33 protein-coding genes (2 of these 33 running past the window's edge) are annotated in these 57,671 nt (G+C 63.3%); 12 read left to right on the top strand and 21 right to left on the bottom strand.

Annotated elements, in window-relative coordinates; translation table 11 throughout:
• Nucleotides 1-740 carry the start of a TonB-dependent receptor gene (locus tag EKO19_RS35610; protein WP_175597316.1) on the bottom strand. It extends 1,546 nt beyond the left edge of the window, so only the first 740 of its 2,286 coding nucleotides appear in the window; its start codon is at nt 738-740; its stop codon lies off the left edge, out of view.
• Between the two features lie 233 nt (nt 741-973).
• Between EKO19_RS35610 and EKO19_RS35615 the strand changes: the two genes are divergently transcribed.
• Both EKO19_RS35615 and EKO19_RS35620 read left to right on the top strand, forming a co-directional pair.
• Nucleotides 974-1,837, top strand: a complete 864-nt coding sequence (locus EKO19_RS35615) for an SDR family NAD(P)-dependent oxidoreductase (protein WP_129782187.1) — start codon at nt 974-976, stop codon at nt 1,835-1,837.
• Between the two features lie 93 nt (nt 1,838-1,930).
• The gene (locus tag EKO19_RS35620; protein ID WP_129782188.1) at nt 1,931-2,281 is read left to right on the top strand and encodes a hypothetical protein; all 351 of its coding nucleotides are present in this window, start codon (nt 1,931-1,933) and stop codon (nt 2,279-2,281) included.
• Between the two features lie 63 nt (nt 2,282-2,344).
• Here EKO19_RS35620 and EKO19_RS35625 read toward each other — a convergent pair whose 3' ends face one another.
• Together EKO19_RS35625 and EKO19_RS35630 are read right to left on the bottom strand one after the other, a co-directional pair.
• Nucleotides 2,345-3,811 carry a hypothetical protein gene (locus EKO19_RS35625; RefSeq protein ID WP_129782189.1) on the bottom strand — a complete coding sequence of 489 codons (1,467 nt, stop codon included), beginning with the start codon at nt 3,809-3,811 and terminating at the stop codon, nt 2,345-2,347.
• Nucleotides 3,808-4,200: a hypothetical protein gene (locus EKO19_RS35630; RefSeq protein WP_129782190.1), complete on the bottom strand. Its 393-nt coding sequence runs from the start codon at nt 4,198-4,200 to the stop codon at nt 3,808-3,810. Before EKO19_RS35630 ends, EKO19_RS35625 begins: the two co-directional genes overlap by 4 nt.
• 307 nt (nt 4,201-4,507) lie before the next feature.
• On the opposite strand from EKO19_RS35630, the gene EKO19_RS35635 reads away from it, so the two are divergent.
• Together EKO19_RS35635 and EKO19_RS35640 are read left to right on the top strand one after the other, a co-directional pair.
• Nucleotides 4,508-4,750 carry a type II toxin-antitoxin system CcdA family antitoxin gene (locus EKO19_RS35635; protein WP_129782191.1) on the top strand — a complete coding sequence of 81 codons (243 nt, stop codon included), beginning with the start codon at nt 4,508-4,510 and terminating at the stop codon, nt 4,748-4,750.
• Entirely contained in the window at nt 4,750-5,067 is a 318-nt protein-coding gene (locus tag EKO19_RS35640; protein ID WP_129782192.1) for a CcdB family protein, read from the top strand. Before EKO19_RS35635 ends, EKO19_RS35640 begins: the two co-directional genes overlap by 1 nt.
• Nucleotides 5,068-5,526: 459 nt before the next feature.
• Here the strand turns inward: EKO19_RS35640 and EKO19_RS35650 are convergent, their stop codons facing one another.
• Entirely contained in the window at nt 5,527-7,098 is a 1,572-nt protein-coding gene (locus tag EKO19_RS35650) for a M48 family metalloprotease (protein ID WP_129782193.1), read from the bottom strand.
• A gap of 93 nt (nt 7,099-7,191) precedes the next feature.
• Nucleotides 7,192-10,479 (bottom strand): LamG-like jellyroll fold domain-containing protein, encoded by a 3,288-nt coding sequence (locus tag EKO19_RS35655; RefSeq protein ID WP_129782194.1) that lies wholly within the window; start codon nt 10,477-10,479, stop codon nt 7,192-7,194.
• Between the two features lie 138 nt (nt 10,480-10,617).
• Between EKO19_RS35655 and EKO19_RS35660 the strand changes: the two genes are divergently transcribed.
• The 6 genes from EKO19_RS35660 (at nt 10,618) to EKO19_RS35685 (ending at nt 21,579) form a co-directional block, all read left to right on the top strand.
• Nucleotides 10,618-11,166: a hypothetical protein gene (locus tag EKO19_RS35660; RefSeq protein WP_129782195.1), complete on the top strand. Its 549-nt coding sequence runs from the start codon at nt 10,618-10,620 to the stop codon at nt 11,164-11,166.
• Between the two features lie 958 nt (nt 11,167-12,124).
• Nucleotides 12,125-14,776: a bifunctional diguanylate cyclase/phosphodiesterase gene (locus EKO19_RS35665; protein ID WP_129782196.1), complete on the top strand. Its 2,652-nt coding sequence runs from the start codon at nt 12,125-12,127 to the stop codon at nt 14,774-14,776.
• A gap of 55 nt (nt 14,777-14,831) precedes the next feature.
• The gene (locus tag EKO19_RS35670) at nt 14,832-17,012 is read left to right on the top strand and encodes a putative bifunctional diguanylate cyclase/phosphodiesterase (RefSeq protein ID WP_129782197.1); all 2,181 of its coding nucleotides are present in this window, start codon (nt 14,832-14,834) and stop codon (nt 17,010-17,012) included.
• 140 nt (nt 17,013-17,152) lie between these two features.
• Nucleotides 17,153-19,006 carry a PAS domain S-box protein gene (locus tag EKO19_RS35675; protein ID WP_129782198.1) on the top strand — a complete coding sequence of 618 codons (1,854 nt, stop codon included), beginning with the start codon at nt 17,153-17,155 and terminating at the stop codon, nt 19,004-19,006.
• Complete coding sequence (locus EKO19_RS38525; protein ID WP_157995591.1) at nt 19,003-19,809, top strand: response regulator; 807 nt, start codon at nt 19,003-19,005, stop codon at nt 19,807-19,809. Before EKO19_RS35675 ends, EKO19_RS38525 begins: the two co-directional genes overlap by 4 nt.
• 6 nt (nt 19,810-19,815) lie before the next feature.
• Nucleotides 19,816-21,579 (top strand): ATP-binding protein, encoded by a 1,764-nt coding sequence (locus EKO19_RS35685; protein ID WP_129782199.1) that lies wholly within the window; start codon nt 19,816-19,818, stop codon nt 21,577-21,579.
• Between the two features lie 6 nt (nt 21,580-21,585).
• Here the strand turns inward: EKO19_RS35685 and EKO19_RS35690 are convergent, their stop codons facing one another.
• A complete protein-coding gene (locus tag EKO19_RS35690) occupies nt 21,586-22,689 on the bottom strand; it encodes a sensor histidine kinase (protein ID WP_129782200.1) in 1,104 nt (367 codons plus the stop codon).
• Between the two features lie 165 nt (nt 22,690-22,854).
• Complete coding sequence (locus tag EKO19_RS35695; protein WP_129782201.1) at nt 22,855-36,468, bottom strand: tandem-95 repeat protein; 13,614 nt, start codon at nt 36,466-36,468, stop codon at nt 22,855-22,857.
• Nucleotides 36,469-36,893: 425 nt separating this feature from the next.
• On the opposite strand from EKO19_RS35695, the gene EKO19_RS35700 reads away from it, so the two are divergent.
• Nucleotides 36,894-39,617 carry a response regulator gene (locus EKO19_RS35700; RefSeq protein WP_129782202.1) on the top strand — a complete coding sequence of 908 codons (2,724 nt, stop codon included), beginning with the start codon at nt 36,894-36,896 and terminating at the stop codon, nt 39,615-39,617.
• A 12-nt stretch (nt 39,618-39,629) separates the two neighbouring features.
• On the opposite strand, the gene EKO19_RS35705 is transcribed toward EKO19_RS35700, so the two are convergent.
• From EKO19_RS35705 to EKO19_RS35745, 9 genes are all read right to left on the bottom strand, one after another.
• Nucleotides 39,630-40,421, bottom strand: coding sequence for a GntR family transcriptional regulator (locus EKO19_RS35705; protein ID WP_129782203.1), 792 nt, complete (start codon nt 40,419-40,421; stop codon nt 39,630-39,632).
• A 154-nt stretch (nt 40,422-40,575) separates the two neighbouring features.
• A complete protein-coding gene (locus EKO19_RS35710) occupies nt 40,576-40,947 on the bottom strand; it encodes a hypothetical protein (RefSeq protein WP_129782204.1) in 372 nt (123 codons plus the stop codon).
• Nucleotides 40,948-41,108: 161 nt separating this feature from the next.
• Nucleotides 41,109-41,621, bottom strand: coding sequence for an arsenate reductase/protein-tyrosine-phosphatase family protein (locus EKO19_RS35715; RefSeq protein ID WP_129782205.1), 513 nt, complete (start codon nt 41,619-41,621; stop codon nt 41,109-41,111).
• Nucleotides 41,618-42,439: an EAL domain-containing protein gene (locus EKO19_RS35720; protein WP_157995592.1), complete on the bottom strand. Its 822-nt coding sequence runs from the start codon at nt 42,437-42,439 to the stop codon at nt 41,618-41,620. The genes EKO19_RS35715 and EKO19_RS35720 overlap by 4 nt, the downstream gene beginning before the upstream one ends.
• 13 nt (nt 42,440-42,452) lie before the next feature.
• The gene (locus EKO19_RS35725; protein ID WP_129782207.1) at nt 42,453-42,875 is read right to left on the bottom strand and encodes a hypothetical protein; all 423 of its coding nucleotides are present in this window, start codon (nt 42,873-42,875) and stop codon (nt 42,453-42,455) included.
• A 21-nt stretch (nt 42,876-42,896) separates the two neighbouring features.
• Complete coding sequence (locus EKO19_RS35730; protein WP_157995593.1) at nt 42,897-43,481, bottom strand: bactofilin family protein; 585 nt, start codon at nt 43,479-43,481, stop codon at nt 42,897-42,899.
• Nucleotides 43,478-44,317 (bottom strand): tyrosine-type recombinase/integrase, encoded by an 840-nt coding sequence (locus EKO19_RS35735; RefSeq protein ID WP_129782209.1) that lies wholly within the window; start codon nt 44,315-44,317, stop codon nt 43,478-43,480. The genes EKO19_RS35730 and EKO19_RS35735 overlap by 4 nt, the downstream gene beginning before the upstream one ends.
• 6 nt (nt 44,318-44,323) lie before the next feature.
• Complete coding sequence (locus EKO19_RS35740) at nt 44,324-44,527, bottom strand: hypothetical protein (protein WP_129782210.1); 204 nt, start codon at nt 44,525-44,527, stop codon at nt 44,324-44,326.
• Between the two features lie 93 nt (nt 44,528-44,620).
• Nucleotides 44,621-45,478, bottom strand: coding sequence for a response regulator (locus EKO19_RS35745; RefSeq protein ID WP_129782211.1), 858 nt, complete (start codon nt 45,476-45,478; stop codon nt 44,621-44,623).
• Nucleotides 45,479-45,661: 183 nt separating this feature from the next.
• Here EKO19_RS35745 and EKO19_RS35750 point away from each other — a divergent pair, with 183 nt between their 5' ends.
• On the top strand, nt 45,662-45,949 hold the full coding sequence (locus tag EKO19_RS35750) for a helix-turn-helix domain-containing protein (RefSeq protein WP_129782212.1): 288 nt from the start codon (nt 45,662-45,664) through the stop codon (nt 45,947-45,949).
• On the opposite strand, the gene EKO19_RS35755 is transcribed toward EKO19_RS35750, so the two are convergent.
• The 5 genes from EKO19_RS35755 to EKO19_RS35775 form a co-directional block, all read right to left on the bottom strand.
• On the bottom strand, nt 45,936-47,102 hold the full coding sequence (locus tag EKO19_RS35755) for an HlyD family efflux transporter periplasmic adaptor subunit (protein WP_129782213.1): 1,167 nt from the start codon (nt 47,100-47,102) through the stop codon (nt 45,936-45,938). The genes EKO19_RS35750 and EKO19_RS35755 overlap by 14 nt on opposite strands.
• Complete coding sequence (locus EKO19_RS35760; RefSeq protein ID WP_129782214.1) at nt 47,099-49,204, bottom strand: ATP-binding cassette domain-containing protein; 2,106 nt, start codon at nt 49,202-49,204, stop codon at nt 47,099-47,101. The genes EKO19_RS35755 and EKO19_RS35760 overlap by 4 nt, the downstream gene beginning before the upstream one ends.
• Entirely contained in the window at nt 49,201-50,463 is a 1,263-nt protein-coding gene (locus EKO19_RS35765; RefSeq protein WP_129782215.1) for a TolC family protein, read from the bottom strand. Before EKO19_RS35765 ends, EKO19_RS35760 begins: the two co-directional genes overlap by 4 nt.
• A gap of 173 nt (nt 50,464-50,636) precedes the next feature.
• On the bottom strand, nt 50,637-52,574 hold the full coding sequence (locus EKO19_RS35770; RefSeq protein ID WP_157995594.1) for an ATP-binding protein: 1,938 nt from the start codon (nt 52,572-52,574) through the stop codon (nt 50,637-50,639).
• Between the two features lie 91 nt (nt 52,575-52,665).
• A protein-coding gene (locus EKO19_RS35775) for a beta strand repeat-containing protein (RefSeq protein ID WP_129782217.1) crosses the window boundary here: on the bottom strand, nt 52,666-57,671 show its 3' portion. The gene runs 709 nt beyond the window's last position; 5,006 of the gene's 5,715 nt are visible here — the last part of the coding sequence; its start codon lies off the right edge, out of view; it ends in the stop codon at nt 52,666-52,668.

Here is a 57,671-nt window from a genome sequence, read left to right on the forward strand (position 1 = left end):
GGCGCCTGGGTCTGCGACTTGTCGATGAAACCATTGATGTTCAACGATAGCGTCAGTGCATCGAGCGGACGCCAGTCGAGAATCATGCGCGCCTGGGTGAAATCCTTGGCACCGAGCGTATCGCCGGGCCGGGTCGAGCTCTTCTGCCAGCCGTCGCTCTGCGAGTGCTTGACCGCGACCCGCGCGCGCAGCGTGTCGGTCAGCGGGCCGCTGATGAAGCCGCCCACATCGTAGCTGCCGAAGTTCCCGGCGCCCGCGTCGAAGCCGGCGTTGAACGTGTCGGTCGGTTTGGCGGCGATGTAATTGATGGCGCCGCCGGTCGCGTTCTGTCCGAACAGCGTACCCTGCGGTCCTTTCAACACCTCGACCCGCTCCAGATCGAACACCGCACCCAACGTGAGCGCCGGAAATGCCAGCGGAACCTCGTCCACATAGACGCCGACGGTGGGCTTGGACGCAAGACTGGTGTCGAAGAAGCCGATGCCGCGGATGAAATAGATGGGCGTGCCGTAACTGCTGTCGGCGTAGGCGAAACCGGGGACGGTCTTCGCAAGCTGCGACATGTCGGAGACCCCCATCGCCTGCAACTGGTCGCCGGAGATCGCGGTGATCGACATCGGCACCGAGTTGATCGATTCGGTGCGCTTTTGCGCAGTCACGATGACTTCCTCGAGTCCCGTGCCGGCATCCTGCGCCACCGATTGATGAGCCATGGCCTGCAACACTGCCAATACGGCCACGTGAGAAGTTCTGATCCCCCGAATCATCATGCCTCCGCAGGAGCTGTCATTTATAAGTCGTAAGGCATGGCGTGCATCCACCCAGCCGTGAGGTCGGAGTATGTCCGCGGGCGGTTGACGAGGCATCGGCAAAACTGACGAGTTTGTCAACGGCGGGGGCTCGTCGGATCTGCCGATGGTCCCTGCACCACTGGTGCGTAGGCTGCGCGGACCACCGGCTCCTCTCTCGACCCATGACTCAAGAATTGCGATTCGACGGACACGTGGTTGCTGTCGCTGGCGGCAGTGCGGGACTCGGGCGTCAATACTGCCTGGATCTTGCGCGCAGTGGTGCGCGAGTGATTGTGGGCGGTCGCGGGCCGAGCACCGAACAGGTCGTCACCGAGCTTCGCGCGCTCGGCGGCGAGGCGGTCGAGTGCATCGCCGATGTTCGCGATGGCGAGCGATTGATCTCCCGTGCCCTCGAGGCATACGGCCGCATCGACGGCCTGATCGTCAACGCCGGCATCGTTCGCGACCGCTCGTTCGCCAGGATGTCGGCCGATGAATGGCGCGAAGTCCTCTCCATCCATGTCGACGGCGCCTTCGCGTGCGTCAAAGCTGCGTGGCCCGTCATGATCGCGCAGGGCGGCGGACGTATCGTATTGACCACCTCCGGCGCCGGCCTGCATGGCAACTTCGGCCAGGCCAATTACGCCGCGGCCAAGGCCGCACTGATCGGATTCATGCGCACCCTGGCCATCGAAGGTGCGACCAGGAACATTTACTGCAACGCTGTAGCCCCGATGGCGCTGACCGCAATGACCGAGAGCGTGTTCGACGAGGAAATGAAATCGACATTGGCCGCGCCGCTGGTCTCACCCTTCGTGCTGGCAATGGTGCACCCCGCCTGTCGTGAGAACGGCTCGATCATCGAGACCGGCGGCGGCTGGGCCTCACGTCTGCGCTGGCAACGGTCACGCGGAATTCGTTTCGAAGAAACTGACTTTGGCGCCGGCGATGTGCTGGCGCGCTGGAACCAGATCACCACATTCGATGACGTGGACTATCCCGACTCGACGAAGGACAGTCTCGACGCCGCGCTCGGCAGGCAATGAGAGAGAGAGATAATATATATCCCGATCCACGGCCTATCGACTTGCTCGATGTGTATGCTGCATTTCGCGCAAGACCCACAGGGAGGATCAGTCATGAGCTTTCGAATCCGCTGCGCGCTCCTCGCCGCGGGCGTGTTCTCTTCGACACTGGCATGCGCCGCGGGCTATGTGTCGAGTGCGCAGGTCGTTGGCGTTCGTGTCGATAGCAACGGCAAAGGGCTGGTCATGTTCGACCGGGCACTGGGCAGCACGCCGGCCAGTTGCGCCATTGCCTACTACGCGAATGCCTTGGCCTTCGACCTCAATACCAATGCCGGCAAAGCCATTCTCGCTTTGGCGCTCGCCGCGAAAGCCTCGGGCGATCCGGTGACTGCCTACGGTCAAGGGACCTGCGCGACGTACGGTCACTCCGTCGAAGATTGGAACTACGGTCAGGCTCAATAGCCCGGGTTGAGCTGCCGAGCGGCCTTCGCTAGTTCGCAACGATGTCTCTCTACCTGCCGTCCCTCAGCCCTGCTCCGCCCCCAGCGGCAGCGACAGAATCCACAGCCCGACGATGGTGTACGCGACCATCAGGACCAGCGTCGGCAGCTGGCTCAGCACCGGCCGGCGGTTAGCAAACATTCGCATCGCGGTGACATGCGCGAGATAGATGCTCACGACGTGCCCACCCAGCAGGACCGCCACCTGGGTGTGCCACACGATGCCCATCTCGAGCGTCGAGGGCTCCACCGGGGCGCCGGCCTCGAGCGGCAGCAGCCGCCAGCCCAATCCCAGCGGATCCGACAGCAGCGCCGGCAATGCCTTCACCTGCATCCACAGGAACGTGAAATAGTGCGTGAAGTGATAGGCGATGGCGATCGGCAGCAGCGAGTAACAGAACTTCAGTGCCAGCGTCTTCAGTGGAATCGCGCTTCTAGTCAGTTGCTTCGCCAGATACAGCACCAGCAGATACAGGCCCAGATACAGAAACGGAAACACCAGCAGCCCCGCCTGCCGGTACAACAGATACCAGTCCATCAGCAGAGTCTGCGCCTTGCTCAGATCGTCTCCCCACAGCGGCTCGAACAGCCACAGCGCGTTCCTCCAGAACAAACCCACCCACAGCACGGTGTCGAGAATCGCATCGTACGTGGTCGAGGACAGCATGAAGAGCACGAACAGCACCAGCGCAATGTGCGACGGCGCTTGTCTCTGCACACTCGCCAACGGTGAGCGCAGACGCGCGCGCCAACCCTGCGAGCCGCGCAGGCGCCGGTATTCGACGGGTGCGAGCGTGCCGATCAAATGGAAATAGACGCTGAAGAAGTCGGCCCTGCGAAACCACTTCGTTGCACCGAATGCGAAACATCCCAGCAGCGTGATCGCGCTGTAGCTCAGCAGCAGCAACGCCGTCGCACGAGGCGTCGGCTTCACGAACAGCTCGATTGCGACCACCGCGACATAGAACCCAACCGCCGGCCAGTAGCCCAGCCGGCGTGGCCACCTCACCCGGCGCGTCGTCAGATTGCAGCCACGGCGTTGCAAGGCCTCGATCACCGTTCGCCACGGGTTGATCAGCGCATACAGGTCGCCGGCCACCAGCGTGAAATACGCGAAGCCCAATAGAAACATCACCCAGAAGAGCGTCATCGCGATGTTCCGGGCAGGATCCTCGCTACCAAACAGTCCCGCGACCAGGGTGAGCACCCATCCGCCCATCGCCACCGCTCGCATCAGACTCAGTGTCAGCGGGCTGAGAACACCCCCACGTCGATGTTGCTCCAAACGCAGCACCGGCGCCTGAGCGGGCGGCGCAGTCACCAGGAAGCCAAGCAAGGAAAAAGTGATCAACAGGGTCGCGACGCACGAGTAAACGTACATCCAGAACGGCACCGGTAGCACATAGACGGTACCGAAAGAATGCGCACCCGCGAGGCTCGGGGCCAGGCAAGCAGGAAACAGCCAGCGATGAGCGTGAAGCGGCAACCTCATTGCGCCTTCACGTCGAGCACCGCCAGTTGACGATGAGCCATCGGACTGTCGGGATCGGCGGGGTTCGCTCGCTCGTGCAGATGAATGGGATAGATACCCGCCGTCTTCGCGACGAACGTGAGCACGACCTCGGCGCCCGCGACGACGACCACATTCTGATCGTAGCCATGCACGTGCACCTCGCCGGCCCGATCGGAGCGAATCCGCAACGTCACGGTTTCGCTCTGCCTCACCGGCAGAACGGTCATCGCCTCATCCGGCTGCGGGGCCGCGATGACAAGATCGAACGTCGGGTTGGGCACAACGTTGAGCCCGGGCTCACCGATCCAGGCGCGCGAGCCAAAGTACAGAACGACCAGGGCGACGAGGGTCGCCGCCGCCCACAACACGAGGCTGCTTCTTGGCGGCCCATTTCGAGACACTGTCGTAACCATCCAGTAAGACCCTCCGCTCCATGACGATCGTCCCGGAAGCTATACGCCTTATCCTGGATTGAACCCCTCAGCAAGCCCGGCCAGCCCCCGGGCTCGCCTCTGGCCCCGGCAGGTCGATGAAATATGGGGTGGGATACGCCCACATATCGGAAAGGAGGCCAACAGCGGTACCCTTGGGACGCGCACTCTTGATGTGCATGTGTGGTGCGCATCCGCAATCCACACTATGATGTGGTCTACGCCGTATCCTCTGGAGCAACCCATGCCGCCGCCCACTCGCGCCCAGGCGAAAAGCGCCACGAACGTCAGCATCCGCCGCGACCTGCTGGAAGCCGCCCGCGCATCGAAGATCAATCTGTCCGCCACGCTTGAGCAGGCATTGATCGAGAAACTACGCGAGGTGCAGCAGTTGCAATGGCGGGAAGAGAACCGTGAATCCATCGAGGCGTATAACCAGCACGTGGAGAAGCACGGTGTGTTCTCTGACGGCAGCCGGAACTTTTGATGACGCAGTTCACGGTGTACAAGAACAAGAATCCGCGCAGCAAGACCACGTACCCGCTGCTGCTGGATGCCCAGGCAGATCTCCTCGATGATCTGCAGACCCGGCTCGTCATTCCTCTGACCAAGGCTCCGACGCTGACGAAAAAGCCTATCGCGCGTCTGACACCGCCCATTACAGTCGCCGGCGAACACTATCTGCTGATGACGCCACAGTTGGCGGGCATCCTGCGCTCGGAACTAGGCGCGGCCGTCGGTAACGTTGCCGATCAACGAAGCGCGATACTTGCTGCGGTAGACTTGCTGATTACAGGCGCGTAGAAGCCCTCATCCGATCGCTCACCCCTCCAGCAGCGCGAACGAATCCTCGATGCGACCGCGATCGGCCACCATACGCTGGTCCTGGCGCTACACGATCGGCTGCTCGTAGAGCATGGAGGCGCGGCGGGTCTGCGTGACGAGTCGCTGCTGAGATCCGCGCTCAGCCCTCCGCTGAATCATATCGTCTACGCCAGCTCGGATACCATCGACTTCGCCGCCAAATACACGACTGGCATCGTGCAGATCATCTGTTCGTCGACGGCAACGAGCGCACTGGCCTCGTTATCGGCGTGATTGTTTCTCGAACTCAATGGCTATCAGTTCACGGCGAGCGAAGAGGCAGCGGCGGAAGCAGTTCTTGACCTGGCCGCACGCGCAATCGACGAAAACGCGTTCTGCGATTTTTTGCGCGCCAACACTGGGTGGGAGCCCGTGTAACAGCACAGCTCACACTCTGCACTACTCCGCGACCTTCGCCCCATCCACGCGGAAACGTAGATAGGGCAGCTGCTCCTGCGCGATGTTGGCGATGCCGGTCTGCGCAGCCGCCTGCTGCCCTGACGGCACGGCGGAGCGAAACACCACGGGCTGTCCCTGTTGAACGATGCGGCCGCTGGCGTCGACCAGCACGGGCGTGACTTGAATGCCGACCAGCGGCGCGGGCGAACGATTCTGGACCACGACCACGACGCGGCCCTGCGGATCGATCTGACCTTGGGTCGCGACGTAGTTGCCTGGATTCTGCGGCAGGTCCATGCGCACGAACTCGGCCGCCGCGCGCTGTCCGATCGAACTTTGCGAGCCCGCGGCCGCCCGGAAATAGTCCATCGCCTTGGCACGGTCGCCGCGATCGCGGGAGATCGTGCCCAAGTAATAAGCCGCCGGCGCAGTGGGCAGCAGCTCGACGCTCTTGGTGAGCCACTCCTCGGCGCGCGCCTTGTTTCCCGCTTGATACTGGGCGACGCCCGCGCCCAGATACGAGCCGAAGTAGTTCGAATTCAGATCGATGGCCTTTTGATAATGAGGCAGCGCCTCCTCGGGCTTCTTCTGAGCGAGCTTCATCTCGCCCAGGAATTCATGGAAGCGCCCTTCGCGTGGCTCGATCTTGATCGCTTCCTGAACCAACGACTCCGCCTTGGTGTATTCCTTCTTGCGCGCGGCGGTCATCGCCTCATCGAACTTCTTGTACGCGGGCTCGATCTTGCGGAACGGCTGCAGGCGTGCCTGATAACGGTCCTTGCCGAGATCGCCGCCGGCGCCCAATCGCTGCGCCGTGGCCTTGTTCTTCGCGACCCGCTCCTCCGACGGCGGATGGGAGGCGAACAGGCCTTCAATGAAGCTCTGGCTCTTGGCGCCGCCCTGCTGAGACAGACGCACGAAGGTTTCCTGTAGCGTGATCGCGCCCTGCGGGTCGTAGCCGGCGAGCTTCATGTACTTCATGCCGTACTCATCGCTCTCCAGCTCCTGGTCGCGACCGTACTTCTGCTGAATCATCTGGGCGCCGACGCCCGCGCCCTGGACCGCGAGATTGGCGACGGTCGAGTCCACATCGCTGATCGCAGCACCGATCTGGGCCGCGGCCAGGCCGACCTGCATGATCGTGCCGCGCTCCTGGGCCTTGGCGCCGTGCCTTGCGGCCGCGTGAACGATCTCGTGGCCGAGCACGGCCGCAAGCTCCGCTTCGTTCTGCAGCTCCGACAAGAGGCCGACGTTCACGGCGATCTTGCCACCGGGCAGCGCCCAGGCGTTGGGCACCGGGTTGTTCAAGACGACGAATTCATAGGGCAGTTGGCGGTCCGAGACGGCCGCCAGTTTCTTGCCCACTTCGTTGATGTAGACGGTGAGATCGGGCAGCACATCGAAGCTGCCGCCCTCGCTCTGCCTGGTCGGCGCGTAGTTCTGCTCGCCGATCTTGATCTCCTGCGCCTCGGAGACGAACTGAATCTCCTTCTTCCCGGTCACCGGGTTGACGCCGCACGCGCTGAGCCAGAGTGCCAGTAAGAGCAAGCACAGAAGCTTTGCGTAGCGCATCGAGGATCCCCGCCGTCAGTGAAGATGGAAGATTCTACGACCCTCCTGGTTCAAGAGCGATCCATGATGCCGATTTGTTCCCAGGACGGGCGCTCAACGCACGCCCTCGGCATACAACTGGCTGACGACCTCGGCGCTCACGGCCTCGTCGTAAATCTTCAGCTGATCGACCAGCCCCATGTACGGCGCATCCCAGAAGTTCACGCCGATGGCGAACTGGCGCTGCTCGGCCGGCGTGAAGACATCCGGGAAGCCGGTCAGCGTGTTGACCAGCGCGCCGTTCAGATACAGCCGCAAGGTGCCGTGATCGACCGACATCACCAGGTGCGACCAGGCACCGGTCGGAATGGATGCGTTGAACGTGCCATCGAACCACGCCGTCCCCGACCACAGCATCGTCGGCTGAGTCGTGCCCGGGCCGCGCGGCACGAGGCTGATCCAGCTCGAGGGCGTGACCCAGCCGAAGAACGCAGTGGTGAATTGAGAGACCGCACTCGGCCGCAGCCACATTGCGATCGAGTAGCTGTGATCGCGCACCAGCCCCTCCGGCAGCCGCACGCCTGCGGCACCATCGAGCATCAGCGCGCTGCCCACCGCGCCGGGCATGAATGACACCGCGCCGCCCGGCTGATCGGCACGCGGCCCCACCACGACGCCCGGACCAAACGCCCCGCGCGAGGCGCTCAGATCGTTCTCGAAGTCATAGGCCGCGATCGGCGACGGTGGCGCCAGCGAGCGGACCGTCACCTCGAACGCCTTCGTCGTCTGCAGGCCGTTCAACGTGATCGTCGCTGTCAAGGTCACATTCACATCCGGCGACTCGCGCCCCGGCCGCGTCACCCGACCCGTCGGACTCAGCACCTCAGGACGTGACGACTCCCACGCGATGACCGACGCATATGGCCCCGTGCGTCGCAGATCGAGATCCGACTGCACGGCGCTCACGTCACCGAGATCCAGAATCTGCGCCGCGGATTGCAACAGCTGCGAACCCGACAGGCGATCGATGTCGAGACCTTTGATTTCAGCGGCGGACAGGCTCGCCTCGTAGATCTTGAGCTCATCGACCAGACCGTCGAACGGCAGATCCCAATAATTCACGCCAAGCGCGAACTTCCCTCGACGCGTGCTGAAGAAATCCGTCAGCGTTCCCGCGCCGAACTTGCGCACGCCGTTCAGATACACCGACACGATCCCGCGATTCACCGAGAGCGCCACGTGCGTCCAGGCATTGGCGGGAATGCGCTCGCCGGCGCTACCATCGAACCACGCCTCGCTGCCGCTCCAGAGCATCGTGTTGCCGTCCCAGCCATGCGGCACGAGACTGATCCAGCGATTTGAGAACGGCACCCCAGCCGCGTCGGTCTGCTCATCGACCGCCCCGAAGAACGCCGGCGTGAATTGCGAGAGCACGCGCGGATTCGCCCAGAAGGACACGGTGTATTCGTAGTTATCGATCACCCCCTCGGGCAGTAGCACGCCTGAGGTGCCATCGAGACTCACGGCCTGGCCCTGCTCGCCCGGTGCGAACGACACCGCGCCCAGATTCCAGAGACGATTGCCGGTCGCGGTGGCGGCGGTGAATCGCCCGAGCTGCTCGCTTAACGAATTCTCGAAGCTGAACTGCGCGACGCGATTGAAGGGCAGTCGCGCCGGCACGGTGACCTGGAACTGGCGCTGCGCGGTCGCACCGTTCAACGTCATCGTCGCGGTGAGCGTGACGATGCGATCGCCCTCGCCCACGTTCGGTCTGATGACCGTGCCGTCGGCTTGAATGACGGACGGATCGCTGGAGGACCACGCGATCGCCGTCGCCCGTGTGCCGCGCGCGGGCAGATCCAGCGTGCCGGCCTTGATGGTCTCGGATAGCGACAGGCTGTCCGAGACATCCTTCAATGCCTGCTTCGTGGTGCGCCTTTCGAGCTTCGAGCCCCAGATCGACACGCCCTTGTTCGACAGCGCGGTGAACACCGGCACGAGCCTGCTCGCCGCTTCGTTCCACTGCCAGGCGAGCCGGCCTTCGTAGAGATCGTCGCTGCCGCTCAGCTGGAGGGTGATGCGATTGGGATCGCCGAAGTAGCGCCGATACTGGCCGGTCACTTCGCCCGAAATGCTGTAGTCCGCATTGAGTGAGATGTAGACGGACTGCTTCGCCTCGCGATTGATGTCCTTGCCCAGATTGATGAACTTGTAGTCGCCCAGCGCATCGTTGGCATCGACGATGTTCTGCCCCTTGATCGGCACGTAGCGGTGCGGTGAAGCCACGAGCCAGCCGTCAGCGTTCACGAACATTTCGTGCACGCGAATCGAATGCGCCTCGCCGCGATTCGGAAAGCGCGTGTGCGTGATCAGGAAATGTTTCTTGGTGGCCGCATCGTAGTACGCCGAATTGTGGCCTGGCGAGAGATAGCCGCGCGCAGTCTCGCGATCGCCCGGCGCCGCGGCGAAATTGAAGCCGCCCATCAGCTTCACGCCATACGGCGCGATGCTGTCCCAGTTGCCCCGCGCCCCGGCCATGTCGCGACCCTCGGCGTCGAGATACGGGCCGTCGGGCGTGCGCGATCGTGAGATACGAATATTGTAGCCGTCGGTGGACACGAAGCCGCCGAAGGAAGTGAACATGTAGTAGTAGCCGCTCTCAGGGCTGTACAGGATGTAGCTGCCTTCGATCGCGCTGTGATCGCCACCCGCCAGGTGTTTGCCATAGCCTTGCCCCGGCAGCGGCTTGCCAGTCGTTTCATCCATCTTCAGGATGAAAATGCCGCCGGAATACGAGCCATAGGTCATCCACAACTTGCCTTGCCTGTCGTAGAAAACATCCGGATCGATGGTGTTCGGATGAATGGTCGCGTCGTAGTCGGTGATGCCTTCGGGTCCATAGCCCGCCGCGATCTCCGCAGCCGACATTCCTGAGCGCAGGAAGATGCCTTGATCGACATACGGACCGTCGATGCGATCCGAGGTCGCGACACCGAGATACGAGCGCGGCCCCGTGCACTCCGCGTTCGGCGGAATGCCGCAGAAGCTGTAATAGAAGTTATATTTTCCGCTCTTGAGCTTGATGACATCCGCCGCCCAGGAGCCCGGCGCGCCGGTCCACTGCGTGCCGTCGGCGGGAATCGTGCTCCACAAGGGATTGGCGGCGTCGACACCGTTTGCAACGAACTGCCAGTTCATCAAGTCGGTGCTGCGCGCAGCGGCGAGATGCGAGCCGAACACATAGAAACTGCCGTCGTCGGCACGAATCACGGAAGGATCGTGTACCGGCAGATCGTTATGGGTAATCGAAGTCACATCGACCGTTGGGTCGGGTGCATCCAACAGGCAGCCGCCCGCGATCAGCAGCACGCCCGCGGCGAGCGCCGTTCTCATCGATTTCATTGTTGATCCCCCGTCTGCTGAGGATCTTTATAACTCAGACAAATAATTCCTGGCAACAGCTATCGCGCCAGGGCCGGCATCGCAGGAGCGGAACGATTCGCTGGCGCTGGCGTTTCAGGGGTTTGAAGGGGGATACGCATGACACCTGCGATGACCCATACCGCGATGGTGACCGCCCTGTTCAAGGACGCGGGCGGTGTCGAACGGGCGTATCACGTCGCGCTCGCACGAGGCTACGCCCAGGATGACATCAACCTCGTGCTGTCGGAGGAAACCCGCCGGCGATCCTTCAACGTCGATCAGGTGGAAACCGAGCTCGCTGACAAGGCCGCGCACAGCACTGAAAAGAAACAACCGGTGGCCGCGAAGCTCGGTGGTCCCGCGGGCGGCACGGCCGCAACCATCGCCCCTGCCCTCGCCGCCATCGGATCGGCAGCGTTGCTCCCGGGCCTGGTGCTGGCCGGCCCCATCGCCATCGCGCTGGCCGCCGGTGGCGCGGTGGCAATCACCGGCGGCCTCATCACCGCGCTCACCAACTGGGGCATTCCTAAAGGTCGTGTCGAAGCGTACGAGTCGCAGATTCGTCAGGGCGGCGTGTTGATCGGCGTGAAAGCCCGCAACGACGCCGACGCGGCCTACCTGCAACACGAGTGGCAGAGCGTCGGCGGCGTGTTGATTCGAGCGTAGCGCCTGTCATCTCAGCTCGAGCGACCCGCGGGTCGCTGAGAGAATGATCGTGCACGAGAGCCGACGTATCGATGGCGGTGACTGATTCGGCGCCAGCACGGCTGCCATGCGTTGGAGCTGACGCCTCCGCCGTGCCGCGAGCCACTGCAGGTAGTCATCATTCCTGATGTTACTCGACCCTCGATTGTGGACCATACGCGCGCAGGGACATCATCGGTATTCAGATACAACGAGCATGGGCATGACCTGCTTCACGGATGTTGACTGTTCAAAGCCGAAAATAAAGATTGCGTGCTGTTTGCTGCTACGTAATCGCACGTAACCCCTACGTCCGAAGATCTCAGGCCCGCATCAGCCCGCACCCGATTTGAGCCCGGCCGGCGCAATCGCGGCGTCATCCTGTGATGCAAGTCTCCCGGCGCGAATCACAGCATGACGATAGTCCGTTTAGCCATGTCAACAGCGGCTCATTCCCTCAGGATATACAGCGATGCCTGGTGCACACAGAGGCAAGACGAGCGCAACCACCTTCGTCGCCGGAGCATCAAATGCCAGGCAATGCGGCACGCACGCTGCCGGCCGGCATTCGACAATTGAGCAGCCGCAGAAGAATGTCATTGATGGCAGCTCACTAGGTATAACGCAGTACCGGGCTACGTCATTACTCCCCTGTTGCTTACTCAACCGGCGGCTCATCCTGTCATCCCGATGTCCGATCCGCCATGACCTCGAATGCGACGAACTCAGCGTCCGCACGCAGCCTCCCATGAGCAACGACATCGCCCCGGCAGCTCATCGTATCCCGGTCATTGACGATACGATCACGACTGGCGATGACTTGCATCGAATATTCTCCGGCAGGGCCTCGTCGCCGGCCGCGAAAGCAGCCAAGAGACCGTGGCGCGACCGATCGCTGACAGCGACCCGGCCTCGTTGATCTCACGTCGAGGAGCGATTTGTGCTGCGTCGAAAAGCCCTGGCGTCTGGAATACTGGCGACCGTCATCCTGCTGATAGGCGCCATTGCATGCGCCGCTCACGTACTCATCGGACGCTTCGATGAAATCGAGCTGGCGCAGACGACCGAGCGCGCGGCGCAGGTTGAGCGCTCGTTTCAGGCCGATCTGGATCAGTTGGCGATGAGCAACCGCGACTATGCCGAGTGGGATGACGCGCAATCCTACATTCTCGACCGACAGCCCACCTTCATTGCCGCGAACTTTTCGGTCGACTCGCTGCGCGGCATGCATGTCGATGCGGTGGTGATCCTGGCGGCGAACGGCACTGCGATCTACTCAGCGTTGCTGTCCGAATCCGCCAGGGAATTGCGGTCACCCGCCCCCCGAACGCTGGTCGACGCCTTCAGCGCCCTTCGGCTCGACGAGTCGGCGCTGCGCAAACTGCCCTCGAGCCGCAGAATCGTGCGCACCTCGCAGGGTCTGACCGCATTCTCCGCCGTCGAGATTCGTCGTTCCGACAAATCCGGCGCAACCGGAGCCGTGATGTTCTTTGCGCGCTTTGTGCGAGCCGATGTCATCGAACGTGTACGGCAAACGAGCCGGCTGCCGGCGGAACTGATCGCGATTCGCGCAGCCGCGACACCAGCGCCCTCCCTCGCCGATTCTCCGCTGCAGGCCTGGCTGGCGGGCTCCCGCGGTGACAGCCCTGTGGACGCGCACGTTACCGGGCCTGGCACCGTCGAGGGCTTCGCCCTCATCAGCGATGTCGCCAATACTCCTGTCGCGTACTTCGTCACTGCCAACAAGCGGGATGTCGGTCGATTGGGACGACAGACGACCTGGGAGCTGATGGGCACGCTGGCTGCGCTCATCGTAGTCGGCAGTGGCGCGCTGCTCGCGATGATTCTGCGTCTGCGGCAGAGCTGGACCGAGCGGGCGGCACTGGAGAGCCGACACCGCAACATCCTCAAACACCTGAACGAAAGCGTCGCGTTGGCGGACCCACAGACCGGCCAGATCGTCGATGCCAACGACGCTCTGCTGCGAGCGGCCGGATACAGTCGCAAAGACCTGCCCTCGCTGAATGTTCGCAAAATCTATCTCGACCTGCCGGAGACGCTCGCCGGTGGCTCGCCGGCTGCGGAGCGCCGGGTGCGAGCGCGCAATGGCTGTGTCCACGAGGAGGAAGTCACGATTACGGATGTCCTCGAAGACGATCGCCCGCTGGTATGCGTGGTCGGCCGGGACTTATCGCAGCGTAAGCAGGCGGAGTTGGCGCTCCAGGAGAACCAGAGCAGGCTGGCACATCTGATAGAGCACGATCCTCTCACCGAGCTGCCGAATCGGAACTACCTGAACTCCCGCCTTCCGGCGCTGATCGAATTCGCCCGAACGCGCGGTCAGTCACTCGCATTGATGCACGTGGACCTCGATCGCTTCAAGAACATCAACGATTCGGGCGGACAAGGCCACGGAGACGCCGTCCTCAAAATCATTGCCCATCGGCTGTGTTCAGCCACGTCCGGGGACGATGCGGTGGTGCGCATAGGCGCAGATGAGTTCGTCGTCGTTGCACCGGGCGTCACCAGTATGAAGGCATCGCGTACGCTGGCCGAGCGCCTGCTGATGAAAATCCGCGAGCCCGTCGAGCTGAACGAGCTGCGCGTCTCGGTGACCGCAAGCCTGGGCGTCTCGATCTTTCCTCGCGACGCAAACGACGGCGAGACCTTGCTGAGAGACGCCGGAATAGCTTTGCAATCGGCCAAGGAAGGCGGACGCGACTGCTATCGCGAGTTCTCTCCGGAGATGACAGCGCAGCTGAGTGAGCACCTGGTGCTCGAAAAAGCGCTGCGCAGAGCGCTGGAAAGCTCACAGATCTGTGTCGAGTTCCAGCCAGTGGTGGATCTGCAGACAGGGCTGCTCGTATCCTTCGAGGCGCTGGCACGCTGGCGCGACCCGGAGCTCGGTGTCGTTTCTCCGGCGCGCTTCATTCCAGTTGCGGAACGCAGCGGCCTCATCGTTCCGATGACCGAGGCGATCGTACGGAAAGTCGTACTGCAGCTGAGCGAGTGGCAGCGCTCGAATCTGCTGCTCGCTCCCGTGGCGGTCAATGTCACGGCTGCCCAGTTCGAGCGCACTCAATTCCCGATTTTCGTTCAGGAAACGACCCTCGAGCACGATGTGGATCCGCGTTGGCTGGCCTTCGAGGTCAACGAATCGGCGTGGCTCCAGAACTCCTCCAAGCACGTGGTCATGATCGACACGCTGCGTCATGAAGGCTCGCGTATCTACATCGACGACTTCGGCACGGGCTTCTCGAACCTCAGCTATCTCAAAACCCTGCCGGTGGACGCCGTGAAGATCGATCAGTCCTTCGTCCGTGGCGTCGCGACCGATGCCAGTGACGCGGCGATCGTCAGCAGCATCATCGCCATGTCTCGCCAACTGAATCTGTCCACGGTGGCCGAAGGCATCGAAACCGAAGTGCAAGCCAACAAGCTGCGGGCACTCGGGTGCCTGTATGGACAAGGTCATTATTTCAGTCGCGCTTTGCCCGCCGAGAGGTGCCGCGCGCTACTGGAACAGTTGTCGGCGGCACAAAGAGTCACTGAAACAGTGACGATGCGCGCCTTCCGAGAAGCCGCCCGCTGAGCGCGATCCCAAGCCTCGAGGACACAATTACCGACTGAGCCGATCCGAGGTGATCATGTCAACGTTCAGCGAAACTCCCCTGACCACCATGCAAGGCTCATACGATTCGTGGTTGGTGGCGCTGTCATTCCTGGTCGCCGTGCTGGTCTCCTACACAGCGGTGAATCTGGCCACGCGAGTATGCGCATTCAGGCACCAGCGCGTCGTCTGGTGGTTGTCCGGTGGCGCGATCGCCATGGGGATCGGGATCTGGTCGACGCACTTCATCGGAATGCTGGCGTTCTCTCTGCCCATCGCCATCAGCTATGACGTTCCAAGAACGCTGGGGTCATTGTTGCTGGCCATTGCCGTTTCCGGCTTCGCGCTCGTCATCGCGAACAGTCAAAGACTCAGCCTGCCACGCCAGGCATGCAGCGCGCTGATGATGGGATTGGGCATCGCGGCCGTGCACTACTCCGGCATGTCCGCGATTCAGATAACTCCCGCCATCACGTACGAGAAAACTCTGGTACTGCTCTCCGTCGGCATCGCCGTCGGCGCATCGTTCATCGCCCTGAAGCTGCTCGTGGGCCTGCGCAGTGCCGCGGGGCCGCGTGCGATCCTCGCTCGAGGCATCGCGGCGCTTTGCATGGGCCTCGGGATTGCCGGGATGCATTACACCGCCATGTTCGCCTCGCGGTTCGCGGCGAACTCGTACTGCTGGGGAAGCGCAACCCCCAACAGCGACTGGCTGGCCGTCACCATCGCAGGCTTCGCCCTGGGAATCCTCCTGGTCACGATGATCCTCGCGTTCTACGATGCGCAGCTGGAAGCGAAGGCACGCCAGCATGCCGCAGCCCTGGAAGAGGCGAACGCAAGACTGCGCGAACAGGCAACTCACGATGCCCTGACGGGCCTGCCCAACCGCGTGCTGCTGGAGGATCGTCTGCGGCAAGCGATCGGACTGGCGGATCGCTCGGGCAAGCGCTTCGCCGCCATGATTCTCGACCTCGATCGATTCAAGCTGATCAACGACTCACTGGGGCATCATGCCGGCGATGAGCTGCTCAGGGAGGTCGCGAAACGGCTGCAGGGACTACTGCGCAAGAGCGACACCCTGGCCCGACTCGGGGGCGATGAGTTCGTCATCGTCATCGAAGATGTCGCCGAGCGAAGCGCGCCACAGACGGTCGCGCAGAAGATCATCGCGGCGATCAACCAACGCTTCCGCGCCTACAACGTCGACGTGCATACCTCGCCGAGCATAGGCATCGCCATCTATCCCGATGATGGACGCGATGGCGCGGCGTTGCTGGCAAAGGCCGACATCGCCATGTACCAGGCCAAGCAAGCCGGTGGGAACAGATATGAGTTCTTCACCGCCGAAATGAATACGCACGCACAGAGGCGAATGATCCTCGAATCCGGCCTGCGTCGCGCGCTGGCCGAAGGCGAGCTCGAACTTCACTATCAGCCCAAGGTGGATGTGCTGAGCGGACGGGTCAACAGCACCGAAGCCCTGGTGCGGTGGCGTGACCCTGACCGCGGCCTGATACCGCCTGCGGAGTTCATTCCGCTCGCCGAGGAAGTCGGCCTCATCCTGCAGATCGGGGATTGGGTGTTGCGCGAGGCGTGCCGGCAGGCCCGTCGCTGGGAGCTCGACGGCTTGCAGCCGGTACGCGTTGCAGTGAACGTCGCTGCCCACCAGTTCCGTCAGCCCAACTTCATCACCAGCGTGCGAGAGGCGCTCGAAGACACCGGGCTCGCGCCCTATTACCTGGAGCTGGAGATCACCGAGAGCGCAGTGATGCACAACGCCGCCGGCTCGGCGGCGGTCCTGGAGCAGCTCAGTCGGCTCGGCGTGCATCTGTCGATCGATGACTTCGGCACGGGATACTCGAGCCTCGCCTACTTGCGCAGCTTCCCTCTGGACAAACTCAAGATCGACCGCAGCTTCATTCGCAGCCTGCCCGACAGCACCGAGAACACCGCAATCGTCAACGCCATCGTGGCCCTCTCCCACAGCCTCAACCTGCATGTGATCGCCGAGGGCGTGGAAACACAGCCGCAGCTGGATTATCTACGCAAGATCGGTTGCGATCAGTATCAGGGCTATCTGTTCAGCGCGCCGGTTCCAGCCGATGCCTTCGCGCAGCTGCTTCGCAGTCGGCAGCCCGAACGCGGCGAAGGAACGTTCGACCCGTTGACGACGATGAGCAGGCTCTACGCCAAAGCGCGCAAGGCACCGCTGAAGTGAGCGGGCAATGGCCTCACTTCGGAAACTAGCTATCTTCATGCGCTCGAACTTGCGATTGACCCGATCTTGCTGATTCATCGCACCGTGCGTACCCTTCCATCCTGCTGTCGGCATCACCTTGTTGACGACAGGGATCACGGATGCACAGCAACTATGGAATCTCGGTCGCTGATGAAGCACCAGACGCGCTGATTGCGACGTCGATTGAAGGCCGAGTGCACTTCTGGAATCGCGGTGCAACGCAGATCTTCGGATACACCAGCGACGAAGCCCACGGAAAACTACTCACCGAATTGACGGTTCCCACGGAACGTATCGAAGAAGAACGATCGTTGACTCGGGGTGCCTGCGCCAGCGGCCGCGCGACCATCGAAACCGTCCGCCGTCACAAAGACGGCTCGTTGCTCTATCTCAGCGTAACAGTGCGTCGGGTAAAGGACCCGTGCGGCGCGAACGACGATTATCTGGTCCGCTGCGAGACGGACATCACCCGCTCCCGCGCCATTCGTGAGTCCCGGCTGGTCGAGGCGCGTTATCGCGATCTTCTGGAATCGATGCCGGATGCCCTGGTGATCATGAACGATACCGGACGCATCATTCTGGTCAACGCACCCGCCGAGAGCGTATTCGAATATACGCGCGCGGAACTGGTCGGCGAGCAGATCGAAGTTCTACTTCCCGAGCGCGCGCGGGGGGCTCACGTGGCGCATCGGGCGAAATATTTCAGCCAATTGCGGACCCGGGAAATGGGCGCGGGGCTACAACTCTACGGTGTCCGCAAGAGCGGCGAGGAATTTCCAGTCGAGATCAGCCTGAGCCCATTGCGCATGGACGACACGGTCATGGTGATGAGCGCGATCCGGGATATCACCGCTCGACGACGCGCCGAGCAAAAGTTCCGCGGGCTGCTCGAGTCCGCGCCGGACTCGATGGTCATCGTCGATCGCGGCGGCAGGATCGTTCTGGTCAATTCGCAGACGCAGAAGCTGTTCGGCTATTCTCGCGACGAGTTGCTCGGGCAAGCCGTGGACATCCTGATCCCCGAGCGCTTCAAGGCGCTGCATCCCCAGCACCGCTCGCGCTATTTCAGCGATCCCAAAGTGCGGCCGATGGGCGCCGGTCTGGAATTGCACGGACGCCGCAAGGACGGCACCGAGTTCCCGGTGGAGATCAGCCTGAGTCCGCTCGAGACCGAGGACGGCACCCTGGTCAGCAGCTCGATCCGCGATATCACCGAGCGCCGGCGCTTCGAGCACACGCTGCAGGAGAAAAACGTCGAGCTGGAACGCGCCAGTCTCGCAAAAGATCGTTTCCTCGCAACCATGAGCCACGAGCTGCGCACGCCGTTGAACGCCATCATCGGTTTCACCGGGACTCTGCTCATGCAGCTGCCGGGGCCGCTGACCGCCGACCAGGACAAGCAGCTGCGCACGGTTCAGTCCAGCGCCAGGCATCTGCTGTCGCTCATCAACGATCTGTTGGACCTGGCGAAGATCGAATCGGGCAAGGTCCATCTCGAGCTGCAGCCGGTGAGGGTTCGCGAAGTGGTCGATGAAGTCTGCAATGCGCTGCGCCCCGCTGCCGAAGGCAAGGGTCTCGCCCTGTACCTGCAACTTCCCGAGGACGAAATCGAGCTACGTACCGATCGCCGCTCGCTCAGCCAGATTCTCATCAATCTCACCAACAACGCGATCAAGTTCACCGAGCGCGGTGAGATACGCCTGGAGGTCCTGCGCCCGGAGAACGGCGGCGCTGGCATTACGCAGTTCAACATCGTCGATACGGGAATCGGCATCGCCGATGCCGACCAGCCCGCGCTGTTTCAGGCATTCACTCGCATCGGTAATGGCCAGCTGCGGGCTGCCGAGAGCACCGGCCTCGGTCTGCACCTGAGCCAGAAGCTCGCGGAATTGCTCGGCGGCGCGATCTCGATGAAGAGCACCTGTGGCGGCGGCAGCTGCTTCACACTTTCACTGCGCGAGCCTGCGGAATGACAGCGACTATCCTGGTCATCGAAGACGATCCGCCGAGCCAGGAGCTGATGGCCTACCTCATCGAAGCCCATGGTCTGGAGGTACGCACCGCAAGTCGCGGCGACCTCGGCGTCGCGCTGGCTCGTAAAACCCCGCCCGATCTCGTGATCTGCGATATCCATCTGCCCGGCCTGGATGGCTACGCCGTCGCGCGAACGCTCAAATCCGACCAGCGGCTGCGGAGCATTCCGCTGCTGGCGGTCACGGCACTCGCTATGGTCGGCGATCGGGAAAAGGTGCTCGCCGAGGGCTTCGATGCTTACCTCACCAAACCCATCGACCCAAGTACGTTTGTTGCCCACATCGAAGCGCTGCTCGGCCGGGCATCGACGGCGCCCGTTGCGCCACCTCGAACGACAACGGCGAATGGCGCACGGCCGCCGGCCTCACAAGGCACTCTCCTGGTTGTGGACGACTCACCGGTGAATCGCGAACTCAAGCGAAGCATCTTCGAACCACACGGCTATCGAGTGATTACAGCAGCGACGGTCAGCGCGGGATTGCACCTGGCGCAGGAGCATCGGCCCAACTTGATCATTGCCGATGTAGGCCTGCCCGACGGTACCGGCCTCGATCTGCTGAAGTATCTGAAGGAGGATGCCAGCGTGCAGGACATTCCGGTCGTCATCATCACATCGACGCACACCGAAACCACGGTAGGCGCTGCTTGCCTGGCGCTCGGCGCGAGCCGCTTTCTCATTCGTCCGCTCGACCCACCTCAGATTCTGGACGAAATCGAGTCCGTTCTGACGCCGCGACGGTAAGCCTATATGGCCGTAGTGCTCGTTGTCGATGACGACCGCTCAGCGCGTGAGCTGATGAAAACGGTGCTCGGCTACGCCGGTCACCAGGTGCATGAGGCGCATGACGGCGCCGAAGCACTGCTGCTCGTACATCAGTCGATGCCAGCCCTGGTCATCGTCGACCTGCTCATGCCGAAAATGGACGGCATGGAGTTTGTCCGGCGACTGCGCCGGCATTCGGCGACGGCGGCCATCCCGGTCGTCTTCTATACAGCCTCTTATCTCGAATCGCAGGCACAACATCTCGCCCGGCTCTGTGGTGTCACTCACTTCATCAGCAAGCCGGCAGAGCCGGAACAGATCTTTTCGGTGGTCAATGCCGCCCTGGGCGAGCGCGATGTGCTGCCGCAGAGGCCTGCCTCTTCCGCGGATCAACAAGACTACCTCGCCGGACTCACCGCCGCGCTATCTCGCAAAGCCGCCCACGTCATCCCTCGCCTGGAGGCGCTGATCGCGCTCGGCTTGAGGCTCGCCTCCGAAAAGGATCCTCATCGCCTGCTACTGGGCTTCTGCGAAGCTGCGCGCAAGATCGTCGGCGCCAAAATCAGTATCGTCGCCATCCGTCACGATGGGGACTCGACGCAGCGCTTCACATTCACCAGCGGATTGGCGCCCACGCTCGAGCAGCAGCTGAGCCCGGGCTTCTGGGATAGCGAGGTACATCGGCAGGTCCGAGCCTCACGTCAGCCGCGCAGGCTCGACTCGTTGCCGCCGGAGCTGCCGCTGCCTGCCGGGCTGGGGCCGCTGCACTGCCTGCTCTGTGCGCCCATTCTATCTCCGCAACGCGCGTACGGTTGGCTCACGCTGCTCGAGAGCACGAACCATGTCGCATTCGATGCAGAAGATGAAGTGCTCGCTCACATCCTCGCCGCGCAGGTTGGCCGGATCTACGAGAACGGCTCGCTGTATGCGGAAATCAAACGCTATGCCGAACGCCTGGAGGTCGAGGTGGCGCAGCGCAAGCAGAGTCAGGACGAGATCGAGCGGCTCAACCGCGATCTCGAGTGCCGCATTCAGCAACGTACCGCGGAGCTGGTCGACCTCAACAAGGAGCTCGAAGCCTTCGGCTACACCGTGTCGCACGAACTTCGCGCACCATTGCGCGCCGTGGTCGGATACTCGACGATGGCTTTGAACAGCGAGGGCGAGAGGCTGAGCGATGAGAGCCGCCGGTGTCTGAAGTCGGTCGTGGAAAGCGGACTGCGCATGAACCGGATGGTGGACGATCTGTTGCAATTCTCGCGCAAAGGTCGCCAGGCATTGCACATCGTGGAAGTCGACATGCACAGCCTGGTTCGAGAAATCTGGGACGAGCTGATCCATGAGACGAACGCGGCGACCCGGCTCGAGCTCGCAAGGATCGATCGGGCGCCCGCGGACCGGGCCATGATCCGTGAGGTATGGATGAATTTACTGTCGAACGCAGTCAAGTACTCACGCAACGCGGCTCAACCGCAGGTCGCAGTCAGCTCGGAAGCCATTGGCGGCATGACCCGGTATTGTGTCAGCGATAACGGTGCCGGCTTCAGCGCCGAGCATGCAAGCAGACTGTTTCGTGTATTCGAGCGATTACATACCCATTCGGAGTTCGAGGGTACCGGTGTCGGTCTGGCCATCGTCGAACGAATCGTGGGCCGTCATGGCGGTCGCGTGTGGGCCGAGTCCCAGCCCGGCCAGGGTGCCAGATTCACCTTCACCTTGCCCCATAGACAGAGCGAGCCTTGCTCTTGAATGCCCTCAAAGGTAGAGCGGAAATTCGACGGTCGCGGTCACACCTTCCGATGCACGAATATCGAGCAAGCCATTGAGCCGGGCGACCAGACTTGCGACCAGCCTCAATCCGAGGAAGCGCGCGTCCTCCACCTCAGGCAGGTGCATGCCTATCCCGTCATCGCTCACCTGCAGCCGGACGGTATTCTCCGAGCTCTCCAAAGAGACCCCGATCGTTCCATGGCGCTGCATCGGAAACGCGTGCTTGATGGCATTGGTGACGAGCTCGTTGACGATGAGACCACAGACGATTGCCCTGCCGACCGGCAGCAGCACGGTTTGGACGTCCAGCCGCACATTGACGCGCTCGCCACCCGGCGCCGCCCAGGCATCGAGGATGGTCGCGATGAGACTGCGCGCATAGTCGCCGAAGGGAATGCTGGAGAATTCTTTCGTCTGATACAGCCTCGAGTGGATCAAGGCGATGCCATCGATGCAGGTCCTGCATTCGCGCAGAACATCGCGGGCGCGCGATGGATCCAGTTGTCTCACGTGCATGTTCAGGAGGCTGGCCACGATCTGCAGGTTGTTCGTGACACGGTCATGCACGATTTGCAGCAGGGCCCCGCGCTGATCGAACTTCACGGTGAGGTCGGCCATCCGTTGCCGCAGGCACTCCATCGATTCCCTGTGTGTAGAGATATCAATCACCGAGCCCAGCATGAACCGGCTGCCGGCAATGGTCAGCGACTTCAGACCGATCTCGATCGGTATCTCGGAGCCGTCCTTGCGCAAGCCGCAGGATTCGATCCGTTGACTCATGCAGCGATCGTCGTCGCTCTTCAACAGCTCTCTGCGGCGTGAGCGATGGCAGGCTCGTAGACGCCTCGGCGCCAGTCGTTCGACGCGTCTGCCGATCAACTCGACACTCGAGTAGCCGAACGTCGCCTCGGTCGCAGCGTTTACAAAGACGACGATGCCCGACGCATCGACCAGAATGATCGCCGTCGGCAGCGCCGCGAGCATGCGCAGGATGGGATCCGCTCCTTCGAATCGACCCTCGAGACCTGAGGAATCGGATCGAGAGACCTGCGCGCCCGTATGCATCTTCATACTCCGTGACATCCGCATCCGTATTCGACCCGCGCTGCCGCCCTTGCCCGCGGACTTTTTACTCCGGAGATCTTCGGAAATATATAAGCAATAGCAGCGAGGCTTCAGCGGCAGACGCGTGCAACAACGGCAGCGGAGGTATCGCCGATTTCCCGGCGCTACCTCCTCTCCTCCGGGACGGGCTCAGGCCAGTCCCATCAGATAGGACTCGTACATCAGCTCGTAGCCCTGCATGCTGCTGTTCGCCGCCGTCAGGATGAAGTCATCGGCGGTGAGCGTGCTCGCGCCGCCCGCCAGATCCACGACCAGCGAGCCGGTGATGGGCGTGTGGCCATCGGCCGACACGAAGCTTCCCAGATCGAGCATCGCGTCCCCCTGCTCATGCAGGTCGCTGTTGAACTGCTCGAGATCCAGGTCCGCAACCGTCAGCTCTCGAGCAATCGAACCGTCCATGACCCGCAGCCAGGACAGATCGATCTTGTCCTCGCCGATGACGAAGTCGAGAATCACCACGTCGCGACTGAACCCACTCTGCGGCGCCACCATGAACACATCGTGACCGAGGCCGCCATACAGTTCGGCTCCGCTCCCCGGCCCGCTTGACTCACCGTTGCCGAACACGACCAACAAGTCGTCTCCGTCGCCGCCGATGAGCGTGTCGTAGCCACCGACGGTCGACAGGACGTCGTCACCGCCGCCGCCTACGAGAATGTCATTGCCGGAGTGGCCGAACAACGTGTCGTTCCCTGCCCCGCCAACGAGTCGCTCGTCGCCATAACCGTCATGCAGCGTCACGCCCATGGTGCTGTCGTATCGATCCGTTCCCACGATCGCATCGTCAGTGAGACGCACGATCGTATCGTCGAACTCGATGGCTTCCGCCTGAATCCGCAGCGCCGTGCCGTCGCTCTCGTCCCACGCATGGATGAAATAGAGCGGCTGATCCTCCAGCAACGAATGGCCCAACTGCTCCAGCTGTGTTTGCTCGTTGTAACGCGCTACGCCCGTCAGCAGCGTGATGCTGTAGTTCGACGCGTCGCCCGCGATCCTCACCAGGTCGAAAGACGACTCGGTGCCGATGAAATAATCGGCGCCGCCGTTGTGACCCGGCTCGTACACCACCGCATCGTCCGACAGATTGGAGAAGGCCTCGTTCGCTGCCGTTCCGGACACGCTGAGCGCCTGTGGAGCCTCCACGAGCGTGAGCGTCGCCATCGCGGAGGCAGATGCATTGTCCGCACGATCCACCACACTCGCGATGACACTGATGCTGCTGGTGTCGCCAAACAACGTTGGATTCACTGTTACGTGGAAACGATTGTTTGCATCGGCCGTCGTCAAATACCCCACTGGATCATAGCCCGGGGCGAGCAGCACGACTTGCACCGAGGTCGAGCCTTCGGCAGTGCCGCTCACTACGAAGCCAGTGCTGGCGTCGTCCTCACGCAAAGTCAGCGAGCTGAAGTCCAGCAGCGGTGCCATCGGCAGCTCCCGATCCACGACCGTGAAGAACGGCGCCGTGAGCTCTGACTGCACCGTCCCCAAAGGATCGGTCAAGCGCGCACTGATCAAATAGGTTCCGTCGTCCGGCAGGATCGACGGCTGCAACGCGGCCCACCCTTGTGAGATGTCCCCGGCGGTCAACGCATGCGTGGCGACAGGATCGTCCGTGCCTCGCATGAACAGCTGCACGATGCAGCCTTCGTAAGCACCCACCTCCGGCAACTCGACGCGGTACGTCAGCAAAGACTCCGTGGTGTTGCCATCGTTCGGCGCGGTCGCAAGCTCCGATTCCTCGAGCGACACGCTGACCAGTCTGCCCAACGGAGGCGTTTCCATGTGCACGGTGACCGCGCCGGTCACCACGCCCTCGCCACCACTGCCCTGCAAGCCGTGGAACGAAGCATTGCCGTCGGAGATGCGATACTCGATCACGACTTCCGACTGCGAAGCACTGTTGTTGCTGTAAGTGATCTGTCGCAGCAGCTCGTTGACGTCCGCCGTCGTCGGAATGTTGCTTCCAAAGCCCGTGAAGTGTAGTTGCAACTGTCCCGCGACATTGGAATACGTGGCGATGACCGCGCCGTTCTTGGTGATCGTTCCATTGTCCTGCCACACCAGCGCCGGCGGCATGAAGCTCTCGGGCGTTTGATGACCGAACACGTCGGCACCGTCGGCGCCGCCTTGTCGCTGCACGCTGATCGTGGCACCGGACCAGTTGCCGCTGCCGCCGTTGAGCGCATCGAGCTCGATGTCGTGCAATGACGCTTCGGGCGCCAGCAGCACTGGCTCGTCGCCCCTCGAATAGTTCACCGAGGGCGTGCCGTCGCCGAGCTCCGGCGGCGTGAACTCGAACTCCGGCGGGCTGCTCATCGACACCGTGCTCCGATAATCGTCCGCGTCACCCGGCCAGCCTTCGCCGTGGCCCTCGCCACCGAAGAACTGGCTGCTCTCCTCGAAATTGAAGTCGACGGTACCGAAGCCCGTTACCGAGCCGGTGTTGACGAAAGTGTAAGCATCGCCGCCATTCCACATACCTTCCGTGGCGCCGTCGCCACCGAAGGTGCCGTTGCCTTCGAGCCGCAGGCCGTTGACGTGAAGTGCGCCGTCGTTCCACACCAGTGCGGCGTCGCCACCGTGGTTGGCCGAGATCCCGCCATCCTGGCCGCGCGTAGTGATGTAGCTCAACTGCACATTCGAAACATACAACGTCGCGCCCGACCCATTGTAGATCCCACCGACCACGGAGGCGGTCTGCAGTGCCTCGACAACGATCCCATCAATGGTGAGATCGGCGAGCGTCGCCACGCCATAGTTGCTCACGCCCGCCGCGTCAGTGCCGCTGTTCACCAGAATTTCAGCGTTCACCGCCGCGATGTTGAATCCCTGCACCACCGCGCCGTCGCCGCCGACATCGGAGCTGATCCTGACCGCCGCGCCGACGAAAGCTCCGTTGTGGACCAGCGTGACTCGATCACCGTCACGAGCGCCGTTGATATAAACGGCGCTATCGATCGTCAGCGCCGACTCCAGCACGATGTTGCGCACATCGCTATCGAAAATGGCATCGCTGAAACCGATGCTCTGTCCATCCTGAGCCAGGGCCAGCGCTTCGCGCAGGCTCAACACACCGTCTTCGCTGTCGACCCGGTCGAGCAGCGTGGTCACGATGTAGTCGTAGCCCACCGCCGGCAGCTCGAGCATCGGCGCATCGTTCACCGAGCGCATGTCGAAAGTGAAGGTGGCCGATTCACTGGTGTCCTCGCCGCCATTGGCCGTACCGCCGTTGTCGCGCACCGAGAAGTCGAAGCTGGTCGAGCCGTAGTAGTTTTCTCCAGGCGTGAACGTGAGCTTGCCCGACGACAGATCCGCCACGCTCACTTCGAAGCCAGCGGTCAGCTGATCGGACGTGATGGCCTCGCCGTCGTAGTACAGAGTGCCATTGTTCGGCAGCGAATCGATCACCACCGCCGCGAGGCTGTCATCTTCCGTATCCGTGATCGCGAAGTCCGGGCTGCTGAAGGTGTAGCTCTGATCCTCATTGATCGTGACGATCTTATCTTCCGTTTCCGGTGCATCGTTCACCGCCGTGATGTTCACGGTGAGCGTGCCGGTTCCGGAGAGTGACTGACCCGAGCCTTGCGAGCCGCTGTTGCCATCAGTGACGGTGTAAGTCAGCTGCACACTCGAATCCGGATCCTCCGAGGAGTTGCTGTACGTCACCTGCTGCAACACGTGGTCCGCATCCGCGCTGGTCGCGACGACGCTGCCCGCCGCGGAGAAATTGATCGAGAGCACGCCGCCCAGCGACGAGTAGGTGCCGATCACACTTTCTTCGCTGCCCACCATCTTGTAGATGCTGCCCGCATCGAAGCGCAGGTCGTTGGCATTGACGAAACCGAACGTGTCATCGCTGTTCGAGAAGTCGGAGCGTTGCAGGCTGATCGACGCGCCGGACCAGTTGCCGGCACCATCGTTCAATGCATCCAGCTCTGGATCGCTCAATGTCACACCAGAGGCCAGCTGCACCGCCGACGCACCCTCGGTATAGGACGCGGTCGCGCCGTTCACGAGGTTCACCGCCGGCGCATCGTTCACTGCGTTCACAGTGATGCTGAGGGTCGCGCTGCTGCTCGTGTTGACGCCGCCACTGGTGGTACCGCCGTTGTCGCGCACCTGGTAGCCGAAGCTGTCCGAGCCGTTGTAGTTCGAAGACGGCGTGTAACGCAGGGAGCCCAGGTTCGCGACCAGGATCACATCGTTCGCCGACACCGGCTGACCGTTGAGCGTGAGCGTGCCGTGGCTGGGCAGCGATGTGATGATCACTGCGTCCAGCGTGTTGCCATCGACATCCGAGAACGGGAAATCCGAAGATGACAGGTACTTCGAGCCGCCCTCGTCCAATGTCAGCGAGCCGCCCGTGGTGCTCGGCGCATCGTTCACCGACGCGATGTTGACGGTGAGCGAGCCGGTCGCGGTCAGTGCACCGGACGGGCCTTGCACGCCGCTGTTGCCATCACTGACCGTGTACGTCAGCTCCACGCTCGACTCGGGAGTGTTCGAGGAATTGCTGTACGTGATCTGTTGCAACACATGGTTGGCATCGGCTGTGGTCGCGACCACAGCGCCGCTCGCCGCGAAGCTGATCGTGAACACACCATTGACCGAGGTGTAGGTGCCGATCACGCTCTCCTCGCCGCCCACCATCTTGTAGATGGTGCCGGCGTCGAAGCGCAGATCGTTGCCATCCACGAAATCGAAGCCGTCCTGGCTGTTCGCCGTGCCGGAGCGCTGCAAAGTGATCGAAGCCCCCGACCAGTTGCCGGCACCGCCGTTCAATGCGTCCAGATCCGGATCGGACAGCGTCGCCGTCGGCGACAGCTGCACCCCTGAGGCGCCCTCGACGTAATTGACCGATGTGGTGGCCTCGATGACCGGTGCCTGGTAGACGAACGGCGGATTCGCCGGCTGCGCCGGATTGTTGCTCCACTCGCTGGCCGTGCCGATCGCGCTGTAGTTATTGGTGGCTGCATAGAATTCGTTGGCTCTGTCGCCCTCACCGAGAATCGGCGGGCCGAACGTGCCGCCCACGTTCACGTAGATCTGAGCGGAACCTGGATTGGCGTACGTGCCGTTGCCGCCGGTAACGACATTGTTCTCGATGTAAAAATCCGTGGCGCGAATGGTCCCGGTGTTGAACACGATGTGGGCCGAGCCACCGGGATCCGCGCTGGTCGCTTGCCAGCCAGTGGCACGGTTGTCCTCGATGTGCACATCCGAGACGTACAGCGTACCGGTGTTGAGCAACGCGGCAACCACGGTGCCGTAGGCCCGGCTGCCAACCTGGTTGTAGTCCTTGATCGTGACGTTGGCCAGTGTGAGCCGACCCTCGTTGTAGATTCCCGGCTCGTAATCCCAGCCAATGGACTGCTGCACGTACGGGTCGCCACTGAGCACCAGCCCTTCGAGGATGGCACCGGTGGCGCCATCCACATCGGCATGGATAGCCGAGAACAACCCGTTGGTGCGCAGCTCGACCTGGGCCGCGCCACCGTTCGGCGCGCCGTTGATGTAGATGGCCTTGGTGATCGACAGCGTGTCGGTCAGCTCGATGGTGATCGGGCCGTTCGCGAGCAACTCCTCGCTGAAGCCGATGCTCTGCCCATTGGCCGCAAGCTCGATGGCCTCGCGCAAGCTCAGCAAACCGTCATTCGCATCGACGACATCCAGTGTCGTGTTGACGACGTAGTCGACGCTCGCCACTGCCGGCAGATCGAGCGTCGGCGCATCGTTCACCGCCGTCACGCTGATGCTCATCGTCGCCGCGCTGCTGGTGTCGCTGCCGCCGTGCGCCGTGCCGCCATCGTCACGCAGCTGATAGCCGAAGCTGTCGGAGCCGTTGTAGTTCGCGTTCGGTGTGTAGAGCAGCGAGCCCACGCTCGATGCCGCGATCTCATCGCCGACCAGCACCGGCTGGCCGTTGAGCGTGAGGCTGCCATGCTCAGGCAACGAGGTGATGATCAATGCCTGCAGGTCATTGTCTTCCGCATCCGTGAATGCGAAGTCCGAGCTCGCGAACGTGTGCGCGCCATCTTCCGCCAGCGTCACGCTGTTGGACTCAGGCTCGGGCGCGTCATTGATGTTGGTGAGGTGCACCGTCACTCTGCCCGAGGTGATACCGGCGCCGCCGCTGCCCTGGTCGCCGCTGTTGCCGTCGTGGACGCCGTAGTAGAGTTTGACGCTCTCGGGCAGATTCTCCGAATCGCTCGCGTAGGTGAAGTGCCGCAGAATGTAGTTCACATCGGCGCTCGTGGGCGGCGTCGTTTCCGACTCGACGCCGAAGTGCACCAGCACGATGCCATTCACGACCTTGACGGTGGCGATGTCATGACCGTCCTTGGAAATCACGCCGCTCTCATCGTCGAGCGAGTAGCCATTGCCCGAGATGAAATCGATGATGTCGTCCGACTCGAATGCAATCGCACCCTCGCCGCCGGCACGACCGAGGGCGAGCGTGGCGCCGCTCCAGTCGCCCTTGCCATCGTTCAATGCATCCAGCTCGGCGTCCGCGACGCTCGCGGTGGGCGCGATCAACACGGCCGCGCCGTTCTCGATGAAGTTCGGCGCGAACGGCTCGAAGCGCTGGCCATAGATGCCGTAGGCGGACCCGTCCTGCAGGTTCGACTGCCAGGTGATCACGATCCCACCATCGCTCAGCACCGTAATGGCCGGCGAGGTCTGCTCATACGTCGTGTACGAGTTCACCAGTACCGCCTCGCTCAACGGCTCGCCGTTGACGCCGAAGCGCTGCGCGTAAATATCCAACGTCGAGTCGACACTGCCCCACGACGTCCAGGTGACCACGAAGCCGCCGGTCGGCAATGCCGTGACCGCCGATTCGTACTGATCGTTGTCCTGATTGCCGTTGACGAGCGTCTGCTCACCGCGCGCGACACCATTGGCATCGTAGCGCTGCATATACACGCCCTTGCCGCTTTCATCGGGGGAGGTCCAGGTGACGACGAAGCCGCCATCCGACAACGCGGCGATCGATGCTTCGACCTGATCGCCCTGCGTCGTGGTGTTGATGCGGAATTCTTCCCCGAGCAGTTCACCGGTGGCGGAGATGCGCTGCGCGAAGATGCCGCGCGAGTTGGTGTCGTCGCTACCCGTCCAGGTCACCACGTACGAGCCGTTCGACAGCGCGACCGCCTGCGAGTCGAACTGATCGAAGTGGGTGGTCGTGTTGATGCGGATCTCGCCACTGGAGTTCGAGCCGTTCTGAATCACGCCGTAGATGCCGAAGCCCGAGCCGTCCTGACCATCGGACGTCCAGGTGGCAATAGTGCCTGTGCTGCTTACCGCCGCCGAGGGCTGGAACTGATCGCCCAATCCGACGGTTTCGAGTGTCGATTCCATGCCAAGAGGCTCACCGTCACGGTCGAAAGCGCGACTGTGCAGATTCGCGCCGCCGACAGTATCGAGGCTGCTCCACAGGACCGCGAAGCCGCCGGTCGGAATCGCCACCACCACCGGATCGAACTGGTCATTCGCGATCTGCTGATTGACCCGCATCTCCTCGCCGATCTTTGCGCCGCTCGCGTCGAACCGCTGAGCGTAGATGCCGTAGCTGTTGTCGATGTCATCCTGTGCTTTGGACATCCACACCACGACAAAGCCGCCATCGGCCAGCGCCGTGATCGAGGGACTCTCCTGATTGCCCGCGGTGAACGTGTTCACCGGGAAGATCGAGCCCGCCGCCTCCGGTCCCACTTCGTGGGAGTACGTCGGCAGCGTGAGCATCGGCGTATCGTTCACCGCGCTCACATCCAGCGTCAGCGTCGCGGTGTTGCTCAAATCGGTGCCACCCACTGCGGTACCGCCGTCATCGCGCACCTGATAGTCCAGGCTGACCGAGCCGTTGTAACCGGCATTCGGCGTGAACACCAACTTGCCGGCCGCGAGATCGGCCGCGGAAATCGAGTAACCGTTGGCGCCCAGGTCATTCAAGGTGAGCGCGGTCTCGTTGAAGTACAGCGTGCCATTCTCCGGCAGCGACGTGATGATCACCGCCGCGAGCTCGTTGCCTTCCGTGTCCGTATAGCTGAAGTCCGTCGCGTAGAGCGTCACGCTCTGACCTTCGTCGAGGTCCACTGTGTTGCCACCGGCGACCGGCGCGTCGTTCACTTCGGTGATGGTGACGGTGAACGTCGCCGATGTGCTGCTGTTCACACCGCCATTGGCGGTGCCGCCATCGTCCTGCACGCGGAAGTCGAAACTCACCGAGCCGCTCTGATTGTCGGCGGGCACGAAGCGCAACAGGCCGCTGCTGATATCCGCAGCGCTCACCGAGAAGCCATTGGTCACATCGGAGGACTCCACGGCCACGTTGTTGTAGTAAAGCGTGCCATTGCCCGGCAGCGAATCGATCAACACGGCCGACAGCTCATCGCCATCGACATCGTTGAAGCTGAAGTCGCTGGCCACAAATGTGTAGGAGTCGCCCTCGGCGATCGTCGTGCTGCCCGCGGCAGTCGACGGTGCATCGTTGACCGCCGTCACCGTCAGATTGAAGGTTGCCGACGCACTGGTGTCGACGCCGCTGTTGCTCGTACCGCCCTCGTCCCGCAGACGGAAATTGAAGCTGGCCGTGCCGCTGGTGCCGGCATCCGGCACGAACACCAGCTTGCCTGCGGCCAGATCCTCGGCGGAAATCACATAGCCGTCGTTGCCCACCTCGAATGAAGTCAGCGGCTGATCGTTGAAGCACAGGGTGCCGCCAGTGGGCAGCGAATCGATGATCAGCTGCTGCAGACCGTCGCTCTCCTCATCGGTGAACGCGAAGTCCGCTGTGCCAAAGGTATGCGCGTTGTCTTCGAGCATGGTCGCGCTGCCGCCGGTGGTCACCGGCGCATCGTTGACCGCAGTGACGTTGACGGTGAAGGTCGCGGACTCGCTGGTATCGACACCGCCGTTGTCGGTGCCACCATCGTCCTGCACGCGGAAGTCGAAGCTGCTGCTGCCATTGGCATTCGCATCCGGGCGGAACACCAACTGACCGTTCGAGAGATCGGCCGCAGAAATGGAGTAGCCGTCGGTGCCGATGTCCTCGAGCGTGATCTCGTGTTCGCCGTGCCACAAGGTGCCACCTTCAGGCAGGGACGTGATGATGACCGCCGCCAGGTCATCGTCTTCGATATCGTTGTAGCCGAAGTCGGACGCCGCGAACGTGTGCTCGCCATCTTCCAGAATGGTGGTGCTGCTGTCGGTCGCCACCGGCGCATCGTTGACCGGCGTAATCGTGACCGTGAACGTGCTCGACTCGCTGATATCGGCGCCACCATTGGCCGTGCCGCCATCATCCTGCACGCGGAAATTGAAGCTGGTGTTGCCGTTGGCATTGGTGTCGGGCTGGAAGACCAGCTTGCCCTCCACCAGGTCCGCCGCGGAAACCGAATAGCCCCCGGTGCCCAGATCGTCGAGCGTGATCTCATGCTCGCCGTACCACAAGGTGCCGCTTTCAGGCAGCGACGCGATGATCACCGCCGCGAAGGCGTCATCTTCGATATCGCTGAAACCGAAGTCGGATGTTTGGAAAGCATACGAGCCGCCTTCGGCGATCGTGGTGCTGCCGGCGCTGGTGCCCGGCGCATCGTTCACCGCGGTGATGTCGAAGGAGAATGTGGCTTCGGCGCTCGTGTCATCGCCACCGTTGGCCGTGCCGCCGTCATCCTGTACGCGGAAATTGAAGCTGGTGCTGCCATTCACGTCCGCGTCCGGACGGAACACCAGCTCGCCGTTCGACAGATCGGCCCCGGAGATCGAATAGCCGTCGGTGCCCAGGTCATCGAGCGTGATCGCATGATCGCCATGCCACAGCGTGCCGCTTTCAGGCAGCGACGTGATGATGACCGCGGCGAGCGAGTTGTCTTCGAGATCCGTGAAATTGAAGTCGGTCGCCGAGAAGGTGTGCTCGCCATCTTCCAGGATGGTCTCGCTGCCGCCAATGCTGGCCGGTGCGTCATTGACGGAGGTCACGCTCACCGTGAACTGCGCCGTCTCGCTGATATCGACACCGCCATTCTCGGTCCCGCCATCGTCCTGCACGCGGAACCCGAAGGTGCTGCTGCCGTTCGCATTCGCGTTCGGCTGAAACACCAGCTGGCCGTCGGTCAAGTCAGCGACGGTGATCGAATAGCCCTCGGTGCCCAGATCGTCGAGTGTGATGGCGTGGTCGCCGTGCCACAGCGTGCCGCCCTCGGGCAGCGACGTGATGATGACCGCCGACAGGTTGTGATCCTCGCTGTCGGTGAAGCCAAAGTCCGACCCCGAGAACGTGTGCGAGCCGTCCTCGAGAATGCTCGTATCGCTGTCGGATGCCTGCGGCGCGTCGTTCACTGCCGTGATGGTGAAATTGAACGTGGCGGCTGCGCTGATATCGGCGCCATCGTTGGCGGTGCCGCCATTATCCTGCACGCGGAAATTGAAGCTGGTGCTGCCATTCACATCCGCGTCGGGGACGAAGCTCAACAGGCCGCTGGCAATATCCTCAGCGGAGATCGAGTACCCGCTGCTGCCGAGATCGTCGATCGTGATCTGATCCTCGCCATACCACAGCGTGCCGCTTTCGGGCAGCGAGTCGATGAGCACGGCCGACAAGGTGTCGCCATCCAGGTCGCTGAAACCGAAATCCGTCAACGAGAACACGTGCGAGCCGTCTTCGAGGATGGTCGCGCTGCCGCCGCTGCTCGCCGGCGCGTCGCTCACTGGGGTGACCTCGAACGTGAAGGTCGCCTCGGTGCTGGTATCCACGCCACCATTGGCCGTGCCGCCATCGTCCTGCAGGCGGAATTGGAAACTGATGTCGCCGTTGACATTCGCCGCGGGCACGAATCGCAATAGCCCTTCCTGCAGATCCGTGGCGGCAATCGAATAGCCTTCACCACTCAGGTCATCGAGCGTGATCTCATGTTCGCCGTGCCACAGCGTGCCGCCCTCGGGCAGCGAGGTAATGATGAGTGCCGCGAGGCTGTCGTCTTCGATATCGTTGAAGCCGAAGTCGGACGCCGAGAACGTGTGCCCGCCATCTTCCAGAACGCTCGTGCTGCCGCCGCCACTCACCGGTGCGTCGTTGACCGGCGTGATGTCGATCGAGAACGTCGCCGTCTCGCTCACATCCACGCCACCATTGAGCGTGCCACCGTTGTCCTGCACCCGATAATCGAAGCTGGAAGCACCGTTCGTGTCTGCATCGGGCACGAACGTCAACATCCCGGCCGCCAGATCGGCCGCGGAGATGGAATAACCCTCCTCGCCCAGATCATCGACGGAGAGCTGGTGTTCGCCGTACCAAAGCGAGCCGCCCTCGGGCAGCGAGGTGATGATCACCGCCGCCAGGGCGTTGCCCTCCAGGTCGGTGAAGCCGAAGTCCTGCGCCGAGAACGCGTGACTCTCGTCTTCCGCGAGGATCAGTGAATTGTCGGTTGCGACCGGTGCATCGTTGACGGATGCAACATTCACGGTCACGGTGTGCGCGGTCGGATCCAGATTGACACCGCCGTTGGCGGTGCCGCCGTCATCGCGAACCTGGAACTGGAAGCTCGCGTAGGCATCGCCGTTCTCACCGGTCGCGGGCACGAAGCGGAACAAGCCGGCCTCGATATCCGAGGCACTGACGTAGAAACCATTCGCCACGTCCTCCGAGGTGATCGCCGTCTCGCCCAGATACAGCGTGCCGGCGCGCGGCAGCGACACGATCTTGATGGCATCGAGGTCATTGGCGCCGCCTGCATGGGCGGCGTCGATCGCATCGGTGAATGGGAAATCGGCGAGCGAGAAGACGTGCGGCAGATTCTCCGCCGTCGTCACGGTCGAATCCTGACCGGTGGGTGCGTCGTTGACCGCGGTGATGGCGATGCCCAGCGTGTCCGACTCCACGACGCCGAGACCGACGTAGTGAACGGAGATGGCCGCACCGAGCACGCCGTTGAACTCCACCGGCGGCCTGATCGAGATCTTGTCGAGCTCGCGGTATTCCAGCGTGTAGCTGCCATCCGCTGCCGGCTGGAGCACCTCGATGCTGAGCGCACCATTGGCACCGCGAACCTCACGTTCCACCGTGACACCGGCGACATCGAACTTCACCGTCACCGTATCGATCTTGTCCGGCGCGCCCTGATAGAGCTTCAGCTCGGGATTGAGCGCGAAAATGAACCGGTCGCCCTCCAGGCGCTGCGCGAAGCTGATGCTCGCATCGACGTTCCGATCGATCACTTCACTCACGTCGCCGCTCGTCAGAGCCTCGATGGCAGCCGCGAGCTCACCGTTCTGCGAGAAGGAAATGTCGCGCTCGTATTGATCACTGATCTGTGCACCGGCGCCCACGCTGGTCAGCAGATCCTGAAAGCCCGCCAATGCGTAACGCGTGACCTGCAAGGCCACGTCACTCACTCCCGATGCGTCGACCAGGGTGTGATTGACGGCGGCGATCGCGCTGGCGAGCGCCGTGAGATCGGCCGCGTTCGATGCGCCGACACCGGTACCCGAGAACGCCGTCTCGAGCACGCGTGCGACATCATCGACAGACGTAAGATCCAGTGAGCCATCGAGCACGCTCTGTGCCATCGCCGTGATCGCGGCATTGGCGGCCGTGACCGCATCGGCCGCACCGGCACCGACCAGCAGCGACTGAATCGAACTGATCGTGTTGAGCACGGACTCCGATTGATCCTCGACGGCGCCGCCGCCGCTCTGCAGGTTCTGCAGTGGATCGAACGTGGTCAGGTTGACACCGCCAGGCAGCGTCACGCCGAGCGCGGTGGCGAGACGCGACTGCGCACCGCTGACAGTCAGCGAGTCGTCCTGCTTCATCATCTCGTCGATCAGCGTCGTGAGCGGCGAAATGACGGTCGAGCCTGCCGGCGCGCGCAGAATCAAGCCGTCGAGCGGCACGTTGGTGAGCGTGTCCACGCCGCCGAATGCCAGCAGCGACGCACCGGTCTGGTCCGACGCGAAGGTGAAGCGGCCCTGGCCGTCGGTGTACACCGGATCGCCATCGGGCAGTCCGTCATGATCCAGATCGAGATAGACCGCGGCGCCTTGCACGTAACCTTTGATCACCTCGCCGGTGATCGTGGTCGGTGGTGGCGGCGGCGGCTCTTCGGTTGGCGGAGCCGGCTGCTTGTCGTCATCACCACGGTTCGCGATTGCAACGGCGGCGCCGGCGCCCCCCAGGCCGAACAGCAACCAGATCAGACCGGAATCATCGTCGTCGCCGGATTGCGCAGCCGGTGCGACGGCCACAGCGCCGCCGCTCGCGCCACCGTCCGCCATCACGATGGCGCCATCATCCTCGTCATCTTCGCTGGCGGCAGCGTTCGTTTGCGCTTCGGCATTCTGCGCGGCGGCCTCCTCGCCTTCGGCAGTTGCCTGCGCGTCATCGTCCTTGATGCGAACGGCGATACGGACCTTACGGGCAGCAATCTCCTCCTTCGTCAGCACGTGCTCGGCAAGCCGGGTCGTGCCTGCGAGCAGTGCGATCTTGTCGCCAGGCTGTGGCGTGACATCGCCCTTTGTGTCATCGGCAGCGCCGTCGTTGGATGAGTCCTTCTGCTTCGGTGCCGGCGCGGAATCATCCTGCGCGGCGCTGACACCGATCAGCAGCAGAGTCATCGGCACCATGGCCATGTGGCGGCGAGACAGATGTCTCACCAGCCGGCGCAGCCGTGTTCCGCCGTCGTGCGCCGTTGCGTTGTCGATTGAGCGCTGTTCCGTTCCGCGATCTTGCATGGTGTTCATTGGCAGTGGCTCTGAGCCCGGTGTCGATATTGAAATCGAATATACCGACGGCCACGCGCGCGCCGGCGCAGATGCTTCCAAATTGGACGCTTCTATCGCCGCGATGCTGCGGCGGATGGATCGCTGCCGAGCGGGTCGGCTGAATCGGAGCAAATTGGAGGTTTATTCGGGGATGCCCCGCTGCTGCGCGCTCGCGCCGGCCCGACCCATCTGGCCGGTACGCAACTCTCTACGTACAGACAGCATTCCCAATGCGTATGCCTACCATTTACAGTTATTCCTATTATGGTACTTATTCTTTTAATCGGTCACGGAGTCACTCTCCGCTGCCGGAACGCCGATCCTCAGCGCTGCGTTTATCATGCCTTGATAGGGACAACATACAGCAGGGATGAACCCGGGCCGGCCCTAACGTGAGCGCTGACATGTTCGAGATCGCGTTCTTGTCCACTGCGCAGATCTCATTGCTACCCGCGGTAGTCATGGCGGTGGCCCTGTTGTGGGGCTGGCGATGGTCGATAGCAACGGCACTGGTCATCTGTGCCATCGCGTTGCTCCTGCAGGACGATCCGTGGCCCACCGCGCTCACCATGCCGTTCGCCGCGGCCGGCGGCCAGCTGCTGCGATGGGGCGCCCGCTGCGTCTCCGCAGCTCTCGTGCAACTGCTCCCCCACCTCTTTCTTTATATACAGTCGCTGCCGGGCACTGCTCTGGACCGGCCTTTGTCGATCGCCGCCACTGCGTTGACGGAAGCAAGCGTCAACGTCGCGCTGGCGAGCGCGTGTCTCATCCTGCTGCCCCAGCGGGGCAGACACACCGGACAACGTGCCCGTGTGCACGCCGGGCACATCGTCTTCACGCTCATCTCCGGAGTCTCTGGGCTCACCGCGCTCGGCCTGCTCGGCGAGCTGCCACCGGGGATGCCTGTCGATGAGAGCTCCATGCGCCTGTGCAGCCTGCTGCTCGCCGCACTCGCGCTCAGCCAGGTCGTGACGTGGCGGGCCACGACGCGACTGATGTCGGTGCAGCGTTGGCTGAGTGGCGACACCAAGACGAGTCCGGCGGTGCCAGCGCTGCTCGAAGAGACGATCTCACCCCTGCTTCGAGAAATGCACCACCTGCGACGGGACATCGCGCACCGTCGCCAGGATCTGCTGGCGGCCGAGCAGGAGATCGAGCAGATGCGACAGGCGGCCGAGGTCGCGCAGCGCGACTTGAAACTGTGCGCTCAGCAGGTTCGCCGCAAGCGGCGTGAGCTCGAAGCGGTCAGAAACCGCTACCGCGTGCTGATGAATCACTGCTCGGATGTCACTCTGTTCGCCACCCGCGAGGGCAAGATCGAGTCCGCCAGCCGCTCCATCGCAACCTTGCTGGGCTATGAGCCGGTGGCGATGAAGGGGCAACGCCTCGGCGTGCTCATTCCGGCGCACCAGACGCTCGAGCATCCGCTCAACCTCACGCAGCTCGAAAAAGTGCGCGCCGGCACGCGGCCCATCGAAACCATACTGCGAACGGCCGAGGGCAAGGAGGTCAGCGCGTACGTCCAGATCACTCCCTACGCTCAGGCCGACGGCGATCGCTACGCCATCCACGTGCGCGATCCCAGTGGCATGCGTGCGGCAATCACCGCGCTGAAACGCGCTCAGAAACTGACCGAATCGGCACAGCGCTCGCGGGATCTGTTCATCGCCACCATGAGTCACGAGTTGCGCACGCCGCTGCATGGGCTCATGGCAACGCTCGAGATGATGCGCGCCGACCAGTCCTCGCCGCAGGAGCTGCAACAGCGGCTGTCGGTCGCCCGGCTGTCGGCGCGCTCGCTGCTCAAGATCGCCAACGACATCCTCGATCTCACCCGTATCAATTCGGGACATTTCACACTCCAGGATGAAGTGTTCTCGCTGGCGCGGCTGCTGCACGAAGTGATCGACGCCTCCCGCGCCCAGGCCGATTCCCTGCACTTGAGTCTCTCGTTGCAGCTGCCGAATACATTGCCGCCCTCGTTCCACGGCGATCCGACGCGCTTGAAGCAGATCATGAACAACCTGATCTCCAATGCGTTGAAGTGCACCACCCGCGGTGGCATCCACTTGAACGTCGCGTACGACGGCCGGCAGATCACCATCGACGTGATCGACACTGGCGAGGGCGTGCCCGTCGACAGACGCCACGCAATCTTCGATCCGTTCGTTCAAGTCGAAACGGCCACCTCGCGCCACGGCGGCACGGGACTGGGATTGCCCATCAGTCGTCGACTGGCGCAGGCGATGGGCGGTGACCTGGTGTTGCTGCGATCGAGCACGGCCGGTTCGGTGTTCCGGCTCACCGTGGCGCTGGGCGCCTCGCACGAGACGCCGCCGGATGAGCAGACTCAACGCATCTTTCGCAATCCACGCGGCCGCATCCTGGTGGTGGAAGACAACAGCACCAATCGGTTCGTGGCCGAAGCGCTGCTGCTCAACCTGCAATGCCCGGCCACCATCGTCGACAACGGCGAGGATGCCTTGCGCCTGATGAGCCAGGAACAGTTCGATCTGATTCTGATGGATTGCCAGATGCCGGGCATGGACGGCTACCAGACCACCCGGCGGCTGCGCGCCATGCTGCCGCATCGAATCCCCATCATTGCCATGACCGCGAACGCGATGGCCGACGACCGGCCGCGCTGCCTCGAGGCGGGGATGGATGATTTCCTGCCCAAGCCATTCGGCCGGGCAGCGCTGCACGACATCCTGTGTAAGTGGCTGCGTCCCGGGGAGCAGCCTCGCGCGCGCGTGGTGCCGGGCGAGCGGCTGTCGAACCTGCCCGACATGGATACCCAGGTGTTCGACGAGCTGCGCCACAGCCTGAATCATCAACGTGCACCGCTACAACGCATTTGCGATTCGTTCGTCGACTCGACCGAGCAGACGCTGTCGCTGCTGGATGGCAGCGAGCGCGACACGCCGAAGCTCAAGAGATATCTGCACAGCCTGCTCGGCAGCGCCGGCATGGTGGGGGCGCGCCGCGTGGAGCATCTCGCGGGTTACCTGCAAACCGTGGTGACCGATGGCGATGAGGCGGGTGCCGCCGCCGCCGCGCCTGCCCTGAGACAATCCATGCAGCGATTCCATCGCGAGTTCCAGCGGCGAATCTCGGAGGACAGCTGAGCCTCGACGCGCCTATGCCCCGCCGTGCTGAGTCACGGGTTGCCAGCGCAGCCCGGTGCCCACGCTGTCGTAACGAACGTCCATGCGAATCGGGTAGACGTCGGCGAGAAAGAAACCGCGCTGGAATTCGAGTGGTGCCCCGTGCGCATCCCGGCTGAGCGAGTCCGTCATCAGAATCGGCGTGCCGACGGCCACATCCAGCAGCGGCGCGGTGTCCGCGTCGGCGGCAACGGCATGAGTCGTATGCGAACCGGTCGCGGGCACATAGCCCAGTTCCTTCAATGCCGTGAGTATCAGCTTGTCAGTGATCCTGGCCCGCGTGAGCTTGCCGGCGACCGCCTCGGGAATATAGCTCGAGGTAACCGAGAAGCAGGTCTTGTCGAACTGCCGCGTCCGTACGATCAACAGTGAACGCGCGCCAAAATCCGGTGCCTCGCGCAATACATAGGCGGGCGTATCGACGCGGGCGAACTTCAGGCATTTGGAACGGGTCGCCTGCGCGAAGCGATCGAGATCGTGAACCAGGCCGGCGAGTCTCTGCCAGCTCGCGGGGTCCCGATCGGAAGCGAGTGCATAGGTGCCGCTGCCGCGCCGACGCACCACCCGGCGTTCGCGCACCATGCGATCGATCGCGCGTCGCACGGTATTGCGCGAAACCTGATACAGCTTCATGAGCTCGTTCTCGGTCGGCAAAGCGGCACCGCTGCGAATGGTGCCCTCGGCAAGGGCCCGGACAAGAAGACTGTATACCTGATGGTACCGGGTGACGCCCGTTCGACGCCCGATCCTGCCGACTCGATTCATAGCTCTCCTGTTGCAGGCTCTTGCAACTCGATGCTTTCGGGCACTTCCATGCGCAAGCGATTCTAGTGGGGACAAGCCTGCCCGTGAAAGTCGCGGCGCGCAATAACATTCACAATGTCGCGGCCGCGCGACGCCGAAGTCGAGTGAGAACCGATCAGGAGAGCTTACGGAAATTGGGCACCTCGGCGATACGAACAAAGGTCCCTTCGATCCGGCTGTCGGGCTTGCCGACGACGCGCGCCACGTATTCTATGCGTTTGCAATCGAGCGAGATCTCGCCGATGCCTTCGGTCTCGTACGGCGCACCGTCGCTGGTCCGCGGCACCTTGCGTCGCTCACCGTGAAATGCCACGAAGGCCCTGAAAAAAATCCGGCTGGCCTCGCGCCGGTAGATGCCCACGAAATGGTACCTTTCGTTGCCGCCGACGATGCGTCGATCGTCCAGCAACACCACTGTGCCGCACTCCCTCCTCCTCCTGGGCATTCCATCGCCGCGGCTCTTCACCATCCACAGGGCTTCAACCACCTACTTCTCCTATATACGCCGAGACGCACGCCGGTCGACCGACCCTTGTTCTTTTCGCGCCTCAGCGAGTCGTGAACTTTAGTGCATAAGCGATTGCGCGTATAGAAAGCTGCCGCGGTGCGAACCTACGTCCTGAATCAGGGACAACTGCCCGCACACTGTCAGTGCACGCGCCGCTGTCGATTGTCATCCGTGGCGCTCGCCAGGGACCGTAGCGTCAACGTCAAGCGCCGCCGCCATTCCGTTACACATTCCTGTAACAAGCCGAAGGTCCACTCGCGCGACAACTGCGAGGTGACGATGGGCTCACCGATGTTCACGCCGCGCCAGCATCCGAGCAGCAGCACGCGGCCGGCATACGTTGGCATGACACGCAGCACATGCCGCTGCTGCAGCTCATCCATGGTCAGGATCAGATCGGCATCATGCATCAGTGCCGGAGTCAGGCGCCGCGTGCGATGCGCTTCGATCTCAAGCAAGCCGTGTTCGAGCGCGATCTCGCGAGCGGCGTCATGCGCCGGGGCGCCCTCTTGGGCATGAAGGCCGGCGGATTGGACGTCGATCAGGTAGCCCGCCCACTCCCGCCGCATCAGGTACTCGGCCAGCGGACTGCGGAAGCGGTTGGCGGAACACACGATCAGAATGCGCAGGGCGTTGCTGTCGGACGGCTTCATGACAAGGCATGTCCTCGAAAGACTTCACCGCGCCAGCGGCCCGGCGGCGGCATGGGCAGCTGCAGGCGACTCAGCAGATCGTCGCGATTCAGCGCCGGACTGAAGTAGTAGCCCTGGCCGATATCGCAACCCAATTGGCGCAGGTACGACAGCTGCTGCTCGGTCTCGATGCCTTCGGCGATGGTCTCCAGGCCAATATCACGTCCCAGCCGGATGATGGCATCGACGATGACCTCGGCCTTGCGACTCACGCCGAGCTGCGCCACGAAGCTGCGATCGATCTTCAGATGGCGCACCGGCAGACGCGTCAGCAAGCTCAGCGACGAATAGCCGGTGCCGAAGTCGTCGAGCGCGAGGCGCACGTTGGCGGCCGCCAGCGCGTTCAACGCACCGACCACATCGTAGGAGTCGGGCAGCGACGCCGACTCGGTCAACTCCAGGTCGAGGCCCGCGCCCGCCGCCTGCCAGGTGTCGCAGATCGACAGCACCCAGCTCAAGAAACCGCGCTCGCGCAGCTGCAAGGGCGAAATGTTGATGGCGACACGCACGACACTCTGGCCATGACGGTGCCAGTAAGCGGAGTCCGAGGCCGCGCATTCGAACAGCCACGCGCCGACCCGATTGATCAGGCCGCTGCTTTCGAGCAGCGGCACGAAGGCCGAGGGTGAGATCCACGACCCGGTGTCGGTACACCATCGCAGCAGTGCCTCGACGCCTTGCAGCTCTCCGGTGGCGAGATGGAACTTCGGCTGATAATGCACCTTCAGCTCATGACGCTCGAGCGCGCGCTGCAGCTGTTGTTCGAGCGGGGACTGCATGGCCGGTGCCCGTTCAACTCGCAAGGGAGAACTGTCTGCATGCATCGCCCGGCCCGCTGTCATCAGCCACCGGCTGATCGTCGAGCACGCTGTACAATACCCACTGCCCGGTCGCCCGGCGCAACCAGGCACCGGTGGCGGCCAGCACGCCGTCGTGATCGTAGAACGCCAGCTTCAGCGTGATCTCCCCGGCTTCCTCGCCCGGGAAGCGAACGCGTTGCGCGACCACGAACCAGATGCGATGCCCGTCGGTCCATGCACGCCACTGCGAGTCCGCATCCGACTTTCTGGCGCGTGCCTGCAGACACAACGGCAATTCATCGAGCGCCTCGATCCCTTGCGCGTCCTCCGGCACATAGCGACGTTCGCGAGCGAACTCCTCCAGCAACGCGCCGAGGCGCCGTGCGTCTCCGCGGGTCATGCAGTGCTTGCTCATCGGCTTCTCCCGCAACCCCGGCTAGTTTCGATCCGCGATGGTGTTGGTCTTCTCGACGTTCCGATCGCCGCTCCACCACGCGAACGCCGCGCCACCCGACAGCGCCAGACCGATGGCGACCGAGAACATGAACAGGTGCAAGCCGCGCTTCGGACGATATTTGCTGAATGCCGGCAGCGTGGCCGGCACCTTGTTGGGCTCGGCGCGCCGTTCCATCGAATTGACCTCGCCGGTGACACAGGCGCCCCGGTGCACGACGATGTACGGAGCGGAGATTCTTCCAGAAACGACGGCCGAAGCACGCAACACGATCTCCTCGGTCGCGATCGCCTCGCCGCTCAACATTCCGGAGATCTCCACGCGGGCCGCCTTCGCGACGCCGTGAAACTCACCGCCGCGGCTGATCGACAGCGAGGAGCATTCGACATCCGCCTCCCCGAGCGCACCATCCACGAAGATGGATCCAGCCGTCTGAAACTTGCCGGAGGTGCGCACACCGAGGCCGATCACGATGTCATCGGTGCGGCTGGTGACGTGTGGATCGACGGGTGCCCTGGCGGCGCTCGTGCTGGTGACGGACTTCGAATCGACGTTAACGGAACTCATGACGGCTCCATCCCGGTACTGAAACATTTCGATGTCGAAATCTTGCCCGGTTCGATCCGCAGCCGCGCGCCAGAAAGATTCGAAACGAAAGCATTCCTGGCGGGCGCCTCTCGATACGTGACCAGCGTGCGACAAGCCTCGGCCCGGCGCCGGAACGCGTCCCAGAACGCCCGCCCGGTCAACGCCCGCCCGCCGCAGGATGGAAAAACGTGCACGCAGTCACGCCCCTGGAGCAGCACCTCGCGAGGATCGACGAGGAATTCCTTCAACATCGCGACCAGGGTGTCACTCAGCGACACACTGTGTACCAGACGCCGGCCCCGCACCGACAGGCTGCCCTGCTCGAGATGCAGATCGCTCAGGCGTAGTGAGATCAATTGCGCGGCCCGCAGCCCACCCGAGATCATCAGCGCCAACATGGCGCGATCTCGGGCAGCGACGGCGCGAGCGCTCTCGCGCTGACGCCGGATCGTGGTCGCCCTGGGCCGCCGCTGCTCGTCCCAGTGCGCGATGCTCTGATGAAGCATCGGATTGTCGTCACGAGCGTGGCTGTCACACAGGAAGGAATAGAAGCGCCGCAGACTGAGCAGCACGCGGGGAACCTTGCGTGCCGTGGCACGACTGCTCACCCACTCTGAAAGGTATCGATGCAACTGCTGGTCGCTGGCGCTCGCGAGGGTGCAGCCCTCGAACTGCTGCAGCCAGCGATCCAGGCCGCGCAGATCGGCGCGATAGTCGGCGCAGGTGTAGATCGAATAGCGGTTCTCGACGAGCAGCACGTCGGTGAACCGGCGCACCAGGTCATCGGACTGACCGAGCCAGGGATCGATGTTCATACCGGCTCAGAACAACGCAACGAGCGCGAACACGATCGCCCACAGGCAGGCGGACAACCCCAGGGCGATCAGGATGCCGCGGGCCGCACTCAGCCCGTCCTCCTGCTGCGGGCCCGGCGGCCTGGCCCGGCGTTGATCCACGTCACATTCCAACCGCTCGCCGGGAAGCTCCAGAGAAATCTGATGCGATCGCAGATTCAGGTGGCTCATGGACTCATGCTCCGCTGGATTGTTGTTGCCTGAAGTCATTGTGCGTGCAGTCGCGGCGGGCGGCGCTACAGATGGATGCACTTCGCATGCAACTCACCGCCTGCCGGGACGTTCCGAGGGGCGCACCAGGTCCACCGCGACGTTGCGCAAGTAACGTTGCATCTTCTGGTGTCCGGTATCCGTCAGCTCGATATAGGAACGACGCCGATCGCTGGGATCACGCCTGCGAGCCGCGAGACCGGCGTCGATGAGATCGTCGATGCGTCGTAGCGCGGTAGTGAACGGCGCCTTGGAGGCCACACACAATGCAGTGACCGCGACGCGTCGCCCCGTCAATGCGGCGCGCATCAGCTCCGCCAGAATTCCCCATGCCGGATCGGGCAACAGCGTCTGCCCGAACAGACGCACTCGCGTGCCGTGCAGCCGCTTCAAGAAGCGCAGCGAATCGTATTCCTGGCCGTAGTGAGACAAATGCTCACGCATCGGCGAGGACACCGTCATCGGACCGCGCGTCTTGAACATGGCCCGGCGCACGGATTCGAGCAGGTCGCGAGGCATCACCGGCTTGAACAGGAAATCGATCGCCTCCAGTCGCAGCGCCCCGATGGCCGACTCCATCGACATCTGGCCGCTCACCAGAATGAATTGAATGTTTCGCCGTTCGCCGAACCGGGCGCGAATCTGTCGGATGAGCTCGAGGCCGTCGATGCCCGACAGGTGCAGGTCGCTGATGACGACCTCGATGCTCGAGTGATCGCGCAGCACGGCGGCTACATCGGCGGCCCGCTCGAGCACCATGCAGTGCGCATCGATCTGCAGCAGTACGCGACGGAAGATTCGCAGCGTCCGCAACTCATCGTCCACCACCAGCACGCGCGGCCGCGGCCTCATGCCGAGCTCGTGCTCGCTCAGTGATTCGTCGCTGCTCGGTTGTGTGTCGGGCGTTGCCATGCTGTGACGGCAATCTAACGAGTTTTCCCGGTCCGTCGCAGCGTTTCGAGTGCACGATGAATGCAACTATCCGCTTCGCCATCGCGGATTACCTGCAGCGCGGATGTTTCTTTTCAGCGCTCGCGAGGGGCTTCGATTAGCGTGACCCCATCGTGATTCGTCGGGATCGTCGGGAGAGCAATCATGCGCGATGTACAACTGCAGCTGCGCGAGTTCGGCCGCGCGCTGCGTAACGCGCGAGTTCAACAGCAGTTGAGCGTCGATGACGCCTCCAAGGAGTGCCTGCTATCGGACCGGCAAATCCTTGGACTGGAAGGCGCGGATTTGCGCCCGTTCTATTCGCCGAGATACGCACTTCGCGGCGCGGAGCGTTACGCAAAATATCTTGGCGTGGCCCCGGTGCCGCACGCCTGTATCGCAAGTTTCGGCACCGAGGTCCTGACGGCGACGGCGAGCATCAACGCTCGGTGAGCGCCTCCGACAGGGTCTTGGTGATCGGCTTGGAGAGATATCTCAACACGGTGTTCTCGCCAGTCTTGATCTCCACCGTCGCCGTCATGCCCGGCTGGATTTCGATCCGTTCCTCCGGCCGGCGCTGCTGCATCTCCCCGGCATCCACGCCGACGTGGACCCGGTAATAGGAGACCTCGCCGCGAGGCGACTGCTCGGTGAGCGTATCGGCGCTTATATATGAGACCGCGCCGACGCCCGACCCGTAGATCTTGTAGTCGTAGGCGTCGAACTTGACGCTCGCCGACTGGCCCGGGCGAATGAAGCCGATATCCGCCGGGCGCACCTTGGCTTCCACGATCAGCACGTCGTTGGTGGGAACGATCTGCAGCATCTCATCCCCCGGACGCAGCACCGCCCCGACCGTGGTGAAGCGCACGTTCTTGACGATGCCGTCCGCCGGCGCGGTCAGCTCGGTGCGACTCAACTGATCCTCGCGTTGCATGCGGATCTGCTCCGCGCTGACCAGTTCCTCCTGAGTCTTGGCCAGCTCCGTCTGCAGCTCCTGAAGATACCGGTTGCGACGATTGACGATCTGGCCGCCGACTTCCGCTTCCTGCCGCTGCAGGCGCAGGACCTCCGAGCGGCTCACGTCACCGGTCGCGAGCAGCGGCTGGTTCATCGTCAGCTCCTGACTCACCAGCGAGTGCATCTGTTGCAGCGTGGCCAGCTCGGCGCTCAGCGCGTCGCGGCGCTTTTCATAGAGCGAGGTTTGATTGGCGATGAATTCCCGATACGCACGCAGCGACGGATCGAACGCCAGCGGCCGGTCGTAGAGCTCCGCTTCGATTCGCGCGAGCGCGGTGCGCAGTGCCGCTTCCTTGCCCCGACTCTCATCGACGCCCGCCTTGGCTTTGATGCTGTCGAGTCTGACCAGCAGTTGTCCCTGAGTCACGCGGTCGCCTTCCCGGACACGCAGATCCGTGATGACACCGCCATCGGCGCTCTGCACGACCTGCACCCGGCCGCTGGGAATCACCTGGCCGGTCGCGCGGCTGATCTGGTCGAGCTCCGCCCAGTGTGCCCAGGCGAGAAAGCCGGTCACTGCCAGCAGCGAGACGAAGATCACGAGCCCCGGTGCGGATTCTCGTGCGGTGGACTTGTTCGAGTTCATGCGCTTTGGCCTCCAGCGGCGACGGCCATGGGCGTGGCGGCTGCGACAGCGGAGCGGCGCAACTGCTCGAGCACTTGCGCGGTCGGTCCATCCATCACGATCTTGCCGCCCGCCACCACGATGACGCGCCGGACGAGTTGTAACAGAGACATTTTGTGAGTCACCAGAACCAGGGTGCTGTCGGCGCCAGCGCTGCGATCGAGCGCGGCGAGCACGCGCTTCTCACTATCCTGATCCAAGGCCGCGGTCGGCTCATCGAGCAACAACAGGCCGGGCTTCGCCAGCAGAATGCGAGCGAGGCCGACGAGCTGTCGCTGCCCGCCGGAGACGCCGCTGCCGCCCTCGGCAATCGGCATATCCAGACCTTGCGGATGTGAGGCAATGAACTGCGCCAGGCCCGCCTGTGTCGCGCAGGCCATCAGCGCGTCGTCGCCCGGATTCGGGCGGCCAAGCAGCAGATTGTCGCGCAACGTTCCCTGCACCAGCCGATAGTCCTGAGGCAGATAGGCGACATGCTCGCGCAGCGCGTCTTCGGCGATCTGATTCATGTCCAGACCCGCCAGCAGAATGTTTCCTGACTGTGGCCGGTACAGACCGGCGAGCAGCTTCAACAACGTGCTCTTGCCCGAACCGACCGGCCCCAGGATGGCGATGCGCTCGCCGGGCCGGATCGTCAGGCTGTGCAGGTCCAGGCCACTGCGCGCGCCGGGATAGGCAAAGCGCACCGACTCCAGTGACAGCGCACCGGACAGCGTGGCGGGCCGCAGATAATCCGCGCCGGGCTCTCGATCGACCGGCAGCTTGAGCAGCTGATCCAGGCCGTCCAGCGCGCTGCGAGCGTAACTCCACTGCATGATCAGGCCCGGCAGTTGGGACAGCAGCGGTCCGTTGATTCGGCCCGCGAGCATCGAGCAGGCGATCAGCGAACCCATGGTGATCTCCCCGTCGATGGCCGCCAGGCTGCCGATCGCGATCATGGCGACGTAAGTGATCTGCTGGATGAAGTTGGCGCCGGATTGCGCGAGCGCCGTCCAGCGTCGCACGCGCTCGTCATCGACAGTGACATCGTCGATCAGCTTGTTCCAACGCGCCAGCAACTCCCAATGACCGCGCGTGGCCTTGACGATCTCGCTCGCCGCGATCGCTTCGACCAGCAGACCGTTCTTGCGATAGCTGCTGGCCTGCGCGCGCTTGGTCTCGTTGCGCACGGCCCGTGCGACACCCCACGCCAGCAGCAATACGATCGGCAAGCCGATCAACGGCACCAGCGCGAGGCTGCCGCCGATCAGAAAGACGACGCCAACCATCAGCAGCGCGAACGGCAGGTCCGCGACGAAATAGATGGATGCCGCCGACATGACGGAGCGCACCTGCTCCAATCCGCGCATCTGCGCCGCCAGCGTGCCGACCGATGCCGGTCGTGCGTCGAGTCGCAGCGCCTGCAGTCTCGTAAAGAAATATTCCGACACGTCCGCATCGATCGAGGCGGCCTCGCGCTCCAGAGAGATCGCGCGCAACCAACGCAGCAGGAACTCGATGCCGATCGCGAACAGCACGCCGAACACCAGCACCCATAACGTCGCCATCCCACCTTGAGGAATGACGCGGTCATACACCTGCATGGAGAACAGCGACACGCCCAGCCCGACCAGACTGAGCACCGCCGTCGCGACGGTCGCCTCGACCAGCATGCGCCGGCGCGACAGCAATGCTCGCGCGAAAATCTGGAACGACTGCGAGCGATCGTGGCCCGGCGGCCGGCCCGGAATCGTCAGCCGATAGAACTCGAGCGGGGTGTCATCGAGCGACCAGGTTTGCACGCCGCCCTCGGTCAGGACTCGAACCGTGGTTTGAGTCTGCCACTGATCAGCGATGGCCCAGCCCAGCAACGCATGATGAACCAGCAACGGAAAGTGCTGCGCCTTGGGCAAGTCGCGCAATGCTTCGGGCGCGTTCCAGCCCAACGCTGCGCACAGTCGCGCCAGTGCTTCCCGATCGGCGGCCTCGCCGTCGAGCGAGGCGAGCGGACCGGCCCAATCCGGCGGCAGCTCGACCCGTTGCCTGCGGGCGAGCGCGGCCACGAGTGCTGTCAGTTGTTTCATCGATTCTTCTCCGAGGACTGCACCTCGTCGGGCCGCCACTGGCCGGACAGCAGGAGCAAGCGAACATATGAAGTCACGGCGCCAGCTTCGGCATCGATCTGGGTGAGCTCGGCGGTGGCGGTCTCCCGCACCGAGTTCAACACTTCCGGCCAGGTGCGCCGGCCGGCAGCGAACTGGCGCAGGAACGAATCGGTGACCGACTTCGCGGCGAGCGTGGCATCGCGTCCTGCTTGCGCGCGACGTCGTGCGGTGACGTTTTCTGTCAGCGCCGCGAGAACGATCTGTTGTCGCTCGCGACTCGCGGCATCGATGGCCAGCGAGGCTGCCTGCTCACGCTGCTTCGCCGCCTTGATCGCGGACATACGCGACAGCCCGCCGTCGGCCTGAATCCGAAACACCAGGCCCAGCTCGTCGTCCAGATCGCTGTCGCTGCCCAGATAGTGTTGATAGCGAACGCCCAGCTGCGGCATCAGCGCGCTCTTGCGCAGCGACACCTCGGCTGCGGCGATCTTCGCTTGGGCAGCGATGCGTCGTGCGCTCGGATCAAAATCGAGCGCCGCACGCAGCAGTTCGGCCGGGGTGGCGGCGTTCTGTTCTTCGCGATAATCCAACACTCCGGCGATCCGCAGGCTGTCATCGCCAGTCAGCTCTCTCAAGCGCAGCTGTGCAATTTCGGCTTCGGCTTCTGTCTGCAGAGCGTCGATCTCGGTCTGACGCGTGCGCGACTGGGCAAGCTCCAGATCCGAGGCAGGACTGATTTCCTGATCCACGCGACGACGCATGGAGTCGACCAGTTTGCGGTGCTCGACCAGACTGTCCTCGAGGATTCGGGCACGACGATGCAGCCGCTGCACGTCGATGTACGCCTGGACGGCGCGTTGCGCGAGATCCAGACAGACTTCATCCATGCTTGCCATGGCGGCATCGAGGCGACCGCTGGACTGCCGGATGGAGGCGCTGATCCGCCCACCGGTCCACAACGGCTGCTCCACCGAGATTGCGGCCGAGACATCGCCGCCATTGCGGCGATCGGCGAAGCTCTCGACCGACACCGCGGGAAACCGTGCCCACCGAGAGGCGCTCAGCTCCGAACGAGCGGCGTCGACTTCAGCGCGCGCCGCGCCGGCGCTTGGATGAGTCGCGAGCACTCGCTCAACCAGAGTCACGAGCTCAGGGTTTCCCGGCGCGGTGGCGCCGGCCCGTGGCACGACACCCACCAGCATTGCCGAAGCGACCATGAAGAGACGAGCGAGGAACATCCGATCTCCGAAGCTGCGGTGTGCAGCGAGCGCGCGATCGCATCGGGATCGCGGAGCGGACTCTACAGGGCCGCGCGCAGCGATCCGGTCGAGTCTGATCCGGAATGAATGTAACTAATATCGGCCGCTGCCCTGGAAGTGTGGAGCACCTCACAGTGCGTCCCGGAACACGTTCAAAGCGAAGCAAACACCGCGCGGGCCAGCGCCGCAGGCAGCTCATCGGTTGCAGCCACGAAACGTAATCGTTTCATGCCGAAGACGCTGGCGGCCACTGAGGCGGCCAGGTGATCTCGAACCACCAGCACTTCTCCTTCACAGTGCGGAGCGAGCAGGGTCAGCACGGAACGCAACTGCGCGGCGGCTATTCTGGTGTCGCCTTCGGCGGTCAGGCTCCAGCCCGAGATCACCAGCACCTCGAAACGGTCGATGGGCACGCCGCTGGAGAGAAGTTCCGCGCCGTCGGTGCCGATGATGACGGCTTCGACGGACGAATCGATCAGCAGCGTGTGCGCGTCATCAAAGACACTACCGCGACTGGACCGAATGCGTTGCGCACCGATCCGCAAGCCTGCCCCGCTGCTCGCGCCAACACACACGTTGCGTTGAGCGAGCATGTCCGCCGCTTCCTGCACGATGGCCGCGTCGAGGCCCGCAGTGAGCACCAGCCCGACAGGAAGACGCCCACGCTTTTCGACCAGCTCGTGCATCAGCAGATCGAAGGTTTCCCGCAAGGCCACGCTGCTGATCTGCGGTTGCGCATTGACCTCGCAGATCCCCGCTCCCACCTGCTTCCACGACCGGCTGATGTCCGGCATCAGCAGGTCGATGCCTGCGAGATCCAGTCTCAGTGCCCGCGCCGCGCGCTCGCACAGTCGCGCATTGTCCGGATGCATCTGATCGAAAACCGGTGTGGGCATGCCGCCGGTGGACACATTGGCCGAGCGTCGCAGGCGGACGAAACATCCAGCCGCGGGCACCGACTCGGGCGTCAGCCGCTCGGCGGCAAGCAGCCCCAGCGCCTCCTCATCGAGCTCCAGACGCACCAGCGGGGCCGAAAGATGCCCACCTCGCCGCGGATCGAGATTGACCTGCGCAACCAGCGCGGCCACGGTGTTGACCCCGTCGCCCGTGACCGACCCCGGCACCCGCATCATCGCGGCGATCGCCCGGCCCCGGAATACATAGACGCGATAGTCGCGGCCTTCGAGATGTTTCTCGACCAGCAGATTCGGCGAATGTTTCCTCGCCCTATCGAAGGCCGCGCGCAACTCGCTTTGCGACCTGAGTCCGGCCGACACGCCGACCCCGCCGTCCCGATCGGTGGGCTTCATCACCACGGGATATCCCAGATCCCGGCCTGCCTGGAGGGCCTGCTCCAGCGTTCGCACCGCCTTCTGCGCGGGCACCGGCAGGCCAGCCTGTCGCAACAGCGCATTGGTCACGAATTTGTTTCGCGCGATCCGGGTGGAAATATTGGACGTCGACTGAGTGAACGAGCTGTCGAGCCATTGCGCGCGCCGGCCCCACCCGTATTGATAGATGCCGCCAGGCAGCGGCCTGCAGGGAATGCCCTGTCGATACGCCGCGCTGATGAAGAACCGATTGTTGGCGCCGCCCGGTGCGTGGCGATTCATGCGTTCCAGCAAACGTTTCAGCTCGGCCTGCATGTCCTCGGACAATGACTCGCCCTCGGCTCTGGAGGCGAGCTCATTCAAGTAGCGAGCGGTCCATAGCAAGGCTTCGAGCGCTGCCGCCGGCGCCAGCGACGGCACGGCCAGCAGCCACTGTTTCGACGGCAACGCGAACACACGGGGAGCGCCGGTGTCCGGCAATCCCGAGGCGTCCTGCAATAGTTGAATCGACCGCGTCAGGCACGACAGCACGTCGACCGGCGCTGCGCCGGCATCATTGCCATCCAGAGATAGATGAGAGAGCGATTCGAGCGCACGACCCGCGACCGCACGCCAGAGCGCCGAGTCCTCAAATCCGATGCGGGCCACTACACAGGGAGCGCGCAGCCCATAGACATACCCCGGGAACTGCCGGATGCCACTGACTTCAAGCACGGGCGTCGCCACGAGAGACGCCTGAACTTCCGCCGACGCCACCATGACGTATCCCCATCGACACTGATTCAGAGTTCCGGCGAACGGCGCGGCGCCTTCCACGAGACGCCGCGCCTGCCCCATGATTTCGCAGCGATTAGGCCGGCTGGAAGAAGTCGCTCACGTCGAGCGTACCGGCCACGCCCGTCACCTTGACGATGTAGTCGTCGCTACCGAAGCCGCTGCCTGCCTGATCGCCCAGCGCGATCAGATAGGTGTCATTGCCCCAGTTGAACAGACCCGCCGCATGGGTCGCCGCCGGGCCGCTCTGCTCGAACACGCCGTTGGCCTGGAACAGCGAGTTCACCGCGGCCTGCAGATCCAGGCCCTCGATGTCCACCGCCGAGCCGTCGTTCACGACCGTGTCGATCTGGAGCAGCCGGTCCATTTCAAAATATGAGGTCCAGTCGCTGCCCGGCCCGTCGTACGCTTCCGCTTCGGCGTACATGCCCAGCATCAGATAATCGCTGGTGCCCGGCGCGCCCGCGCCCAGATCCAGACCCACGATGGTGTCCATGGTGTCGAACTGCGACTCGCTGATGGCGTAGTAGTCCCGACCGCCGCCGCCTTCGAGTGTGTCCGACGCTGCGAACAACTCATCGTCGTGATAGCGGTCGCCGAGCAGCACGTCACTCTGATCGCCACCCTTGAGCGAATCGCCGGCGGCGCCGCCCATGAGCATGTTCTCCGAGCTCTTCGAACCGAGCAGTTGCAGACTGGCCTCGGTCTCGAGCGATCCGTTGAGGAACACGTGCGTTGCGCTCACTTCCGTGGCATCGACCGTGAGGTCGAAGCTCGACGCATTGCCGTCGCTCACCGCCCAGCTGTCGTCGATCACCGCAATCACGTCGTAGCTCGCGCCACGATCCTCATCGGTACGCAGCACCAGCTTGTCGATGCCGGCCGAGCCTTCATCGACTTCGAGATTGGTGTCGTATGCCTGCAGGTCACCGTTGCGATCGGCCACCGTGGTGTCCTCGCCATGACCGTACATCGTGATGTCGACCACGACGTTCTGTGCCTGGGTCAATTCCTCGAACTTGATTGCGTTGCTGTCGCTGCTGCTTTGAATGACGGTCACATCGGCTGCACTGACGCTGTTCTCGCCGAACGAGATACCCACCTCGCTGCCCGCGGCCACTGCCACGCTCACCGCGCCGGTGCCATTGCTCTTCAACTCCACCTCAGCCTCATCCGCAGCCGTCAGCGTGAAGTCACCAGAGGAGCCGCTGGCGAGCCGGACCGTGGCGTCCAGGCGATCCTGTGCCGTGACCGTGATGTCGTGGTCGTTGTAGATCTCCATCGAGATCCGCACGTCATCCGCGATGTCGACGGTGAGATCGCGCGCGAACTCATCGCCCACCCGGAACAGCAGGTTGCTGTCCGCGCCGACGATCAGCTGGTCGAAACCGGACTCGAACGCGTCGTCATCGAAGGTGATGGCATCCTCGCCATGGAACTCCAGCTCCTCGACGTTGCTGACGTGACGGAACATGCGCCCCTCGTCGGTCGGCGCCGAACCGCTGGTCACGTCGTCGGCGGCTTCGCGACCGTTGCCGATGATCAGACGGTCTCTGCCCTCGCCGAGATCGACCGTGCTGAGGCTGGACAGGATCACGCCCTTCATGTCGACCACGTCGGCGCCGCCGAGCGTGCTGACCGCGAAGTCATAGTGCTCGCCCTGATCGGCATGCGAGTCGAACACCACCTTGACGTTGGCGGCCGAGCTCGACGTGACGCTCCTGGCCATCACGTCGTCGATGACGATGCTGGCGCCGGCGATGCCGCCCGCCAACGCGATGCTGCCGCGAACGAATTCCCGGTTGTCGTCGTTCTCGTCGGTGTCGATGTAATGACTGAAGTTGTCCTGCACCGTGATCGACAGGTTCTCGTACGCGATCATCGGCTGCGGAGTGAACACGGTGAAGCCGTCCCACGCGCCGTCGATACCCAGATCGAAGTCGCCGGTACCCTTGATCGTCAGCGCCAGCGTATCGTTGTCGGTATCCGCCTCCTCGGCCAGCACCGCGTTGACGGACACATCGATGTCCTGATCGTCCACCGGTGTCGCGCTCTGCATCTGCTCGTGGCCGTCGCTGGCGCTGTCGCTGTCGAAGCCGACATCGACATCATCGCCGCTGTTGCCAATCAGCGTGATCACGCTGCCGTCAACCGCCACGGTGAAGCCGGTCTCGCCGGCCGCCACCACCTGCGCGAGACGGGCCGCGATGTTGTCGGCATCCTCCTGCGCGGTCGCGCCCGACAGATCGTCGGCGGTGACGGTGACGCTGTATTTCACAGCGTCGATCTCGATCGTGATCACATCGCCGATCTGGTGATCGCCCGGTTCGGCACCGATCTGGAAGCGCTCCACCTGGCGATTGCCAGTGGCGGTCACCTCGTTGCCCGAGACCGTGATGTGCTCGCCGAGGCCGGCAGGCAGATTCAGCAGCGTGAACGTGACGGGATCGCCCGCATGGTTGCGTGTATAGGTGCCGTTGACGACCCCCTCTTCCAGCGCCTGCCTCGAACGCAGCGTCACTTCGCTGCTGAGGTTGATCTGCTGCACACCGCTGATCAACGAGAAGTCGGCGGTGATGTCGGCTGCGGTGTTGTCGTCATCGTTGGCGTCGTCGTTGTCATCCTCGTCTTTCACCGGATTCAGGGCGATCAGGTTCAGCGTCTCGAAGCCGCTGATGCCGGCATCGGCTATGCACGTCACTTCGCTCGTGAGGCCTTCGGCCGCGACGGCCACGTCGGCGGCACCGATGGTGCCCTCGAGAATAAAGCTGTCGTCCGTCGCGCCGGCAGCCACGGTCAGTGCCGCATTTTGATCCTGCTGGATCACGGCCTTCAGGCCAGAGGCGACGTTCTCGCGAGTGCCCAGAGCGTCACCCTGCACGATATCGGAGGACCGCACGGTGTAGCTGTAGTCCACACCATTGACGCTGACGCTCACGATCTGGTCGAGCGCATAGTTGCCATCGAACGTCAGGGTGACCCGCTGCGCCTGAGTGCGCGCCACGAGAGCCTCGATGGTGTCCACCGCTTGCACGGTCAACGTATCGTTACCCTCTCCGCCCCGCAGGAAGCCGCCGGAGCGCACCAGGGTGTCGGTCTCCTCATCGTCGCTGCCGGTGATCGTCACGGTGTCGTCGCCGTCCCCCATGTCGATGACGGTTGCGTCGTCGCCACCATGCACATGCACGCGTCCCTCGCCGCCATCGCCGAGTTTGAGCGCGTCGTTGCCCGCGCCGAAGTCGAGCTGCGAGCCGTCGCGAACCGCCGTGCCGATGAACATTGCGTCATTGCCCGCGCCGAACTCGACGCTGGTCGCGCGCAATTCTTCATCGACCCGCACTTTGTTATCGCCGTCACCGAACTGGAGCGTCGAGAAATGCAGATTGGTCTCGACACGGACGGTGTTGTCGCCCGCGCCGAAGCTCACCGTCGCGGATTGCATCTCGCCGCCCACCGACAGTTCGTTGTTGCCGTCGCCGAACTCCAGCGACGCATGGCGAATGCTGCCGCGAACGCCGGCCTCGTTGTCGCCATCGCCGAACGTCACTTTGCCGCCATCGCGGATGTCACCGCCCACGCTGAGCTGATTGTCGCCGCCGCCGAAGCTGACGGTGGCATTGCCACTGATGTCGCCGTCTTCGCCGCGCACTTGCAGCGAGCTATCGCCGTCGCCGAACGTCACCGAAGCGTTGCCTTCGATGTCATCGGTTTCGGCAGTGTTGTCGCCATCGCCGAAAGTCACGGCCGCGTCATCGAGAATCTCGCCGGCGATCAGGCGATTGTTGCCTGCGCCGTTGAAACTCACCGACGCACTGCCGCCGATGCGGCCATATTCGTTCTGCGGCATGAAGCTGTAGAACTCGGTCTCGAGGTCGAGCAGGTTATCGCCGTCGCCGTTGAAGACGATGCTGGCGCTGTCCACCACGCTGGCGGCACGGACCGTGTTGTTGCCGCTCAGGAAGCTGACCGACGCGTCGGCTTCGATATCGCGGTCCACGTCGAGCACGCTGTCGCCGGCCCCGAAGCTCACCTGCGCTGAGGCGCCCACGTCCTCGCCAACGCTCATCGCATTGTTGCCAGTACCGAAGCGGACCGTGCCATGCACGTCGTGCCCCACCGTCAACGTATCGTTACCGTCGCCGAGATCGAAGCTGTCACCGTAAGAAATGTCGCCGCCGTTATCGTCAACGACGACCGTGTCGTCGCCCGCACCGAGGCGCAGGTCCGAGATCTCACTACCGCCCACGCCATTCAGCACCACATTGCCGGCAAAGCCTGTGGCATCGAAGCTGGCACCGGCGATGCGATCCTCGTTGATGGCGACATCGAATGCGGCCGCCTGGCCGGCGATGCCGCCGCTGACCGTCACTCGGGTCACGCCGCCGGCCACGAGCTGCAGCTCGCTGCCTTCATCGACGCCATCATTGACACGCAGGTCGATCGCTTCGATGTTCTCGTCGACCGCCAGCGTGCCGACGAATTCATCGATGGCGAGTTTCAGCTCATCGGCCTCTCCCGACACGACCTGGCTGTCGTAATCGAGGGAGAGGGTGCTGCCGGACACGTCGGTGATCGAGACGGCGGCCAGCGACTGCTGGTCCACGATGGCGAGATCGGCACGCGCGGATTCAACGTTGATTTGCGAGACACGGTCGTCGAAGCCGGTCATGCTCAGCTCGACGCCGCCGTTGCCCTCGGTGGTTCGCAGGTTGACCTGCTCGACATTGCTGACCGTGACGCCGTCCACGGACGTGCCGCCCTGCAGAGTCAGATTGAGCTGATCGCGACCCGCGCCGCCGTCGATCACGTCGCCGGTGTTGTAAGTCAGATGAGAGCCGATGATCGTGTCGTCCCCGATGGTGCCCGTGACATTGTCATGGCCCTCGGTCAGCACGAACGCCGGCGTCAAGGAAACATCGTTGATTTCGACGGAGGCGCTCTGCCCGGCGACGCTGACGGTGAGATTTTCCACCCCCTCCGTCGTGCGATCTGCGGCCAGCGTAATCTGGATCACCGCGCGACCATTCGCATCGACGGTCACCGTGCCGGCGAGCACGCCACCCTGCACGTCGTCGGCGGAGA

Source organism: Peristeroidobacter soli (assembly GCF_004138485.1).
In the GTDB taxonomy this organism is placed as follows: Bacteria; Pseudomonadota; Gammaproteobacteria; order Steroidobacterales; family Steroidobacteraceae; genus Steroidobacter; species Steroidobacter soli.

Bases quoted from the DNA above. Each gene is read 5' to 3' on its own strand.
- EKO19_RS35695 (WP_129782201.1), bottom strand. From the start codon at position 36,468: ATGAACACCATGCAAGATCGCGGAACGGAACAGCGCTCAATCGACAAC.
- EKO19_RS35755 (WP_129782213.1), bottom strand. From the start codon at position 47,102: ATGAACTCGAACAAGTCCACCGCACGAGAATCCGCACCGGGGCTCGTG.
- EKO19_RS35745 (WP_129782211.1), bottom strand. From the start codon at position 45,478: ATGGCAACGCCCGACACACAACCGAGCAGCGACGAATCACTGAGCGAG.
- EKO19_RS35765 (WP_129782215.1), bottom strand. From the start codon at position 50,463: ATGTTCCTCGCTCGTCTCTTCATGGTCGCTTCGGCAATGCTGGTGGGT.
- EKO19_RS35715 (WP_129782205.1), bottom strand. From the start codon at position 41,621: ATGAAGCCGTCCGACAGCAACGCCCTGCGCATTCTGATCGTGTGTTCC.
- EKO19_RS35685 (WP_129782199.1), top strand. From the start codon at position 19,816: ATGGCCGTAGTGCTCGTTGTCGATGACGACCGCTCAGCGCGTGAGCTG.
- EKO19_RS35740 (WP_129782210.1), bottom strand. From the start codon at position 44,527: ATGAGCCACCTGAATCTGCGATCGCATCAGATTTCTCTGGAGCTTCCC.
- EKO19_RS35750 (WP_129782212.1), top strand. From the start codon at position 45,662: ATGCGCGATGTACAACTGCAGCTGCGCGAGTTCGGCCGCGCGCTGCGT.
- EKO19_RS35650 (WP_129782193.1), bottom strand. From the start codon at position 7,098: ATGCGCTACGCAAAGCTTCTGTGCTTGCTCTTACTGGCACTCTGGCTC.
- EKO19_RS35670 (WP_129782197.1), top strand. From the start codon at position 14,832: ATGTCAACGTTCAGCGAAACTCCCCTGACCACCATGCAAGGCTCATAC.
- EKO19_RS35655 (WP_129782194.1), bottom strand. From the start codon at position 10,479: ATGAAATCGATGAGAACGGCGCTCGCCGCGGGCGTGCTGCTGATCGCG.
- EKO19_RS35705 (WP_129782203.1), bottom strand. From the start codon at position 40,421: ATGAATCGAGTCGGCAGGATCGGGCGTCGAACGGGCGTCACCCGGTAC.
- EKO19_RS35725 (WP_129782207.1), bottom strand. From the start codon at position 42,875: ATGAGCAAGCACTGCATGACCCGCGGAGACGCACGGCGCCTCGGCGCG.
- EKO19_RS38525 (WP_157995591.1), top strand. From the start codon at position 19,003: ATGACAGCGACTATCCTGGTCATCGAAGACGATCCGCCGAGCCAGGAG.
- EKO19_RS35730 (WP_157995593.1), bottom strand. From the start codon at position 43,481: ATGAGTTCCGTTAACGTCGATTCGAAGTCCGTCACCAGCACGAGCGCC.
- EKO19_RS35675 (WP_129782198.1), top strand. From the start codon at position 17,153: ATGCACAGCAACTATGGAATCTCGGTCGCTGATGAAGCACCAGACGCG.
- EKO19_RS35760 (WP_129782214.1), bottom strand. From the start codon at position 49,204: ATGAAACAACTGACAGCACTCGTGGCCGCGCTCGCCCGCAGGCAACGG.
- EKO19_RS35720 (WP_157995592.1), bottom strand. From the start codon at position 42,439: ATGCAGTCCCCGCTCGAACAACAGCTGCAGCGCGCGCTCGAGCGTCAT.
- EKO19_RS35700 (WP_129782202.1), top strand. From the start codon at position 36,894: ATGTTCGAGATCGCGTTCTTGTCCACTGCGCAGATCTCATTGCTACCC.
- EKO19_RS35660 (WP_129782195.1), top strand. From the start codon at position 10,618: ATGACACCTGCGATGACCCATACCGCGATGGTGACCGCCCTGTTCAAG.
- EKO19_RS35635 (WP_129782191.1), top strand. From the start codon at position 4,508: ATGCCGCCGCCCACTCGCGCCCAGGCGAAAAGCGCCACGAACGTCAGC.
- EKO19_RS35625 (WP_129782189.1), bottom strand. From the start codon at position 3,811: ATGAGGTTGCCGCTTCACGCTCATCGCTGGCTGTTTCCTGCTTGCCTG.
- EKO19_RS35735 (WP_129782209.1), bottom strand. From the start codon at position 44,317: ATGAACATCGATCCCTGGCTCGGTCAGTCCGATGACCTGGTGCGCCGG.
- EKO19_RS35770 (WP_157995594.1), bottom strand. From the start codon at position 52,574: ATGGTGGCGTCGGCGGAAGTTCAGGCGTCTCTCGTGGCGACGCCCGTG.
- EKO19_RS35640 (WP_129782192.1), top strand. From the start codon at position 4,750: ATGACGCAGTTCACGGTGTACAAGAACAAGAATCCGCGCAGCAAGACC.
- EKO19_RS35620 (WP_129782188.1), top strand. From the start codon at position 1,931: ATGAGCTTTCGAATCCGCTGCGCGCTCCTCGCCGCGGGCGTGTTCTCT.
- EKO19_RS35615 (WP_129782187.1), top strand. From the start codon at position 974: ATGACTCAAGAATTGCGATTCGACGGACACGTGGTTGCTGTCGCTGGC.
- EKO19_RS35690 (WP_129782200.1), bottom strand. From the start codon at position 22,689: ATGCGGATGTCACGGAGTATGAAGATGCATACGGGCGCGCAGGTCTCT.